Raw genomic sequence first — 57671 nt, forward strand, 5'->3', positions numbered from 1 at the left:
CACCGTTTCGCCGGCCCGGAAATCGGTGACCGTGTTACCGTCGATAAAGGCGTCGAGAGAATCGGCTACTTCCTGCGAACTCAGTCCGGCGCGGCGTGCCCGGGCCTGATCGACCGTAACTACCAGCTTGGTCACCGGGTTGTTCCAGTCCTGCTTGATATCAAGAGTGCCGGGAATCGCTCGCAAGCCGGCCATGACCCGTTCGGCCCTATCCAGCAGGATTTCGAGATCGGGACCGCTCACCCTGATTTCGAGCAGACCCACCTCACTGGCGCCGAGCCACATGCCCTTGACCCGGCCACGCACGTTTGGATGGTTAGCCAGCAGGTAGTCGCGGGTTCGCCGCACCATGCCCTTCACCTGTTCGTCGTTCTCGGTGTTGATGATGATGAAACCGTTGTGCGGGTCGGGGTCGTTAGGTGACAAAGAAAGGAAAAAGCGCGGTCCGCCACTGCCGACATAGGCCACGGTGCCGGTAATCTCGGGATTGACCGATTTGTCTTGTAGCCAGGCGCCGATTTCCTGTACCGAAGCGGCTGTCTCGTCAATGCGGGTCCCGGCTGGATAGTCGAGATAGGCCAGGTACTGGTTGCGGTCCCCCGGCGGGAAAAAGACCTCGGGAATAAAGGTAAAGGCATAGAAGCTCAACATCAGCGTACCCAGCACCACGGCCATAACCAGGGTCCGGCTACGCAGGGCCCACTCCAGCAGGTTACGGTAAACCCGATAGAATTTTCCCTGGTAGGGATCACCGATTTCCTCTTTGGCCTTCGGTGCAGCCTTTAAAAACCAGGTGCAGCAACTGGGAGTGAAATACATCGACAGGAACCAGGAACCGAGCAACAGAATCGTCACCACCTGGCCCAACGACAGGATGTAATCGCCGGAAGAGCCAATCATCAGCATCATCGGCGTAAAGGCCAGCACCGTAGTCAGGGTGCTGGTTAGCAGCGGCACGGACAGGGAATTGCCGGCCTGCAGGGCCGCCTCGCTGGCCGGCACACCGAGTCCCATGCGGGTGCGGATATCCTCGGCGATGACGATGCCGTTGTCGACCAGCATGCCCAAGGCGATAATCATGGAGGCGATGGACATGCGCTGCAGCTCGATACCCATGAAGCCCATGACTACCACACCGAACAGCATCACCAGGGGCACGAAGCTGCCGACAATCATTCCGGTGCGCACCCCCAGGAACAGCATGACCACCACCAACACGATGACCAGCGTTTCGACCACGTTAATCACCGCACCGTTGACCGCCTTGGCGATGAGGTAGGGCTGGTAGGTGGCATATTCGAAGACGTAGCCGAGCGGCAGGCTCTGTTCGATCTCCTTGAGCCGGAGGGTCAGCCGCTCCCCGAACTCCACCGCGTTAACCCCCTCCAGCAGAATGAAGCTCAATACGATGGATTGCTTGCCATTGAAATAGGCCGGGTTTTCCGGCGGGTCCACATAGCCTTTGCGCACCGTGGCCAGATCCTGCAACGGCACGGTCTGTTCGGTTCCGGGGATGGGAATCAACAGCGATTCGATCTCCGAAATCTGGTTGAAATTCCCCGTCGTCTCGATGATGAACTCGGTGCCCTGAAGGTCGAATCGTCCCCCCGGCAGGATGATGTTCTGGGCCCGCAGGGTTTCCGAGATGGTTCGGGCGCCGATGCCGAACTTTGCCAGCTTGGCGTTGGCAAAATCGAGATAGATCCGCTCCTCCTGAACGCCATAGAGTTCAATCTTCTTGATGCCGGGCATGGTGCCGAGTCGCTCCCGGGCATTCCGAGCTGCCTCGCGCATTTCAGCCATGGAAAAGCCGTCGCTCCACAGGGCCACGGTTGCCACCGCCGTATCGCCGAACTCGTCATTGACCACCGGTCCGACCGTGCCCTGCGGCAGGGTCGGGGCGATGTCAGCGATGCGGTTGCGCAGCAACTTCCAGGTAGCGGGCAGTTGGTCGGCCGGCACTTCGTCCCGTATGGAAACATGGACGATCGATTGTCCCCGTTTGGAAGTCGACCAGACATCTTTAAGCTCACCCATGGTGCGGCACTGTTCTTCGATGGGCCGGGTGATCAGGCGCTCGATCCGCTCCGGCGACATGCCCGGGAAACCGGCGGAAATTACCGCCTCGCGGATGGTGATGAAAGGGTCCTCCAGACGCGGCTGGTTTTTAAACAGGATCAGGCCGGCGCCGATCATCAGGATTAATGAGAGAATGACGGTGCGGGAGTTTTTCAGTGCAAAAGCGGTAATGTTCAACATGGCAATTCCCCCGCTTATTTAAGATCGAAAGCTTCGGGCTTGACCGGGGCCGGCTGTTCCATCAGCCGGACCTGCATGCCATCGCTCAAGAAACCGAGTCCGGCTACCACCACGATATCTCCGGCCGCCAACCCATCGACGACGACAGCCTGATTGTTCTTTGCTCCGCTCATACGAATCGGCGTCTTTTTCACCGTTGAGCTGGCCGCATCATAGATAAAGACATAGGCGCTCCCCGATTCCTTGCCCACCTGGAAAGCCTGGGGTGGCAACAGATAACCCGGCTGGCCGTTTTTCTTCTGCAGCGGAAAGGTCACCTCGGCGGTCATGCCCGATTGTATATCGGCAGGCGGTTCAGGTAGGGACACCTTAACCGGAAAGGCGTTGGCCGTCTCAGCCATGGTGCCGATAGAGCTGACCGTGCCGGCAATTTTCTGGTCAGGTTGTACGGTCAACACGATGGCGGTCTCCGAACCGATCGTGATCTGGTTGACCACCGTCTCCGGGATGTTTACCTCCACCTCCATGTCGCCCTCGGCATCGATCTCGAACAGCCGCTGACCGGCCGCCACCTCCATGTGTGGTTCGATCATCCGCTTGCCGATGCTGCCGTCGTAGGGGGAGAAGAGGGTGGTCTTGCGCAGATCACGGAGGGCCAGGTTCAGCTTGGAGGTTGCAACCCGAACCCCGGCCCCGGCTTCCCGGTAACCGAACTTTGCCTGGTCGAGGCGCTTCTGGCTGCCGGCCCCTTCTTTGAAGATGGCCTCTTCGCGCTCGTAATCGGCTTTTTTGTTGGTAAGGTTGGCCCTGGCCCGTACCAGCTCCGCTTCGGCGCTCTTCAGCAGCAACTCGTAGGGTTCTTTGTCAAGCACCGCCAGAATCTGTTCCTTTTGCACCCGATCACCGATATCGACCAGAACCTGCTCAACCTGCCCTCCGACTTCGAAGCTCAGGGCCGAAGACTCTGCGGCCTGAACAATGCCTGAGAATTTACGCACCTGTCCGGTAGACAACTCCTGTACGGTGAAGGTCTTGACAGAGCGTATCTCCTCTATGACTTGCTCTTCCTTGCTGCAGCCGGTCAGTGAATTTACGGCAAGGAGGATCATGACGATAAACAGGCATTGAAATTTCATGTTTGTTCACCTCGGTGCAAAGTATTCTTGATGGTCACCATTAAATTGAACTTGCAACCAATGGTGCGTGGGGATTATTAAGCAAACTCGTTGTGATTCTGCGTATTGTTTAATAAAACCACATTTTCGGAAAATCGCCACTTTGGGGAGGGAAAATGCAATATCCGCTGGCTTTGTTAAGCTGAAAATATTAAACGAAAATCTCAGGATGCTTTTGAGTAAATGATTATTGCGATTTAGAGAACATTCTGGCAGGTAATTTCTAGTGGGGGCGGGTATGGCCTTAGGAAATGTATCGTCGTTGTTGCGAACCTGGTTTAAGGGCAGGTTTCTCTTTCTGTTGGTTTCGATATGTCTTCTTCTGGCCCTTCAGCCTTTTCTGGTCGGTTTCACCGAGCTCAAAAAGTTACTGAATGTTTTTCTTTCAATGATTTTGCTCTCTGCTGTCTATGCAGTGCGACTGAAAAAACAGGCGGCCGTAATTGGTCTGTTGCTCGCTGCACCAATGTTTTTAGGGCTGTGGGCAAATCATTTTTTAAATCATGCTCTTATCAGTAACCTGAGCCTCGGTTTTGGCATACTGTTCATCAGTTATACTATTATCCAAATTTTAATCTATATCTTCAGAACGAATGAAATCAGCCGCGACGTTATCTACGGTTCTTTGGTGGTCTATCTGTTGTTGGGCATTGTCTGGGGGTTTGCCTTTACCTTGCTCGAAGGATTGCAGCCCGGATCTTTTAATATACCGGTCGGTCAGACTCAGGAGTTACGTGAACTTTTTTTCTATTACAGTTTCATTACCTTGACCACCCTTGGTTACGGTGATATCACTCCTTTGAGCGTTCCTGCCAACTCGCTGTCGTTGTTGGAGGCCATAATCGGTCAAATATATTTGACCGTTTTGGTTGCCAAACTTGTGGGTGTTCATATCGCTCAAACCATGGAAAAAAATAAATAGCGAAGTTTCAGAGGTTGTTTTTAGATAATACTTCGTTGTGTAGTGACAGGCCAAAAGGCCGGCAACATTTGCACACGAATGTTACCGGCCTTTTGGCTTTACAATTGTTAATTTTATGCAGCATGTAACCTGAATTCAGGGAGCTACCGAACTGAGCGGTTATTGCGTTGCTGAAATATCGTGTCGGTGTTACCTTGCCCGAAGCCATGGGAATGATAAATTTATGCGAAAAACCGAAACGACTATAGGTCTTATTTGAGAATAACCGGTACGGCTTTAAGGAGACCCCCGGGTTTGATCGACAATCCAGAGATAAAAAACATCCTGCGGCATTACCAGACTTTATTGACTTCGGTGGATCAATGGTTTTCCCGGTGTAAAGAGTCTTTTGAGGGGCAGATTCATTGTGCGGCAGGTTGTGCGGCCTGTTGCCGCGGCTTGTTTGATATCACGCTGCTCGATGCCTTTTTGTTGCAGTCTGGTTTCAATCGCCTGTCTCCTGAGCGTCAGAAGACCGTCCGGGCCAAGGCCGAAAAGCGCCTTCGGCAGTTACAGTCCGACTGGTCTGGATTTCAGCATCCTTACCTGTTGAATCATTTACCCGACGAGCTCTGGACCGAAATGCCGGAGGACGACCGGGTACCTTGTCCGCTACTGGGGGAAGACGGCGCTTGCCTGGTTTATGAACACCGGCCGATGATCTGCCGCACCCACGGCCTGCCCAACATCGACGACAGCGGTGAAAGTTTTTCCGATCTCTATTGTACTCTGAACTTTGACGGTATCGATCCCTTGAGTTTGGATAAATTGCGTTGGTCTTTTCGTCGCGTTTATGCCCAGGAATTCGACCTGCTTGCCCTGTTTAATCAGCAACTCCTCGGTTCACCTTTAAGAGAGGCCGATACCTTCATCCCCTTGGCTCTGCTCATTGATTTTCCCGCCCTTGCGGCCGATCCTTCCCTGGTTTTATCCCGCTGAGGTCACTGCCCCCCTCTGCTTTTCCCTGCTAACATAGAGAAAAGGGGTTGCCTCGCATCGGGACGACCTCCTGACAGAAGGGAAGGGAGTGCTGTGAGTTCGTCAGCTCGTTTATTCCGATATCTGGAGGCGAAATTTTGTGCTGGGTTGCTTGACGATCCGGTGCTGCTGGTGCGGGTCAGACCCTTGGGCCGCAATTTGTTGTTCGATTGCGGGCAGATTCATCATCTGGCGAAACGGGTGTTGAAGCAGACTCAGGCCATATTTATCAGCCATGCCCACATGGACCACTTCATGGGAATCGACACCTTTATACGCAATGTGCTGGTTTCGCCAGGGACCTTTGAAATATTCGGACCCCCGGGCTTGGCCGTTAAGCTGCAGCATAAACTGGCCGGCTATGACTGGAATCTGGCCGAACGGTTCTGGTGCTCTCTGCGGGTGCGGGAGGTTCATGCAGAATCGATCGTTAGTTGGTTGTTCCCGGGTCCAAAGGGTTTCCCCTGCCTGTATGAGGGAGAACAGCGGCGCGAAGGACGCATTGTTTATCGTAACGACTACCTGCAAGTGGAGGCTGTTCTCTGCGATCACAAAATCCCTGTTGTGGCCTACTGTTGCAGAGAACGACCGATTTTTTCTGTCGACCGACAGCGATTGCAGCATGCCGGCCTGGTGGCGGGACCCTGGTTGGAGGAGCTGAAAAGACGTTTTTACAACGGTTTCATCGATCGCACACCATTAAAAGTTTTGCGCCGCTTCAGCGATGACATCACCCCGGGGTCTGAGCCCGATGCCGAAAGTCTTTATCGATCCATTTGCCGTTCCGTTTCACCGGCGAGCATTGGCTATGTCAGTGATATCGGCTTTAGTCCGGAGAACCTGATACGACTCAATCCTCTTCTTAAGGATGTCTTTCTTCTGATTGCCGAATGTGCTTTTTTAAGTGAGGATATTGCCAAGGCTCGTCGCTCCTATCACCTCTGTACCCAAGACCTGAATCGGCTGCTCGATGACCTGCGGCCGGGGTACTTTCTGCCCATGCATCTGTCCAAAACCTATAACGGTCGCTGTCAGGTATTGTATCAAGAGTTGCAAATGCCACCGGAGGTATCGCTCATCCAAATTCCCGAGCACCTGCTACCGAGGCCGTTGTTGCCTTGCGATTTCCCACGACTGCCGCCTAAGCTGAAAAGCATCCCCGGAACCTTTCATTGAGGTGGGGCAGAAAAAAACCGCCCACCGGCGAGGCCGATGGGCGGTTGGTGCAAATGCTGGGTTGAGCGTTTCTTTTAGTCCATGATGACTTCGGGAGCCAGAGCGATACGCAGTGCGCCCCAATGCTTGCCATCAACCTTGATGGGCACGGCGAATTCGCTCAGCACCTCTCCGGTATCGCGCAGGTAGCTGTGCAACAGTACCGGTTTGGTGTTCTTGGCACTTTTTAGACCGGCTTTGTCGTCGAACATCCGCTTGTCACGGCTGTTGACACGATCGGTCTCGGGGTTGCCGGTCACCGCTTGAGCGTAGATACCGTTATGGGTTGGCGCATAACCGTTGCTGTCGACACAGAGGACAAAGCTGCAGCTCTTGAGGCTGTTCATCAAATTGTCGGTCAGGCCCTGGACGGCACCGGCAAAGGCATCGTCATAGCAGGTCTTATATTTGGTGGGGTTACTGCCCGGAATCGGCTGGTAATTCTGATCAAAGACGTTGACCCCCCGTTTGTGCATATCCTGCAGGATGTCCCGTATTTTCCGGCGCAATTTCATGGCTTCGCCGACCACTTGCTCGCCATAGCCGGTGCCGGTTTTGAAGCGGGCATTGTTTTCCAGCAGTTTTTCAGTTATTTCGTAGAGGTCCTCTGAGAGTTGTTGGCCTTCGGCCATGAGCTGGGAAACCTCCTGGCTCACATCGTTGATGGTGGTGACTTTGCCGTGGATCTCGTCATTGGCCGCGGAGAGTTCTTCTACCGAGGCGGTGATGCCCTGCAACTGGTCATCATTGCTCTCGAAATCGCGGATCATGTCCTTAAAGCTGTTGGACGATTTGGCCACGGCGGTCTTGGTGATCTGGGATAAATGACTCACCTCTTTCGATTCCTCGATGGAGGTCTCGATATGGGTCAGCATGATGTTGATTTTTGCCGCAATGTCTTCGCTGGCCACGTTGACTTCTTCGGCCAGCTTTTTCACTTCATCGGCAACGATGGCAAAGCCCTTGCCGGCTTGGCCGGCACGGGCCGCCTCGATGGCAGCATTAAGAGACAGGAGCGAGGTCTGGGTAGCGATCGATTTGATCAGGGTGACGATTTTCTTGATCTCCTGCGACTCGGAATCCATCTGGTTAATGGTTTCCGTGTAGCTATCGATCTTTTCGGTCATGGAGTTCATGTGATCGTTGACGTCCATCAGTTCCTGAAAGGACACCCTGGCTGTATCCAGGTTATTGCTGGTCGAGGCGCAGATGCGCTGAGTGTTGCTGGAAATTTCGCCATGCGCGGCAGTGGCTTCCTTGCTGCTGGCGAAGATATCGTGGGCGATCTCGCTCTGCTCCTGGGCATGGTGCGCCGAGGTATCGATCTGCTTGCTCATTTGCAGGGAGTTGGAAGCGATCTTGACCCCCATGGAGCGGACGCCGACGAAGATTTCTCGCAGGTTTCCAATCATGGTATTCATGGCGGCTGCCAGGCGGCCGACTTCGTCGGTGCGGTCCATCTCAAGTTTGACATCAAAGTTACCGTTGCCGAGTTTTTCCATTTCGGTAACGGCGAGGTTGATAGGCTTGGCGATCAGGCGGTCGATGTACAGGGTCAGCAGGACGCCGCCGATCAGAATAATGGCCAGAGAACCGAAGGTCAGGTAGAAGATTTTGCTCAGGGATGCATGGATGTCGTCCATGTAGGCGCCGGCACCGATGATCCAGTCCCACTGGGGAAGCTTCTTAACAAAAGAGATCTTGGCGACGGCCTGGTCGCTTCCCGGTTTATGCCAGGAATATTCGACAAAACCCTGGCCCTGCTTGCGGCACAACTGGGCCATTTCGGAAAACATGGCCTTGCCGTTAAGATCTTTTTTCCCCGCCAAGTTCTGGCCGACCAGTTCCGGATCAAGGGGATGCATGATCATGCGTGGCTGGAAGTCGTTGATCCACAAGTAGTTCTTGCCGTCGAAACGCAGTGCTTTAACGGCGGCCATGGCCTTTTCCTTGCCCTCTTCTTCGCTGATCAACCCTTGTGCCGATTGTTTGGCATAGTGGTCGAGTACCCCCCAGGCCGTTTCCACCACATGCTTGATTTCACTGCGGCGACCTTGGAGGACGTTGTCCTTGGCAGCCAGGTACATCCAACTGGCTATCAAGGTGAAAGCCAAGAGCAGACTTCCACTTAATAGAAAGATTTTTTGGGAAATTTTCAGATTTTTCACTTCGGACTCCTTTGTCAAGAGCTTGTGAGGCTGTTGCCAGCGATTAAATCTGCAAAACCATAAAGAAGAAAATAGATGCTATGGATTGTTGGTCGCTAAACAGCGTATCAATAGACTAAATTTTTGTGTTTTTTGCAAGCATTGAACGGCATAATTTTAAAACTTTGTTCGAATTCTTTGAGCAAGGATTATGCCGAACAATAAGAGAGGTGTTTTTCAATTAGAGGGATGACGAGGGATACGAGCTAATGTTTTAATATTCTGGTTAGTTTAGAGCTCTTTTGGTTATGAGCAAAAATCATTATTGCGGAGACTCTAAAGGACTGCAGGCCTTACTTTATGGGTTTAGATGACGAGGTTGTTGTTCTGTGGTGTGGCATGCCCCACCACAGTCGGCCACACAAGTGTGGCATGCCACACTTGTGTGCAGTTCTATTTCGAGATAACGGGGTGCGGTAAAGGTCTCGTTACCGAGAGGTCAGAAGTTGCGAAGAGAACAGCGTATTGACAAGGCTTGCAGCAACGGGTAAAAAAGCATAAATGTCATCTGTCATAGTTCGACTTGACCTTGAATTTTGTTCGATCAGGGGCGGAAATTTCCAGGAGGCCTAAATAGTTGTCGGCCATTCTCTCAGAAACCGAAATTTTTAAAGCATGTCGTACACTTTTCGGTGCGGAAGTCGACCTGTCTCTCGATTTTCTCTCCTACTTGCAGCCAAGCGGCGTCAAGGTTGCCTATCGGCAAAAGGTTAAGGAAACCCATCCCGATACTTTTGTGGGGGATGCCGCACAAAAACGTCGTCAAACCGGTCTCTTTCAAGAAGTGGCGGCAGCTTATGAACTGATCGGTCATTTCTTTAAACAGAGGGAGCGGGGGGTGGCGCTGGTTGGTCGTTCTTATTCTTCACCAAGGCCGACTCAACCTCAATCAACCAAGCCTCCCGGCGGCTTTCGCAGCAGCCGGCCAACCCAGGAACGGCCTCAGGCCCGACGCCCATCCGGCTGGGGGGCCAGCCCCCGGCAGTCTCATCTCTATTGTGGCAAGTTGCCTGGACGGACCTTGGAGTTCGGCCTTTTTCTCTATTATCAGCGTTTGATCGATTATCGGCAGTTGGTTGAGGCCTTGGTCTGGCAGCGCCGTCAGCGCCCCAATCTGGGCGATATTGCTCAACGCTGGGGCTGGCTGACAGAGCAAGAGATTCGTGCCATTCTCAACTCACGCGGGCATTTGCGTCGTTTTGGAGAAAAGGCGGTTCACCTTCAGTACCTTAGTGAACGTCAGTTGCAGACGCTGCTCTATTATCAGCGTTCGCAGCAACAACGCCTTGGCGAGTTTTTTATCGAAAAAAAGATCTTGACGGCCGCTGATATCGAGCGCCTGGTTCTCGAGCAACAGGCTCATAACCAAAAGATCGCTGCCGAGCTGTTACGCGCAAATCGTTGATATAATTTGTTGTCAGCAGATTTAACCAAGGGCCCTTTAAGGGCCCTTTTTCTGTTTATGGAATATCTGGAACGGAAACTGCAAAATGCTCGGTAAATGGTGTTTTTGGGCTCCTTTGTGGGGCAAAACGAACTTTCGGGGATTTTGGACACTATAGATGCAGGAGGAGGCATTTAGGTATGGCGACAGAAGAAACGAAACAATTGACTCTGGGAATTATCGGTGGCGGCCATGGCGGACTGGAGATGCTTAAGATCTTTGCCGATAGTGGTCTGGTAAAGGTAGTCTATATGGTGGACCGCGAGGTCAAGGCTCCGGGTATGGTCGAAGCCAAGGCTTTGGGTGTCCAGCAGGAGACCGATCTTATCGCGGCGGTTAAGAGCCACCGTACCGATTTCATTATCGAGGCAACTGGATCTCCTAAAGTTCAGGAACTCATCGAAGAGAACCGTAACCCGGCGACGGAGCTTATTAGCGCCAAAGGGTCCCTGATGTTTTATAACGTTTTAAACGAGAGCCGTAAAAAAACCAATAAGCACGTCTCCGATCAGATCGGCACTATCAGTGAAGAGATTACCGCAAGTACCAAAACAATCAAAGGTGCTTTAGGCGGAATTACTCAGGTTGCTCTAAACCTGGAAATGTTGGCGATCAATGCCGCCATCGAAGCGGCACGGGCCGGTGAAAAAGGGCGCAGCTTCGCAGTAGTTGCTGAAGCGGTCAAGACGACAGCTGATGAAGCCAAGACGCTGCTGGAAAGTATCGAGGCGGTAAACAACGATAACAGTCTTATGTCGGAACAGCTCGAAGAATTGCTGGAACAACTGCATTAGCAGGGCGATGCAAGAGCTTTTGACCCTTTCCAGGTTTTGTAACTGGAAAGAGCAATGTTCGTTTCTTCACCAAATCGAAGGCCTGGAAAGGTTCCCTGGGTAAGAATATTTATAAGAAACTCCCCAGATCGTATACCGCACTGCACCCCTGTAGTGAAGGCAAGGGCGGGTGAATCCGCCCGGGACCCGATCGGTCGCTGGCGTCGGCCTTGCTCTACACCACCGCCGACGATGGGCAGCAATAGATTGAGAAACTTGACCTCAACCGAGACCTGCCCATCGTCCTCAGTGGAGGGAGCAAGGACTCGGAGATTTGCGGTTATGAGAGCAGCAGTAACGTTGCCGGCGTGGTGGCACAAGAGCATTTCGCAGAGTCGGTCCTGCTTTTCAATAAGCCTGGTCCAAGGTAAGCCGCATTGCGGTGGTGTTTGATGATGCGACCGGCTCTGCCGGAGATTGCCGCCCCTGTCTTTTGCACGATTGTTTAAGAAAGTCTGCTTTCATAGAATACTTGTTGCAACCGATTCTTTCGGCGAAAACCTTCTGCTTGCTTTTTTGTTCAACTGTCTTCCGATGCTCCCTTTTTGTGCACAAAAAAGCATCTACAGGTAGCCCTTAAAACTTCAATAAAACATAAAAGTACTGTAAAAACAACATCTTAAAAAATAATCTAAATTCTGGCACGCCCCCTGCATTCAAAAGATGACAAATGCGGGACACGACGGAGTGACCAGGCATTTTCGGCAACGGAGCCCACCGGGGGAAATATCCCTCCGCTGGGCTTTTTGTATTTAGTTCAACAAAGATAGTTTCGATAAGCGCCATGGCGGCGTTTTCGGGGTAAAGGTGCCCCATCCGGATGGTCCGGATGGGGTTTTTCTGTTCAAAGCACAATTTATATTTATTCAGGCGACAGGCCGGAGCCGATTTTCAGGAACCGGTGGGCCTGCCAAAAATTCAACAACGCATCAAAAAGGAGTCACATCATGGCAAAGAAACTGAGACAACTCGCAATCTACGGCAAAGGCGGCATCGGTAAATCCACTACCACTCAGAATACCGTTGCTGGTCTGGCCTCCTTGGGTAAGAAAATCATGATCGTCGGATGTGACCCCAAGGCCGACTCTACCCGCCTGATCCTCCACGCTAAGGCTCAGGAAACAGTAATGGACAAGGTACGCGAACTCGGTACCGTCGAGGACCTGGAGCTGGAAGATGTGTTGAGAAACGGTTACGGCGACGTTAAATGTGTTGAGTCCGGTGGTCCCGAGCCGGGTGTCGGTTGTGCCGGCCGCGGTGTTATCACTGCCATCAACTTCCTTGAGGAAGAGGGCGCTTACACTCCGGACCTCGATTTTGTCTTCTACGATGTTCTCGGTGACGTGGTCTGCGGCGGTTTCGCCATGCCGATCCGCGAAAACAAGGCCCAGGAAATCTACATCGTTGTTTCCGGCGAGATGATGGCCATGTACGCCGCCAACAACATCTGCAAAGGTATCGTCAAGTATGCCTCTTCGGGCAGCGTTCGACTCGGCGGCCTGATCTGTAACTCCCGTAACACCGACAAAGAATCCGAACTGATCGAAGCTCTGGCCGCCAAGCTCGGCACTCAAATGATCCATTTCGTGCCTCGCGACAATCAGGTACAGCGTGCCGAACTGCGGCGCATGACCGTTATCGAGTACTCCCCCGAGCATAAGCAGGCTCAGGAATATCGGGACCTGGCCCGTAAAATCAGTGAAAACGAAATGTTTGTCGTCCCCACCCCCCTGAGCATGGACGAATTGGAAGACCTTCTCCTCGAATTCGGCATCATGGAGGAAGAGGACGAGACCATCGTCGGCAAGGCCGAAGGCGCATAATTTAACCGCTAGGCAGGGGGCAGGGTGATCCAGTGATATATCAGTTCGCTTTGCCCCCTAACTGTATGTACTTTAGCGAGGAGAAAAATAATGGAAAAAACTAATAAAAAGAACCCCTTAGAGGGGATCACTAAGGAAAAGACGCAGGAATTGGTGGAGAAAACCCTCGACCTTTACACAGAAAAAGCCCGCGCAAAGCGTGCGCCCCATATGTCCGCCAACGATCCGGAAGATTCCGGCTGCGCGATTCGCTCCAACCGTAAGACCGTGCCCGGGGTCATGAGTGCCCGCGGCTGCGCCTATGCCGGTGCCAAAGGGGTGGTTTGGGGTCCGATACGCGACATGGTTCACGTCTCCCACGGTCCTATCGGCTGCGGTTACTACAGCTGGGGTACCCGCCGTAACCTGGTTGACGGCACTATGGGCGTTGACGTCTTTAGCGCCATGCAGTTTACCTCCGATTTCCAGGAGCGGGATATCGTCTATGGCGGCGACGAGAAGCTTAGGAAGATCTGTGACGAAGCCAAGGAACTGTTCCCCTTGACCAAGGGCATCTCGATTCTTTCTGAGTGTCCGGTCGGCCTCATCGGTGACGACATCAACGCCGTGGCCAAGAATGCTGCCAAGGATCTGGAGATTCCGGTGGTGCCCTGTAACTGCGAAGGTTTCCGCGGCGTCAGCCAGTCTCTTGGCCATCACATCTCAAACGACACCATCCGCGACCACATCATCGGCACCCGCGAGTTTGCCGAACCGATCGGTGACTACGACATCGCCCTGATCGGTGACTACAATATCGGCGGTGACGCCTGGGCCTCGAAAAAAATCCTTGAGGAAATGGGGCTTAACGTCAAGGCCATTTGGACCGGCGACGGCCAGATCGAGCATATCGCCGCCACCCATCAGGTAAAACTCAACCTCATCCACTGCTATCGGTCCATGAACTACATGGCCAAGGTTATGGAAGAGAAATACGGTATCCCCTGGATGGAATTCAACTTCTTCGGCCCGACTCAGATCGCCAAGAGTTTGCGGGAAATCGCGGCTCAGTTCGATGACAAGATCAAGGAGAACGCCGAGAAGGTTATCGCCAAGTACACCGAGCCAATGCAGAAGGTCATTGATGAGTATCGTCCCCGCCTCGAAGGCAAGACCGTCATGGTCTTCGTCGGCGGCCTGCGACCCCGTCATACCATCGGCGCCTACGAGGATCTCGGCATGAAGGTCATCGCTTCCGGTTACGAATTCGCCCATACCGATGACTACGATCGGACTTATCCGGAAATGGACAAGGGCACCCTGGTGTTTGACGATGCTTCCGAGATCGAACTGGAGAAGTGGGTTGAGGCCATGCGCCCCGACCTGGTCGCCAGTGGTGTTAAGGAAAAGTATGTCTTCCAGAAGGCCGGCGTTCCTTTCCGCCAGATGCACAGCTGGGATTACTCCGGCCCTTACCATGCCTACGACGGTTTCCCCATCTTCGCTCGGGATATCGATATGGCCATCAACAGCCCGACCTGGGGTTTGGTCAAGGCACCCTTTTAAAACATAAACAGGAGAGGGAAGGGAGCGGCAATCGGCTCCCCACTAACCAGGCCTCACTTGATATAGGAGTTTCGTCATGAGTGAACAGTGCGCAGTAAAAAAAGTTACCGAGATCACCACTGAAGAGGTGGAACGGATCAAGGAATGGATCAACACCGAAGAATATAAAGAGAAGAACATGGCCCGCGAAGGGCTGGTTATCAACCCGGCCCATGCTTGTCAGCCTTTAGGTGCCCAGCTGGTCGCCCACGGTTTCGAAGGCACTCTGCCCTTCGTCCACGGTTCTCAGGGTTGCGCGTCCTACTACCGCAGTGCCTTCAACCGTCACTTCCGCGAGCCGGCTCCGGCCGTTTCCGATGCCATGACCGAAGACGGCGCGGTGTTCGGCGGCCAGAACAACCTTTTCGAAGGGCTGGAAAACGCCTACACCCTGTACCATCCGAAGATGATCGCGGTCTTCACCTCCTGCATGCCGGAGGTTATCGGCGACGACCTGACCGCCTTTATCCAGAATGCCCGTAATGAAGGACATATCCCCGCGGATTTCCCGGTGCCTTACGCCAACACCCCGAGCTTCAACGGCACCCATATTCACGGTTACGACCCGATGCTCAAGTCGATTCTCAATACCCTGGGTGGTGACAAGAAGGTCGAGGGCAAGGACAACGGCAGTCTTAACCTGATTCCCGGTTTCGACGCCTGCACCGGCAACTACCGAGAGTACAAGCGCTACATGAAGGCCTTTGATATCCCCTGCACCCTGATGGCGGACATCTCCGACTCCTTCGACTCGCCTCTGACCGGTACTTATAATCCTTATCCGGGCGGTACTCCGCTGGAAGATGCGGCCGACGCCCTGAATGCTCACGCCACCATCGCTTTGCAGCAGTACTCCACCAAGGAGACTATGAAGTGGTTCAGCGCCAATACCGATGCACCGGTGGAAACCCTGCCTATGCCTATCGGTGTTAAGAAGACCGATGAACTGCTGATGAAGATCTCCGAGCTGTTCGACAAGCCGGTACCCCAGGAACTCATAGACGAGCGCGGCCGGGCGGTTGATGCCATGACAGATGCTCATCAGTATCTGCACAACAAGAAGTTCGCCATCTACGGTGACCCCGACTGGCTGCTTGGCGTCGTCTCTTTCTTGCTGGAGATGGGCGCTCGTCCTTACCACATCCTCTGCAGCCGCTCGAACAAGAAGTTCAAAAAGACGATGCAGGAGCTGCTCGATACCTCTCCCTACGGTGCCGATTGCAACATCTGGATCAACAAGGACCTGTGGCATCTGCGCAGCCTGTGTGCCACCGACCCCGTCGATGCCCTGATCGGAGACGCCCACGGCAAGTTTATCACCCGCGATCTCGGTATTCCTCTGATCCGGGCCGGTTTCCCGATCATGGACCGGGTCAACCTGCATCGTTATCCGACCATCGGCTACCAGGGGGCTATTAACCTGCTGACCTGGATCGCCAACACCTTCCTCGACCAGGTCGATGTAACCTGCGAGGATCGTAATTTCGAAATGATGCGCTAATCACCATGTGTTTCATGCAGGCAGGGGAGAGGAAGCATCTCTCCCCTGCCGGTGATTTACTATTAGCTGAACATTCATGAAGGGCACAGGCAGGGTCGGGACCTTCGACTCGCGGGAGGAAAGACCGTGGCATTGACACGACGACTGACCGTGGTGAACGAACCGGTCAAGAGAGGATTTACCATGAAAGTAGCCTTCGCCAGCAGCGACAATAATCACATCGACCAGCATTTCGGCTGGGCGGAAAAATTTGCCATCTGGGATGTGCAGATGGACCAGGCACGTTTTGCCGGTATGGTGCAGGTACAACCAGACGGAGCCGATTCAGAAGACAAGATCGCGGCTCGGCTTGGCGCTTTGAGCGACTGTGCCATCGTTTATGTTACTCAGATAGGCGGGCCGGCGGCCGCCAAATTGGTGGCGAATAAGATCCATCCGATCAAGAGTAAGGGCGAGGGCGAAGAGACAATTCAGGAGGTGGTTGAGAAACTGCAGCAGGTATTGCAGGGCAATCCTCCCCCCTGGCTGCGCAAGGCCATGCTCAAAGATGAGCGGCCTACGTAATTTTTATTCGATAATTGATGATCCGTCGCAAGAATGTCAGGTTTGTTTATGGACTGCACTGACCCCCCAAAGTTCCCCAGCTTTCTGACGAATATTTTGCGACGGCCTGATAGAACCAGTAGGAAGAATTAATCCCGTAAGCTACCAATCGAAAGATCGCACAAGGAGAGATGATAATGGCTTATTACACCGCTAAAACCAAAGACGGCAGTGAATGGACCCCGACCTTCGCCGAGTCCATCGACGAAGAAAAATGTATCGGCTGCGGACGCTGTTACAAGGCCTGCTCACGCAAGGTCCTTGGCTTCAAGGAAATTGACGAAGAGGATTCAGCGCGCATGTTCATGTTTGTAGAGAATGACGGAAACTGTATCGGTTGCGCTGCCTGCGGCGTGACTTGTCCGAAAAAAGCTTTCTCTTTCAAACCCCTGGAAGCTTGATCCGCATTTGACCGGCACCTTCCTCGGGCGGTGCCGGCAGCAGAAAGGAGTCGCTGATGCTTATCGCCGTTGCCACCAGTTCAGGCCAGGAAGTCGATCTCCATTTTGGCAAGACCTCGATCTTCACCCTGTTCGATGTTACAGAACAGTCGGTCTGCCGTCTTAATGAGGTCGAGGTAGCGCAATATTGCACCAGCGACCCCAATCACACCGAACACGAGCAGCGTTTTTCCGCGATTGCAAAATGTCTCGATGGCTGTCGGGCTGTAGTCTGTGTGCAGATCGGTGATCTGCCGCGCATGTCCCTGGCCGAGGCAGGAATTCAGGCCTTTACCGCTCAGGGCCCGGTGGAAGATGCGTTGCACAACGCTTTTGTATTGCTTTCCGCGGGGGGATGTTGACGGGCTCCTGTGGGAGGAGCTCGGCCGGTGCGAAAAAAGTAACCTTTCGGATCTGCAATTGCTAACGGCATGGGCAGATAGACCTCCAAAAGAGGCTATCTGCCCTTTTTTATGCCGTTTTAGAGCTGGCACGGGCTATGCAATAAAGACTATCAACAACAGGCGTCAGTCAGATTTCGAAAAAGCTCGCTCCTTTCCATGGGGTTGGAGGCTGTCTGGTCTCCAACCCACTTTTTCGATTTTTTAAGACCGGCTGAACGCTAATCTGGAATTGACAGGCACAACGGAGTGCTGCGAATAATAATGGCAATGAAGCCCCTCAGGGATATCCCTGCGGGGCTTTTCTATTTTTTAGCCCTAAGAAAGGAGTACAACCATGTCAGCAAGCAGTTGCTCCCGTTCCAGCAATCAGGCAGGTCACCCCAACAATCAGTCGGGCCATCCCTGCTTTGGAGGTGATCATCAGAAGGCAGGCCGTATTCATCTGCCTGTAGCGCCCGGCTGCAATATCAAGTGCGGCTTCTGCGAGCGTAAGTTCGATTGCGCTAACGAAAATCGTCCAGGTGTTACCAGTCGTGTGCTGTCTCCGACCGAAGCCCTTGATCGACTGCGGCTGGTCATGAGCCACCCTGTCGGAGGCAAAAACATGCGAGTTGTGGGGATTGCCGGCCCCGGCGATCCACTGGCCAACGAGAATACTTTTGAGACTTTTCGTCTGGTGAAAAAGCACTTTCCGCATTTAATGCTGTGCCTGTCCACCAACGGCATGCTGCTGCCTGAGCGCATCGACGAACTCAAGGAACTAGGAGTGCATAGCGTTACAGTAACTATCAATGCCTTGACTCCGGAGGTAGGCGCCAAGGTTTACGAGTGGGTGCGGGCGGATGGTCAGCGCTATAACGGCGAAGCTGGCGCCAAGCTTCTCCTCGCGCGGCAGATGGCAGGGGTTGAAGCGGCGGTGGCCGCCGACATGCTGGTCAAGATAAATACCGTCTACATCCCCGGAATCAACGACCACGAAACCCTGCCGTTGGCGGTGGCGGTCCGCAAACTGGGCGCCAGCATGATGAATATTCTGCCGTTAATTCCCCAGGGGATATTCCATGACCGGGAGCGTCCTACGGATTTGGTCATGGATTTGGTGCGCAACCAGGCGGAATCAATTTTGACTCAGGCCCGCCACTGTGGCCAGTGCCGCGCCGATGCAGCTGGGCTGATTGGTGAGGATATTGATCTGTGTTCTTTGAAGAAGCCATCGGAAGTTTCCGGACGTCTGACCTGCACCGGTTAATCGGAATATTGACCGAATGATGAAGCGATTTTTGTCCGTAACCCTGTCGAGTTGATTATGCACCTGGATGTCGATCTACATATGCGGTTGGGCTCTTTTGAGTTCGCCGCCGCCTTCTCTGTCGAAGGGCGCCGCACCGGGATTTTCGGTCCTTCCGGTAGCGGCAAGTCGACTTTGGTCAACTTGCTGGCCGGATTGCTGCCGCCCGACGAGGGGTTGATTCGACTGGACGGGCGTGTTTTACACGACAGCCGCAGCCAAATCAGTCTGCCGCCAGAGCAGCGCCGGGTCGCAGTGGTGTTTCAACACGCTCATCTCTTTCCCCATCTCAATGTGCGGCGTAATTTGCTCTACGGTCATCGACGCTTGCCTCTGCAACGCCGCAAGTTGGCTCTTGCCGATGTCGCCAGTGCCCTGGATATCGAACATCTGCTTTCCCGTAGCGTTGCGGCCCTATCCGGTGGTGAGCGGCAGCGAATTGCCCTGGGCCGGGCCCTGCTGGCTGCTCCGGACTTATTGATTCTGGACGAACCTCTGAGTGCTCTAGATCACGGTCTTAAAGAACAGATCATCCCTTTTTTGCGCAAGACCCTGCGTCGCTTTGATATTCCTTATCTCTATATCTCCCATTCTCTGAGTGAGATGCGGTTGCTGACGGATCGAGTGCTGGTCTTTAAAAATGGCCGACTCAAGACCACCAGCGATGCGGAGAGTATGGCCAGAGAGCGCCTGGCCCATTGCGAATCGGGCTATCTCAATCATCTGCAATTAGGGGCTTCGCGAGAGGTTGGCGATCTACTGGCCTACCGTTGGGGAACTACCGAGCTGATCGTATCGAGCAAGGAATCGAGCGGCTCCGGACTGTTTGGGCTGGCAAGCAAGGATATTCTGTTATTCAAGCGTCATCCTCAGGCTTTATCGGCGCGCAACCTGTTGGAGGCGACCCTGGTCGAGCTGATTCCCTGTAACGGGAACGTCGGCGTGGTGCTCGACTGTGGCGGCCAGCGACTGGTAGCCCAGGTGGTACGGGAAGCCGCAGCGGAATTGGAACTAAAGGAAGGGGGCAAGGTTTTTGCCGCGATTAAAGCGGCAGCTTTTAGACGGCTGTTGTGAAAGTTGTGGAAATAGTGACGATGCGCTCTGTTTCTTTCGCTTTAACCAGAAGGAGCTTCCAGATGGATATCCGTAACATAACAACCCGTTTTCTTCTTCTACTGCTTTTGCTGTTTCCTTCGACTCTGTGGGCGGGCGAGTTGCGGCTTTCTGTTGCCGGCAGCATGATCGATGTGATCAAAGAAGTTGGAGCGGCATTTACCGAAAAGCACCCGGAAGCCCGACTGTTGTCCAATTTTGCTTCCTCTGGAGCGTTGGCCAAGCAGCTTACTGCAGGAGCACCCGCCGATGTCTATATTTCTGCGAATCCCAAGTGGATGGATTACGTGGTGGCTCAGGGCATCGTTCCGGCTGCCACGGTCGGTACCCTGGCTTACAATCGAATGGTGCTGGTGGGGCGTCCCAATCTCTCCATCGGTGCAATGAGTGATTTGAACGGGTTAGCGCGTATTGCGCTCGGCAGCCCGAAGAGTGTGCCGGCCGGCCGTTATGCCCAGCAGGCGCTTGCCAAGGCCGGACTCTATCAGTCGCTGCTGGCCGAGGGCAAGCTGATCATGGCCAAGGATGTACGCCAGGCGCTGCTTTATGCCGACCGCGGCGAGGTTGATGTCGCCTTTGTTTATGCTACCGACGCATTGTTGGCAGGGCAGGCGAAGATTCTGCTGGAGGTGCCGGCGGAGCTCTATCCGCGGGTGAGTTATCCGATGGGGTTGACGGTTGCCGGGGCGGACAAGGAAGAGGCGCTTGCTTTTATGGAGTTTTTAAAAGGCAAGGTAGCTAAAGAGATTTTTGTACGGCATGGGTTTGTTGTGGAGGAATAAGCTCCCTTGGTTCTCGCTGCAGCTTGCGTTCGTGACCCGCCGGTTCTGACTTTAAAAAGCATCCGTCTATAGCGGCATCACTAAAAGGATATAGAAAAGAATGCTCGATTTCTCCCCCAGCGATCTCCAAGCCCTATGGCTGTCTGCCCGGGTAGCCACCGTCGCCACTCTGGTCGCCCTGCCGGTCGGCTTCGGCCTCGCCTGGCTGCTGGTCTTCAGCCGCCTGCCGGGCAAGCCGCTGCTCGATGGCTTTATCAACCTGCCACTTGTGCTGCCGCCGGTGGTGGTCGGCTATCTGCTGCTTTTGCTTCTCGGCCGTCAGGCTTGGCTCGGTGCCCTACTCGACAACCTTGGGATCCAGATCGTCTTTACCTGGAAGGCGGCGGTAGTCGCCTCAGCGCTTATCGGCCTGCCGTTGATGGTGCGGGCCATTCGTCTTGGCATGGAGCAAATCGATCCCCATTTGCTACATGCCTCTCGCACTCTTGGAGCCGCCTGGCACGACACCCTGCTGACCGTCGTGCTGCCTCTGTCCTTGCCGTCGATGCTGGCTGGCGCGACCTTGGCCTTTGCCCGCAGTCTCGGTGAATTTGGCGCGACTATCATTCTGGCAGGCAATATTCCCGGCGTGACCCAGACCATTCCCCTGGCGATCTTCGACTATTCCAATTCACCGGGAGGCGAGACCCGTGCCCTGGCCCTGTGTCTGGTGGCTATCGTCCTGTCCTATGTGGTGTTGCTGTTCAGCGAGATGGCCTTACGTCATTTTCGTTACGGGCGGGTCCGCAGGGATTGCTGTTCCGGGCAGTGACTCATCCTCAGGAGAATCTTCATGATCCAATCGATACACCTTGATATGAAAATCGCTGATTTAGTCAACCGCTGGCCGGAGACCAGGCCGGTATTTGCTGCCCACGGGCTGGAAGCGTTGACTAGCGAGGAAGGCATGCGGGTGCTGGCCCCCTTTCTTACTCTTGGGACTGCTTTGCGCAGTCGGGGGGTCGCCGTCCAGTCTTTTATACGCCTGCTTAACGAAGCCATAGCCGAGGAAGAGGTGTGTGAGGCGCCCGGCCTGATCGATTACCAGAGCCAGGGGGATTTAACCCTTCTGGCGCTGATGCCCTGCGGCATCAAGGTACCTTTTGCCAAGGCGATCAGCACTTTTCTCACTGACTTGCGCAAGGCCGGCGGCCCCGCCATCACCTATGCCGTCGAGGGCAATCTCAACCAGGAGCTTTCCTATTATTCTTATGTCAGTACCATTGAGCGCATCGAAGAATTGCCCGACATCGTCGTTTCCGCCGATTTTAATTCCTTCTATCACCAGAGTTTTTACAAGCGCTTTGTCGAGGCTGGAAATTTCATCGATGTGGCCGAGACTCTGCCGACCACCTCTTATGAAAAAGCGGGTATCCTCGATCCCGAACACCAGTATTCGATCCTTGGTGTCAATCCGCTGGTGATGGTCGCCGATCTCGACAAGACTGGCGACCGACCGCTGCCCGCCTGCTGGGACGATCTGCTCGCAGAGCACTGGGAGGGGGAGGTGACCCTGCGTGGTAACAAGGATTTCTTCTGCCATGCGGTGCTGCTGCCCATCTACCGGGAACACGGTGCCGAGGGGCTTCTCAAGCTGGCGCGCAATGTGTGCGATGGATTGCATCCGGCGCAGATGGTCAAGGCCATCGACAGCGCTCAAGGCGGCGCCCTCTACGTGATGCCCGAATTTTTCGCCCACCGGGTAAAGCATCAGGAACGGATTCGTATCATCTGGCCCGCAGATGGCGCCCTGGCCAGCCCGGTGACCCTGATGGTGAAAAAAGATAGGGTTGCCGAACTGCAGCCTGTGCTCGACTACCTGACCGGCAAGGAGCTCGGCAAGGTACTGGTCGGAGCCCGTTTTCCCACCCCTCACGCCGACCTTCCCGGCGAGTTACAGGAAAAGCCCCTCAAGTGGATCGGCTGGGAATTCATCCGGGCCAACGATCTGGCCGTTGTCAATGCCGCCATCGACGATGTGTTCATGCCGGCGGTTAAGGGAGTTGTTTCATGAAACTGGTCACCGTGGCCGGGCCGCCATCGAGCGGTAAGACCTCGGTGGTGTTGCGGGTCGCCGAGAGTTTGGTCGCCGAGGGCTTGCGTATCGGTATTATCAAGTTCGACTGCCTGTCCAGCGAGGATGAGCATCGTTATGCCCGGGCCGGTCTGCCGGTCAAGACCGGCCTTGCCGGTGGTCTCTGCCCTGATCATTTTTTTATCGCCAATATCGAACAAGGCCTGCAGTGGGGAATCCGCAGCGGGTTCGATCTGCTGATCAGCGAAAGCGCCGGTCTGTGCAACCGCTGTTCACCCCATATCGACGAGGTGCTGGCCGTGTGCGTGGTGGACAACCTCAGCGGTATGCACACCCCGCGCAAGATCGGACCGATGCTCAAGACCGCCGATGTGGCGGTGATCACCAAGGGAGACATCGTTTCTCAGGCCGAGCGGGAGGTGTTCGCCTTTCGTGTGCGACAGGTCAACCCCAAGGCCGCGGTGCTGCCGGTCAACGGTCTCACCGGTCAGGGCAGCCTGCTGCTGCAGCGGCACATCAAGGGAGCGCGGCCTTTCGGTACCCTGGAAGGCAAGCGGCTGCGTTTCTCCATGCCGGCCGCCCTCTGTTCCTATTGCCTGGGCGAAACCCGCATCGGTCCCGATTGTCAGATCGGCAACATCAAGACGATGGATTTCTCATGATGCTCGACGAATTGCTGCAACAACCTTTGCCTCAATTGCTGAAGGAGCGCCCTTATGTGCGGGATTTCTTTGCCGCAATGGGCATTCCGCTGCCAAGCAAAGGGCAGCGACTGGGACAAGTTATCGATGCTGTGCCGGCGGAACAACTTACCGAGTTCGGCCTTGACCGTCAGGAGCTGATGACCCAGTTTGCCGAGTTTGTCAAACAGATGGAGCAGTTCAAGGCTGGTGCCGCCCAGCCGGTGCGCACCGTGACCATCCTCGGCGGCTGCGACAAGGCTGGCCAACCGGAGGAGATACAGCTGGAGCTGACCGTCGGCGACGTGGTCTGCGTGGTCGGTCCGACCGGTTCCGGCAAGAGTCGCTTGTTGGCTGATATCGAGTGCCTTGCCCAGGGTGATACTCCTTCCGGGCGGCGCATTCTCCTCGATGGCGAACCGGCTGACGAAAGCGCCCGCCTGGCCGGGGAGACGCGGTTGGTCGCCCAGCTCTCGCAGAACATGAACTTCGTCATGGACCTGTCGGTACAGGAGTTCATCGCCCTGCACGCCGAAAGTCGTCTGGTGGACGATATTGACGGCGCCATAGAGCAGGTCTTTGCTACGGCCGTTGACCTGGCCGGTGAACCCTTTACCCTCGCCACGCCGGTCACCGCCCTGTCCGGCGGCCAGTCCCGGGCGCTGATGATCGCTGACGTGGCCTGTTTGAGCGCCTCTCCCATCGTGTTGATCGACGAAATCGAAAACGCCGGAGTCGACCGCCGCAGGGCTCTGGAATTGCTGGTCAAGCAGGAGAAGATTGTGCTCATGGCTACTCACGATCCAATCCTCGCACTGTCCGGTCATCGCCGCCTAGTGATTAAAAATGGCGGCATCGCTGCGGTCATAGAGACCAGCGATGAAGAGCGCCGTGGCCTCGAACAACTTAATGTCCTCGATCGCAAACTTGCCGAGTTGCGCGACCAGGTACGGCAGGGTCGCCGTATCTCCTTCGATCTCGATTTATTTCTGTCCTAGCTTGGGGACCCTCCTCATTACAACTGCCTTTAGGGGTAGCACCTATCTTTTTTAACGCTGAAAATTGTGGCAACCAATCCCCCTTCAGTTTCGTAACTTTTGGCAAATACAGGTTTTATTTTCTGGTACGAGAATTGCTCAATAAGAAGATAGGTTTTACGGAAGTTTCAGTAACCGCAATGGCGCGGTGAATCGGGCAATGCAGCCCCGGAGTCGTTCAGACTGCCGGGGTTTTTACGTTTACGGTCGGTTTCTAAAAGACGCCAGATTTCTAAGTTGGAACTGGTGCGGCCGACCAGATGAGGTCAGATCATGAGCGAAGACAAACTGCCGAGTGTCATTATCGACGATACCACCCTGCGTGATGGTGAGCAGACGGCCGGGGTGGTATTTACTCTGGAAGAGAAAAAGACCATTGCCCGCACTCTCGATGAGATGGGGATTCACGAGCTCGAGTGCGGTATTCCGGCGATGGGAGGTGACGAACAGGTTGCGGTGCGGGCCCTGGTAGAGATGGATCTCAACGCCCGGCTCATTACCTGGAACCGGGCGTTGATCTCCGACCTTAAGGCGTCGCTGGCCTGCGGGGTGGGGGCGGTCGATATTTCCCTCTGTGTGTCGGATATCCATATCGAGTACAAGTTGCGCAAAGATCGCCACTGGGTCCGTGAGCAGCTGAAAACGGCCCTAGGTTTCGCCAAACAGCATGATCTCTACGTCTCCGTCGGCGGCGAAGATTCGAGCCGCGCTGATCTCGATTTCCTGCTTGAACTAATGACCATTGCCCGGGATATGGGTGCCGACCGCTTTCGTTTCTGCGACACTCTCGGCCTGCTTGATCCCTTCGCTACCTACGACAAGGTGAAGCACCTGACTAAGCATTGCGCTCTGCCCATCGAGGTGCACACCCATAACGATCTCGGCATGGCTACCGCCAACGCTATTGCCGGCATCAAGGCCGGCGCCCGCTTTGTCAACACCACCGTCAACGGTCTTGGCGAACGGGCCGGCAATGCCGCCTTGGAAGAGGTTGTCATGGCTCTCAAGCATGCCTGTGGCGTTGATTGTGACATAGACAGTAGTCGTTTCGTGGAGGTTTCCCGCTATGTTGGGCAGGCTAGTGCCCGACCGGTCCCTGAATGGAAGGCCATCGTCGGCGAAAAGGTTTTTTCCCACGAATCCGGACTGCATGTCGACGGAGTGCTGAAAAATCCTCGCAATTACGAAGCCTTCGATCCGCAGGAGGTGGGGCTGTCCCGCTACCTGGTGCTGGGTAAGCACTCCGGCAGCCAGGCGCTCATCGCTCGCATTCGCCAGCTCGGCCTGGCGCCGGAGGGTTTGTCCCTGGCGGATTTGCTGGAAGAGGTTCGGAGACGGTCTCAGAAATGCAAGAGTCCCATCAGCGACGAGGAACTATTAGAACTCTGCCGCGACTTGCCAAAGGTGGCCTGACTGGAATATGCCGGTCATGCTACAGTAGATCATATGGGGACCTGGTTCCTCAAGGGCCCCGAAACGAAAGGAGCCAACCATGAATCTTTTCGATTTTGCCCTGCAGATGGAACAGGATGCGACGGAATTTTATCTAACGCTGTCCAACTCCGCATCCGACCTCGGATACAAACGGTTCTTTGCCGATCTGGCCTCCGACCATATAGAACGGTACCGCTTCATTGAAAGCATGACTTCGTCTGAAGGAACCGGGGATGAAAAATCTTGTCCGGTAATGGACGAAAACTGCAGCCCGTGGCGGATGGTATCCATCAAGGATGCCGTGGCCGATGAAGCTGATGGTGGTTTGGAGAACGCCTACCGTTTTGCTCTGGAACTGGAAACGGCAGAAATTCATTGTTTTCGAAATATGCTGGAACAGACCCGTTCTGGAAAAATGAAAAAATACTTGAAGGTCATTGCCGAGGAAGAAGCCCGGCATGTTGAGGATTTTCAAAGCGTGTATGATTTTATCAATGCCCCCAATCAGTATCTCGCCACTGGTGAGTTCAGCAACCTGTCTGAGTTTCATCAGTTCGGACGAGATGTGGACTGAGGCGTGTCAATTGAGCTCCGGTGTTGACGGGTGAAAGCGGATGGATAACAGGAAAAAATTCGTTCAGCCCGGAGCTGATGACTGGCGGGAGTTTATGTATGCGGCCGCAGGAGAAGGCTGGCGTGTCCCCGCCACCGAAATAGAACTATTTTGCGGTCCCCTTGCAGGCAGTGCCATGGCGCTGCGTTGCGGGGGACTTTTTCTAGGTCTTATCACTCTGGTGAACCACGGTCACAGCGCGTGGATTGGTAACCTCATTGTGCCCGAGCCTTGCAGGGGGCAAGGCCATGGCCAGCACCTGCTCGACCAGGCAATTCTACTCCTGGAGCAACAAAAGACGCGCTCTATTTGGCTAACCGCGTCTGAATCGGGTTTCCCCCTCTATCTGCGCCGTGGCTTTGAGATTATTGGACAGGTGGAACGCTGGGTTAGGCCAAAAGGGGCCGGCGCAGGCAGTATTCCTTGCTTGGAGGACGTCGAAGAACCGAATCATAGAAATATTGCCCTGCAGGATGCTGATCAGGAGGTGTGGGGAGAACAGCGTGCCTTGTTGAACTATTTGCTGCCCAAAGGAAGGCTGCTGCTTTGCGGCGCGAGCGTTGCTCTGTTGCAGCGGGAACCGGGGCTGCAGATTCTCGGCCCCTGGTTTGGCGACAGTTCGGATGCCGCAGAATATCGCAGGTTGCTGGTTCTCGCTGTTGAGACGGCAAAAACCGAAGAGGAGTTGGTCATCGATCTGCGAACCGGCAGTTTACCGCCGCAGGACCTGCAAGACGCTGGATTCGTCCTGCAAGGGAGGAACCGCCTGATGGCTCGAGGAGATGTTACCGGAATTGATCTGAATCGACTGGTATCCTTTGCCAGTCTTGGCAGCATGGGGTGAAAGGCAATTACCGATCTATTTGCCTTTGGCCAGCTGGTCAGAAAGCAGGCCGACCGCCAAGGCAAAGGCATTGGACTTGTTCCAGACCCGCAATACCCTGAAATTGTCATACACCAGATAGGCCTGACTGCCCGGTCCGTCGGGGAGTAACAGCGAGGCATCAAGGTTACGCCGGGGCAGGGCACGGCCGTCGACGCGTCGCACGCCAAGGGCTTGCCATTTTGGCAGAGGCAACCGCTTTTCCAGCCCGACGAGGGAAGTGTCAAATCCTTTTGGCAACTTTACCGGCCGACCCCAGGTCTGATCATTCTTCCAGCCCGATGCGGCCAGGAAATTGGCGCCCGAAGCCAGGACATCGGGCACAGAATGCCAGATATCGATGCGCCCGTCACCCTCGGCGTCCACGGCATAGGCACAAAAAACCGAGGGCATGAACTGGCACTGTCCCATGGCCCCTGCCCAGGAACCTTTCATATGTTTCAAGGGAATGTGGCCGGCATCGACAATCCGTAAGGCTTCGAGCAACTCCCTACGAAAATAATCACTACGCCGCCCGTCATAAGACAAAGAGACCAAAGCCTCGATCACCGGAAAGTTACCGGTGTGCCTGCCGTAATTGGTCTCTATCCCCCACAGGGCAAGGATGAAGCGCCTCTGCACCCCGTGGCGATCTTCGACCCGTCCCAGCCAGATCGGATAGCGCCTTTTCATTTTGCGACCATCTTTGATTCTGTAGCCGCTGATCCGGGTCGAGACATAATCCTGTACGGTCTGGGTAAACTCCGGTTGCTTGCGATCGACATCAATCACCTTGGCCAGAGGCTTTTTTATGTCTGCCAGGGCTCGTTCCAGTGTTCGATGAGAAATGCCTGCGGCAGCAGCTTCGGTTTGAAGCCCCACCATCCATTGCGCAAACCCCTCCTTATTTGGATCGTTGTTGAGAAAGCTTACCGACCGCCGCTTGGTGCTCCAGATAAATACTGGTGTTACCTTATGGTTGAAGCGGAGTCCGGTGCGCGAGTCAGTGTGCGCCTTCATCAGAAAATACACGATTGAATCACTGTCGGAGACAGGGTGGGCTTTAAAAAGCCTTGGCGAAAAAATAAGCGCGTTAGAAAGGTTGTGGTTATTGGCAGGGCATAATTTAAGTAAAGAGGTGGCAACGGAGGCAGCAGGGCGCGGTGGGGATGTAGTTGCTTATGAGAAAAAGGAGGCCGGTACGGAAACTAGCCGAGGGTCATCGAGCCCTGTTCGCTAAAAGAAGAAAGGCCAATTGTTAGAGCTTCCCCGTCCGCAAGTAAGAACATGTTAATCCCTTTAAGGGAAAACGTCTAAACTAATTAATTATAGATAATCTACAGTGCGGCTTTGCTCGCCAGATTAAATCATGCCAATTGAATTAGCGGTGCTCTAGTGGTTAGTTTTGGAAAATTCAAAATCCTTAATCCGTATTTGGTGGATGTGTCGTCCCGGCTTTGATGTAAATCATGCCAATAGTTCATTGGGAAGGAGCCGAGTCGGCACCCTGTCTACAATGATACAATAGAGCGCCACTATTGGGGGCGGTACGCAGAAAAGGGGGGGGCATGGCAGGGAAAATTTTCTATCGAGAACGGAAAAAATGGTAGATGGCGCCAAAACCCCGCATTACAATGTTGGTGCCGCCGCGGACGTAAACCTCAAGGTTTACAGTAAGCACATGCGGATGAGCGAACTTAAAGCAGGTCGCAGAAGCTCTTGATGCTGAGCTTGTCGCATTGAAACGCGGACCGAAACACTAACCTTGGGATGTTGGATATAATGACGGTAAAAACCGCCGCAAACATGGTGGTTTTCTTTTATTTATCTAGGTTTTGGATTATTGCCTGGTTGTAAAGGTGTGGACAGCTTTTAAGATAGTAGAGGGCGCGTCAAGAATTGTAGCGGCAATTCAAGCCAAAGTCCCGGGGCCCAAACAACGTCATTATCGCCCTGCCCACAGATGAAACTTCTCCTGCCCAGACTATCGGAACAATCTCTTGACTGACGATTAATCTTAGTCTAGATTTCCCGGTTCGATATGAGCCTAATCAGACCCTCATGCAACGTTAGTTTTTCACAGGATTACAATTGATGCTAAATGCCATTATTGTCGTGGGTATGTGTTTCTTTGCTAGCGAAGTGGTTTACCTGGAGGCTACCACCGCCTTCCAATACACCAGCAGCGAGAATACCCTCATAGAAAACTGTCAAAACCTTCTTCTTCTCCTGATGATTTCCCTTTCTGCATGGTCTGTCCGCCATCAAAAATCATTTCGCGTTTTTTTCGCTGTGCTCAGTATATTGGCCCTGGTCATGCTGATCCGTGAACAAAATAACTGGTTCAGGGATGAGTGGTTCCGGGGCGCTTGGCAGCTGGTAGTGGCAATGGTATTAATCCCTTCCGGTCTCTGGTTGTTCCGACATCGTCGACCATTCTGGGCCCAGCTGCAGGAGATTCGCCTCTACTCGGCGTCGATTATTGCCTCAGTTGGTTTCGTGATCCTGATGACCTTTGCCCGAATATTGGGCAAAAAGGAAATCTGGATCGGCATCATGGGTGAGTATTATATGCGCAGTGTCAAAATGATCGTGGAAGAGAGCCTTGAACTGCTCGGCTACAGCTTGATGTTCGCTGGCCTGCTCAGCCTGATCCTTGCCATCAATCGGACGCAACAGGTAGAAGCGGCAAGGGACTGATTGCCCAGAAAACTTGAGCCTCCTGCAAGGTCGCTTGTTGCCCTCCTCCCGTATCGTAAATCACAATTTACACAACACAAAAAGAGCCCAGCTTGAATATCAAGCTGGGCTCTTTTTGTAAATTCTTTCAGAAGTAAATCCTTGTTTGTTTAAGGATTTATTTGACAGAGATGCCAGTTGATGGCTGCAACGAGTAATGCCGATAAACAGATCATGGCGGTTAACTGCAGGGTGTAAACTTCGTGGTATGCCTTCCCCCCAATGATTCTACAGGTTGACCTGCGATATAGGTTACTTGGCAGCACCAAACACTTTTTTCAGCAGATGCGTGGTGCGGGCTCCCGGATTCTCTCGGATTTTACGTTCTTCTTCGCCGAGGATCAGGAACAGCCCGTCCAGAGCGCCATCGGTAACGTAACGATCCAGATCAAAGCTCAAACTCTCACCCAAAGGTAAGCTCTTGAGGGTTGTGTCGAGATCTTGAAAGTTTTTAGTGGCACCTACCGAGGCCAGGGAGTTGTGGACGATGGGGGAAAAGATCTCCGCCAGCCGGGGGCGGGTGCGGTCGGCAAAATAGTCTGTAGCGGCCGTGTCGCCACCGTCGAGGATTTGACGGGCGTCGTCCAGGGTCATGTCGCCGATCGCCTGCCAGAAAATTTCCTTGGCTTGCGGGGCGGCTTGTTCAGCGGCCCGGTTCATGCTCGTTTCAAAGGCGTCGATCTGGTCGCCGTACCCGGCAAAACGCAACAACTTTTCTGCTTTGGCCACGGGCCCTGGCAGGCCGATGTGAATATCCGGGTTTTTGAGGTAACCGTCGATTTGCCCGACTTGCGTCACGCTGTTGTCGGCGCCAATGCGTAGGGCCTCTTTGAGCCCGGCCACAATGTCTTTGTTTTCCAGGCTACCGCCGCTGATCAGGCCTTTGACCCCTTCGAACAGGTTTCCCCAGCCAGCCTCGGCTGTAGGGATTGCGGTCCAGAACAAAAATGCACCCATGCTCACCAAAACCAGCGAACTAAGTTTTTTCATTTTAAGTTGCCCCTTTCTTTAGACCTGTTTCAATCAAATCGTCTTTACCTGGGAATTATAACTTAAACGCTCAACCTTGTCTTTTCCTAATAGAAGACAGCGTTGCAAAAAGTCAGGCTTAAGGTTACGGTTTTTTCAGGACTCTCCATGCTATGTATGGCTTCACCCTTGAAAAAATACCCGGCTTTGCAGGACGAAATTTTTGCGTAACCATCCTGCACGTTTTTTGAAAACCATCAATAGAAGGGCAGTCGGTTTTTGTGGGGAGAAATGCTTTGACAAGGTTGCCAGGAATTCTTAGGATGAGCGGTATTTTAGCGATTATCGATTGTTGGAATAGCCCCTTCATCGGCTTTTTCAGAATCGATTATGGGAAAAATCTTTCCGATAGATTAATAAAGAATCGCCAGTGTTTTTATCCTGGTTTTGATTGTTCGTCCCCATAGTGTTTTACAGGCTGTCTTTTTACGGCCCGACTGAGGAGAAACAAACAGTTTATGGAAAAGGCCCTGCGGTTGCTCCGCGATGACCTTGCGGCTGTCGAGGAACACTTCACCAAAAGCATGCACTCTGAAACCGCCCTTATCAACCAGGTCGGTCAATACCTGTTGGCCAGTGGCGGCAAGCGGGTTCGGCCCATGCTGCTGCTTCTCTGTGCGCGGCTTAGTGGCTACCAGGGTGAGGACCATATCCCTTTGGCCAGTGTGGTGGAGTTTATTCATACCGCTACTTTGCTCCATGATGACGTAGTGGACAAAGCGACCCTGCGGCGGGGGAATCCTTCGGCTAATGTGGTATGGGGTAATCAGGCCTCGGTGTTGGCTGGCGACTATCTGTTTGCCAAGTCTTTTTCGATGATTGTCGAAAGCGGGAATCTGCCGGTTTTTAAGACTCTGTCCGAGGCGGTCACCTCGCTCGCCGAAGGAGAGATGCAGCAACTGGTCAACAGCTCTGATCTTGATTTGAAAGAACAAAGCTATCTGGAAATTGTAGGTAAAAAAACCGCTGCCTTGTTTGCCGCTTCCTGCCGTTGCGGCGCTTTGCTGGTCGACGACGGCCCGCAGGCAGAGACTTTGCACCAGTTTGGCACCGAACTCGGTCTGGCCTTTCAGCTCATTGACGATGCTCTTGATTATGTGGCCGTGGAAGCGGAATTTGGCAAAACGCCGGGCCACGATCTGGCCGAAGGCAAGGTGACCCTGCCGTTGATTCATGCTCTGCGTAAAGCTACCGATGTCGATCGACAACGCATTATTGCCGTGATCGGGCATACTGAACTGCCGGCAGCCGACCTCGCAGAGGTGTTGCTAATTATTGAACAGACCGGCGGTATCGCTTACTGCTGGCAACAGGCCGAAGAATTGTGCCGTCGCGCAAAGGAACGTCTGAACGCTTTTGCCGACGGAGCGGAGAAGGATGCTTTACTCGAACTTGCCGACTATATGGTTGCCCGTCGCTATTAACACGGGACTGGTCCTCCGCAGGATAATTTTACATTCCCTGGTTTAGGACCAAGAGCTCCACATTTGTCATAAAGGGACTCTCTCCCATTCATCGACTTGCCTATCCCTGTTTCCCGTTTTTTAAGCCTCTCCCATTTGTTGCGCCGATTATTTCTGGCTCCGGTTCTGTAGCAAAATCAATACTTTAGTCCTTTCTTTTGATCCGCCTTTCTTGACAGCCTTCGGGCGATTGCTATGCTTTTCGGGTAGGACCGTTTTGCTCTGGGACGAGCTGTTGGCTCGTTGCGAGTCCACCACCTACTCGGCAAGTGCCATTTTCATTCATAGCCCCACCTGATGGAGCGAGCGGATGTTCAATAAAACCCTGTCGATCCCACCGGAATTGCCCATCTATCCTCTGCGCAACCAGATTGTCTTTCCCCATATGACTTTTCCGCTGTTAGTACAAAGTCAGGGTATGGTTCCCATAGAAGAGGCGTTGCGCCGCGATCATCTGCTCGGGCTTGTGCCGATACGGCCTGAAGATACTGCGGAAGGCCTGCACGAATTCAATCGCATCGGCACCGTCTGTCGAATCACCCAGGTGTTCCGGTTTCCCGAAGGCGGTGCCAAGGTGATGCTTGAGGGGCTGGTTCGCATTCGCTTGCTGAGTGCCAGCCAGCGAACCCCCTTCGTCCTTGCTTCGGTCAAAGTACTCAACGATCCGGAGGGCAGGGGGCCTATTGCCGAGGCTTTGACTCAAAGTGTCAAGGCTCTGCTCAAGGTGGCACTGGCCTACGGCCGGCCCTTGCCGGGTGAGGTTCTGAAGATGATGAACCAGATCAATGAGCCTGGAGAACTGGCCGATCTGGTGGCGGTCTATCTTACCCTCGATTTTGCCGATCAGCAGCGGCTTCTCGATACACTGGATCCTTTGGAACGACTTAAAGGGATCTATCTGTTGTTGACCGCCGAGGTGCAAAAGCTGCAAGTGCAGGGCGAGGTGCAATCGGAGGTGGCTAAACGTATCGGCAAGAACCAGAAGGAATATCTGCTGCGGGAGCAGCTCAAACAGATCCAGAACGAACTTGGAGATGACGATCCCCACCGGGCGGAACTCAGCAAGTTGCGTCGGGCCCTGGAGGATGCCGAGCTGCCGGAAGAGGTGGTTGAGGTGGCCGACCGGGAACTGGAACGACTGGAGCGTATCAACCCCTCCTCTCCGGAATATAGCGTAGCGAGAACTTATCTGGAATGCCTGAGTAACCTGCCCTGGAATAGCGGTACGGACGATGTTTTGGATATCGCTGCTGCACAAAAGACTCTGGACAACGATCACTACAACCTCAAGGAGGTCAAGGAACGCATTCTGGAGTTTTTGGCCGTACACAGCCTGAAGAAAACCCTCAAAGGGCCAATTCTCTGCCTGGTTGGCCCACCCGGGGTCGGCAAGACCTCCCTCGGTCGTTCCATCGCCCGGGCCATGGGGCGCAAGTTTATTCGAATCTCTCTCGGTGGCATGAAGGACGAGGCGGAAATTCGCGGACATCGTCGTACCTATATAGGCGCCATGCCGGGCCGCATCATTCAGGAGATCAGTCGGGCCAAAGCCAATAACCCGGTCTTTATGCTCGATGAGGTAGATAAGATCGGCCAGGATTTTCGCGGTGACCCTTCCTCGGCCCTTCTGGAAGTGCTCGATCCGGAACAGAACGATTCCTTTACCGATCATTATCTCGATGTACCTTTCGATCTGTCGCAGGTTATGTTTATTACTACCGCCAACGTTATGGATCCGGTTCCGGCGCCTCTGCGAGATCGTATGGAGACCATTCGCCTGCCCGGCTACAGCGATGAAGAGAAGTTGCAAATCGTTCGTAAATATCTGTTGCCGAAACAACTCAATGAAAACGGGCTGCAAGACTATCCTCTGGAATTTGAGCAGGATGCCATCTTCAAGATTATTCGGGAATACACTCGGGAGGCCGGAGTGCGCGCTGTAGAACGCCAAGTCGCTTCCATTTGCCGCAAGGTGGCCAAGGAAATCACTCAAGGGGATGTGCCCCGTACTTTGATTAGCGCCACGGATGTCGACCCGCTGCTTGGACCGCGCCGGTTCTATGCCGATGCGGCCAGCGAGGAGGACCGGGTCGGTGTGGCTACCGGTTTGGCCTGGACCGAAACAGGCGGGGATATTATCTTTATTGAAGCTTCCCGCATGGTCGGTAAAAAGGAGTTGATTTTGACGGGAAGTCTCGGCGATGTCATGCGCGAATCGGCTAAGACGGCGCTCTCTTTTGTGCGTGCCAACCATGCCGAATTCGGTATCGAAGGAGACTTCTTTGAACAGAGCGATTTACATATTCATGTGCCGGCCGGTGCCATTCCCAAAGACGGTCCCTCGGCCGGCGTGGCGATTGCCACGGCCCTTATCTCCCTGCTGACTAATTGTCCCGCCCGTCGTAATGTGGCGATGACCGGCGAGTTGACTTTAACCGGCAGAGTGCTGCCTATCGGCGGCGTCAAGGAGAAGGTTCTGGCCGCTCATCGAGCCGGGGTGACGACTGTGTTGCTGCCAGCCAGTAATAGCGACCATTTGCAGGAAATCGATGAAAATATCCGTAACGAAGTGCGATTGGTCCTGGTCGACAGTATGGAAGATGTGGTGGCTGAAGCTTTGATCGCGAATCCTTTGGTCAAGGTACAAAGTCTGCTGTCCGACAGTCCCGTGTTCCCCCCCAACCCTCTGCACTGATAAGTTACGGCGATTAGCCCTTGCGGTAGGTTGACCCTTTCGGTATATACTGAAAGATATTGGTGGCTTCCTATCGGTTGCCGAATCGTGTCAGGGGAGTAATTACATGCTGATCAGATCGATAGGGCGGCTTTTGGCCGCCTTGCTGTTATTGAGCGCCGGGGTGCCGTCATTGCAGGCCGCTACCCTGGCGCAAAAGGTTCAGGAACACACTTTTGCCAACGGCCTCAAACTTTTGGTGGTTGAACGACCGGGAGCGCCGGTTTTCTCCGCCTATCTCACCGTCGGGGTCGGCGCAGTGCATGAAACAAGCAATGACCGCGGTGTTGCCCATCTGCTGGAGCACCTGCGTTTCAAGGGTACCGAAACCATCGGTATCCGGGACTACCGGCAAGAACAGCCCCTGTTGAAGGACATCGAGCTGACGGGCAGCGAGCTTGACCGCTTACGGAACGAGTCCAAACCGGACCCGCGGACCATCGCCGCACTGGAGCAGAAACTCGCCGGATTGCAGGAACGCCACACGCAACTGGTGATTAAGGATGAGTTTGCCCAGATCTATGCCCGTAACGGTGCCGTAGGTTACAATGCCTTTACCAGCAAGGATTTGACCTCCTATATCGTCTCCCTGCCGGCCAATAAGCTGGAACTGTGGGCCTCACTGGAGGCCGACCGAATGCGTAACAGCGTGCTTCGTGAATTTTATACCGAACGAGATGTGGTTATGGAAGAGCGGCGTCGATCCTACGACAGCGATGCCGATGGCCTGCTCTATGAATCATTGCTGGCTACAGCATTCACCGTTCATCCCTATCGAAATCCCATCATCGGTTGGCCCACCGATATCGCCAACCTTTCTCCAGCTGTGACCCGCTCCTTTATGGAACGTTACTATAGTCCGGTCAATACGGTTATCGCCTTGGTTGGAGCGGTCGATTTCGCTCAGGCCGTAGCCGTGGTCGAAAACTATTTTGGCTCCATCCCGCCCGGCACGCCGATTCCCAATATCACGACAGTAGAGCCGCCTCAGCGGGGGGAAAAACGGGTGACCGTCGAATTCGATGCTGAGCCCCGTTTGACCGTTGCCTTTCACAAGCCGACCTTGCCGGCACGGGATGATTACGTATTCGACGTTATTGATCATATTCTTTCCCAGGGACGCACCAGCCGTCTTTATCGCTCTTTGGTTGTAGAACAACAATTGGCCACTTCGGTGCGCAGTTTCGGCGCACCCGGCTATCGCTATCCAAACCTGTTTGTGATTAAGGCCATCCCCCGTCACCCGCATACCGTGACGGAGATCGAAACGGCTCTTTACGCCGAATTACAGCGCTTGGCCACTGAACCGGTGAGCGAGGAGCTTCTGGTACGGGTTCGTAATCGTCTGCGAGTCGATCATCTGCGCATTTTGCAGAGTAACGGCGGATTGGCTCGCATGCTGACCTTCCATCAGAGCATTAGCGGCGATTGGCGTTACTTGATCGACTACGAGGAACAGATCGCCTCTATCACCGCGGAGGATATTCAGCGTGTTGCCGCTACCTACCTGGTACCAGCCAACCGCACCGTGGCGGTCTTGCAGAAAAAAGGAATCTGAGCCATGTCGTTGCGAGTGTTTGGTCTTTTATTGATAGCGTTACTGTTGCCGGCCTGTGTAGGGCAACGGCCGCAGGTCCGTCCCGACCAGATTGTTAGTCCGCCATTGACCTTTGCCGTTCCGGAAGTTGAACAGAGGGTAATGGATAACGGCATGCGCCTCTATCTCAATCCCGACCATGAGCTGCCCCTGGTAGAGATTTCCCTGCTGATCGGCGCGGGCAGCATCGGTGAACCACAAGACAAAAGCGGCCTGGTTCAACTGTATGCGGCGGCTTTACGAAGCGGTGGCGCGGGTCGGTTGTCTCCCCAGGCCTTTGACGACAAGCTCGAGGAGTTGGCTGCCGATCTCTCTGTGAGCAACAGCAGTTACTCGGTTTCCAGTCACTTTTCCTTGCATCGTGATGAGTTGGAACACGGATTGGCTTTGCTGGCCGAATTATTGCGCCGCCCCCGTTTTGATAAGCAGCGAATGGAGCTGGCCCGGCGGCAGATGCTCGAAGCCATACGACGACAGAACGACGAACCCGGTGCCATAGCTCAGCGGCATCTGCGTCGAGCTCTCTACGGTGACCACCCTCTCGGCCGTACTCCGACTCTGGATACGGTTCAGGCCATTTCCGGCAAGGACCTACTTGATTTTCATCACCGTTATGTGTTGCCCAACAACCTTTGGTTGGCGGTATCCGGTGATTTCAATCCGGAGGAAATGGAGCAGTTGCTCGACAGGCTTTTCGGTGACTGGCCGTTGCAACCCTTCGAACCGCAGTACATACCCCCGTTGGTGGCTCCCATCGAACCGGCGGTACTGGTTTTATCCAAGAATGTTCCCCAAACCACAGTTTTGCTTGGCCAACGAGGTATTACCAAGGACCACCCCGATCTCTACGCTCTGCGGGTCATGAATTTTATTCTTGGCGGGGGAGGTTTTAATTCCCGGTTGATGCGCGAGGTACGTTCCAATCGGGGGCTGGCCTATTCGGTCTATTCCTTCTTTCAGGCCGGACGTCGCTTGCCCGGGTTGTTCGTTGCCGGTTGTGAGACCCGCACGGCAACCGTTGATGAGGTGGTCGGTTTGATGCGGGAGGAGATGCGCCGAATCAGCCAGGACCCTGTTACTGAAGAGGAGCTCGAGATAGCCCGGGAAAGTCTGATCAACTCCTTTGTTTTCGCTTTTGAAGAACCTCACGAGGTGGTCAGTCAGGCGATGCGTCTCGATTTTTACAACTATGACAGAGATTTTTTGCAACGTTACCGCGATCGTCTGGCGGCAGTGACAACCGAGGATGTATTGGCAGCAGCCCGTCAGCACCTTCAATGGGACGGACAGGCGATCGTTCTGGTTGGCGAGCAGTCTGAGTCGGCACAGGCTGGCGAACGCTTTGGGTTGCCGGTAGCCGGATTGCCGAATGAAGAGTGAAAATCGTTTGTTTTTAAGGGCTCACAGTTTATCTTTTTTGAAAAGTGGATGTTAAATATCGGTGTTGCCCGGCCTGTTGTGGTGCGGCGATTTGATTGAGGGGTGGGAATGAGCAGCATGAAGAGCATCCTTGAAAAAGTCAGAAAGTTTCTGATTTACGATCTTTGGCGTATCGATCCCCACGAGTTGACTCGTTGGCGGGTTTTCTGGTTGCGCCAGGCACAGATTTTCTGGTTGGTTGTGCGGGATTTTACGGCTGATAACTGCATGTTGCGGGCCTCGGCTCTGACCTATGCAACCCTGCTATCTATCGTGCCCCTGTTGGCATTGATGTTTTCTTTGCTGAAGGGCCTCGGCGTACAAAATGTTCTGGAACCCTTCCTGATCAATAATCTGGCCATCGGTTCCCAAGAAGTGGTCGGTGAAATTTTTCGCTATATCGAAAATACCCAGTTCGGGCGTCTCGGGGCTATCGGCCTGATTGTCCTGGTGCTTACCGTATTGGCCCTTTTGTCCAATATTGAAAAGAGTTTCAATCATATCTGGCGGGTCCATGAGACCCGCACCCTGATGCGGCGTTTTGCCGATTATTTTTCGGTTGTGCTGCTCAGCCCCCTATTGATACTGGCGGCGGTTTCCATCAGCACCAGCCTGCAAAGCCAGACCCTGGTGCTGAAACTATTGGAGACAGCCTACGTTGGCGAGGCCCTTCTGCTGTTGTTTAAACTGATCCCTTTTGTGGTCATGTGGGCGGCGTTTATCTTTCTTTACCTGTTTATGCCCAACACCCGGGTGCGGATTCAGGCCGCACTGGTCGGTGGTATCGTCGGTGGCACCCTGTGGCAGTTGCTGCAGTGGGGGTATGTCCATTTCCAGGTCGGGGTAGGTAAGTACAACGCCATTTACGGTACGATGGCCGCCCTGCCGATCTTCATAGTCTGGCTCTATCTTTCCTGGATGATCGTGTTGTTCGGCGTTGAGTTGACCTACGCGATCCAGAATATCGGCACGGTGCGTCAGAATCTCGGTGCGGAAAAGATCAATTTTCTTTGCCGGCAACAGTTAGCCCTGACCATATTGATACTTACCGGCGAAATCTTTTATCGTGGTGAACCGGCCTGGGGCCGTGAGCAAATCGGCGAAGATCTCAAGCTGCCTCCCCGTGTGCTGAGCGAGCTGCTCGACGATATGGTACGCCTCAATCTAATGGCCGTGTTGTGTGACGAGAGTGGGGAACACCTGCGTTATCAGCCGGGACGAGCTCTGGATGCTCTGACTGTGCAAGGGTTATTTAGGGAGTTACGTGAAGACGGCGCCACTTATCCTCAGAATTTCCGTCTGCCGACCCGGGAACTTGTCAATGATCTGGAAGTTAAAATGCAGCAGGCCGAAGAAGGGGTTTTAGGTGAGTTGACGGTGCAAGACCTGGTATTACAGCGGGTTGCCGAAAAAGAGAAACAGCAAGGCGAGGGATAATCTGACTCTGCCGGTTTAAGCGCGCTTCAGGGCAAAGGCACCGTTTTCGAAGACGGCGTAGGAGTCTTGTTCAATCCAATCGCCCAGACAGACCAGCAGTTTTTCGTCGAGTTTGCGATAGAGGGGAATATGAAAATGACCAATGAGCACGGCGTCGTAACCTTCGGCGAAGCGTTCTTGGGCAAAGTTCAGCAGTAGCTCTTCGGGCAGGTAACAGACTCTGCTTTTTTTACGGCGGCTACTCAGTCGACTCGCCCAGCGGGATACTCGCCAGGCCCAATCCGGTGGCGTCAGCGCTAAGAGCAGGCGGCTCAGGCGGCAACGCAAGACGTTGCGCAGCAGCCGGTAGCCCCGGTCAGCCGGATTGACCTGGTCACCGTGTGCGATAAAGATTCGCTTCCCATCCAACTCCAATGTTCCGCCGTCAGGCAGGATGCGACATTCAAGGATCTCACTGAAATAGGGGCCGAGATGAAAATCGTGATTGCCCTCAACGAAAATCAATTCGGTGCCACTTTCTCGTTGCAGACGCAGTTCTTCGAGCAGGGGGACGAAGGGAGCAAAGACGGTATGCCGGTAACCGACCCAGAACTCAAAAATGTCACCGAGCATGACAAGGTTTCTTATGGTACCCCGTTGCTGCCTTAAAAAGGTCAATAACCGCTGATAGTTGTCGTCTGCGGGGTCAAGTAAGTGGGCGTCTGCGAGAAAAATGTCCTTCATGGGGGCAAATATAGAAGTGGGCTGAAACAAAGTCAAGCAAGAGTCTGGTCGAGCCGTTATTATGTTGTAGCTGCCTCCTGGCAGCTTAATCAAGGAAGGATCTGCAATGTTGGCAACTTTGGCAGGGCTTCATCCGATCATGCAGGCATTCTTGGCAACTTGTTTTACCTGGGGGGTCACCTCCCTGGGCGCGAGCGCCGTATTTCTAGCTAAGGACCCGAGCCGCAAGCTTCTTGACGGTATGCTCGGTTTTGCGGCCGGTGTTATGATTGCGGCAAGCTATTGGTCACTTTTGGCTCCGGCCATTGCCATGTCCGAGGAAATGGGGTCTGTGGCGTGGTTGCCGCCGGCCATAGGGTTTTTGGCCGGAGGCGTCTTTCTTCGAGGCCTGGACAAGATTCTCCCTCATCTGCATCGTGGGCTTCCCCGCAGTGCGGCCGAAGGCCCTCCCACCGAATTGCCGCGTAGCACCCTGTTTGTTCTCGCCGTAGCCTTACATAACATACCCGAGGGGTTGGCTGTAGGTGTCGCTTTTGGTGCGGTGGCAGCGGGATTGCCATCCGCGACCATGGCGGCCGCCGTGGCTCTAGCGCTCGGAATCGGTTTGCAGAATTTCCCGGAAGGGGTGGCGGTTTCCATGCCTTTGCGCCGTGACGGGCTATCCGTGGGGAAAAGTTTCTGGTATGGACAGCTTTCCGGCTTTGTTGAGGTAATTTCCGGAGTCCTCGGTGCAGCCCTGGTTCTGGTGGCCCGGCCGATTCTTCCCTATGCCTTGGCTTTTGCCGCTGGGGCGATGATCTTTGTTGTTATCGAAGAGGCCATTCCTGAAACCCAACAGGGCGAGAACGGTGATTTTGCGACTCTCTGTGCCATGATCGGCTTTGTGGTCATGATGAGTCTCGACGTCGGGTTGGGTTAGTTAGAAATTATTATTTCTGTTCAGCCAGATGTCTTTGTTTGTGTTTTGTGATTTTTTGATTTAAATGAAGACGGCAACCGGTTCCGGCCTGACAGGTGACTACCTGTCGGGCATTTTTGTGTTCAGGCTATTTGTCCAAGCTGAATTGGTTGCTGGCTTGGCGCTCTGGCAGGAAATCAGCTGGTTTCTTTTCTCCCCGGTTAGTCATTAGAAGATGAAAATCTGGTTTTCTTTGTTATCTTTTTATGGAGTTTAAAACGAAAACATCTTTGTCCGGATGAAGGTTATCTGCTACAGCAGAGCTGCCGATTTATACTCTGCATGAACCATAAGGTTAATTCTCAGGGATGCTTAAAATTCAATTGCATAGCTGCTAGCGAAAATAAGTAAGAGAGGCGCTAATTGCTACAAAAGAAATCATATTTATTCGTTGCAAGTCTGGCGCTGATCTTTCTGGGTATATTGCCCCTCACTACGTGGGCAGTAGAAAAACCTGTTCAGCGAGTTCTGTTTATCAGTTCCTACCATCCCCAATTCCCTACCTTTTTTCAGCAGATAGAAGGTATCAAGTCAGTCTTAGAGCCACTGGATATTCTCCTCGATATTGAGTTTATGGATGCGAAACGTTTTGCCCATGAGCAAAACCTGGATAATTTTTACCATTCGTTAATCTATAAACTTGCCCATACCAAGCCTTATGATGCCGTTATTACTGGTGATGATGCTGCCTTGCAGTTTGCCATTAAGCATCAGCAAACCCTTTTTGCTTTGCAGCCCATTGTTTTTACTGGGGTCAACAACCAGGATCTGGCGCGGCAACAGAACGGCAATCCGTTCATAACCGGGGTAGTGGAAGCTGTATCTATTCAGGAAACCCTGGATTTGATGTGGCATTTACACCCTGAGATCAGCGAGATAATCGCTCTGGTCGATGGCACATCAAGCGGACAGGGGGACTTGCAGACCTATTCCCGTCTCGGGCCGCAAGCTGGTCCAGTGAAGCTTTCTCATCTGTCTTTGGAGGATCATTCTTTTCCCGAGCTTGCCAAAAAGCTTGAGAGCCTCGAAAAAGACAGTGCCGTTTTGCTTTTGTCGGCATATCGCGATAAAGACGAACGTACTCTTTTGTTTCAAGAGAGTCTGAGTCTGATAGGAAAACATCTGGATCGCCCCCTATACCATCTTTGGTATCACGGTATTGGCGATGGTATTTTCGGTGGCAAAGTAATATGTCATAAAGCTCAAGGCCGGACGGCAGCAAGTATGGTCGTGCAAATTCTCAATGGCCGCCCCGTTACTGAAGTGCCGGTACGGGAAACCAGCCCCAACCAGTATGTATTCGATTACAGGGAACTCTTACGCTATGGCATAGCGGTTGAAAAGCTCCCCAAAAACAGTATCTTACTACATCAACCTCAGAAATTTTATCAGCTTGATAAGAAGTATCTGTGGCTTTGGTTGGCTTTTGTTTGTGGCCTTGGTTTCGCTGTTACTTTTCTGCTGTTACATATCCACAGCCGAAAACGTTATCAAATAGCTGCTCAGGAAAGTGAAGCGCGTTACCGTGCCATCGTTGACGACCAGACGGATCTGATCTGTCGTAACGGACTTGAGGGCACCCTGACGTTTGTCAACGAAGCTTATAGTCGGTACTTCGGTCGAGACCGACAGGATCTTGTCGGCAGTAATCTATTGCAGATGGTGGCCACGGAGGATCGGAATGTCGTCGCGAAGCACTTTACCGATCTTGGACCAGGCAACCCTGTTGCTACTTATCAACATCAGGTTGTTGCAGCTGATGGCGAGATTCGCTGGATGCAATGGACCAATCGGGCGATCATGGATCGAAAGGGTCAGGTTGTGGAAATTCAGGGGGTCGGTCGGGATGTTACCGAACAGAAGCTGGCCGAGGTGACCTTGCGCGACAGAGAGCAGTTCCTAAGCAGTATTCTGGCTGCTACGCCTATCGGCATGGGAGTCACCAACAATCGGGTTTTTACCTGGACCAGTGACAATCTGGTGAAGATGCTTGGTTACAAATCATCCGAACTGGTCGGCAAGTCGTCCCGTTTGCTGTATGAAAGCGATTTGGAATATGAACGGGTTGGATACATCAAGTACCGGGCTATGGAAATACATGGTGCGAAGTCCCTTGAGACTCGCTGGGTCAAAAAGAACGGCCAGGTTGTGGATATCCTGTTGAGTTCTTCCTTTATCGACCCGCTTGATCCCGCCGTTGGCTCCACCTTTACCGCGATGGACATAACTGCTCGCAAGCATGCGGAAGCCAGGTTGCAAGAGGCGCTGACAGAAGCTCGCGAGGCCAGGGACCGGATCGAGGTGATTCTTCGTTCAGTGGCCGATGGCCTTGTTTTTACCAATCGGGAAAACCGGATTGTGTTGATGAGCGATTCTGCTGAAGCTATATTTGGAAAACCCCTTAGCGAAGTCTTATTCGAGCCGGTTACGACAACATTTGACAGCACTCTATTGACGGATCAAATATATCGGATCGGCAAGGGAGATTGTACTGAAGCGGTGGTGGAGATCGAACTACCAGGACAGGATGATGGACCAGTGCGGGCCATTCAGGCCAAATCGTCCGTGGTAATTGGCGCCGAGGGAAGGCAAGTTGGGGTTATCACCCTGTTACGGGACGTGAGCCAAGAGCGTGCACTAGATCGTATGAAAAGCGAATTTATCTCTACCGCTGCTCACGAACTGCGAACCCCTCTGACCGCCGTTATGGGTTTTTCTGAGGTTTTATTGAACCATGGACAATATAGCAAAGAAGAACAGATCGAGTTTTTGTCCATTATTCACCGCAAATCCGAAGTTTTGGGTAAGATCATTGATGACATGCTCGATCTTGCTCGACTCGATTCAGGGCAAGTGATCCGCATTGAAAAGACATTGACCGACACGGGGAAACTCATCCAGCGCTGTCTTGCAGACTATCGTTCAACTTTCCCCGAGTATCGTTTTGAAGGTGTGGAGATCGATGAACCTTTGCCCCTGCTGGCGGATGGCAGAAAAATCTGTCATGTTTTGGAAAACCTGCTCAATAACGCGGTCAACTTTTCAGCCAATGGGAGCCTGGTGCAGGTGACCTACGAAGTACTGCAAAACGAGGTTTGTGTTGCGGTTAGGGATGAGGGGATCGGGATGACCCAGGAACAGATCGAACGGGTGTTTGACAAATTCTATCGGGTTGATGCTTCCAATACGGCCAGGGAAGGGCTCGGACTTGGTTTGGCGATAGTCAAGGGTATTATCGAAGCACACGATGGACGGATCTGGATTGAAAGTGAAGTGGGGCGAGGAACGAGTGTAGCATTTACCCTACCGTTGCTTGGCTCAACTGATCAGGCATAAATCTTTGTCCCTAACCTGCCCTCACAGAGGCGTCAGCAGATGAATTCAGCTGGTATAACATATAAACCGATAAGGAGTTTTGTTAAGTATTTGGTTGATATCCATCTTTTTATCACCCTGTTCGCAATGTTTCTAAGCGGGTTATTGCTGCACTTTGTCATTCCTGTGGGAAGAGTTTCGTCGGGTGATAAATACTTTTTGGGCCTGCATCGTCATTCGTGGATCGACATGCATCTTTTCTTGGCACTGATATTTATGACGCTGGTAATTATCCATGTCGGGATAAACTCGAAGTTGGTCGTTCAATTGACAAAGCAGCATTTTCACAAAGCAGGAATAAGGATGTTTGGGGCCATAGCTATAAGTGTTCTGCTGTTGATGCTTGGCTGCTGGCTGGTTGTAGCCCCTTGAATGGCAACCTTCACCATTTAATTGTTTTTCTCTATGAACCTGATTATGGCTTCGTATCTATGAGGACAGGGAAATGCTATGGATGATCGCAAGTTTCAAGCGTTGGTTGTTGAGGAAGCTGCAGGCGGTGTATTCATCAGAACCGTAAAAGAGCGGTATGTTTCGGATCTGCCAGTCGGTGAGGTGTTGATTCGCGTCGAATATTCTTCTTTGAACTACAAGGATGCTCTTTCTGCCAGCGGCAACCGGGGTGTTACGAAAAATTATCCCCATACGCCGGGCATTGATGCTGCCGGAGTTGTTGTAGAAAGTGCTGTTGAAGAGGTGAGGCCCGGGGATTCCGTTATCGTAACAAGTTATGATTTGGGCATGAACACCCCCGGTGGATTCGGCCGGTACATTCGCGTCCCGGCAAGTTGGGTGGTGCCGTTGCCCAGTGGGTTGACCCTTAAGGAGAGTATGGTCCTTGGGACTGCAGGGTTTACGGCCGGTCTGTCTGTTTCAAAAGTGGATGAGGTGATTTCACCGGATGAAGGACCTGTTCTGGTGACCGGCGCAACCGGGGGAGTCGGCAGCGTAGCGGTTGCTATTCTGGCCAAGCTCGGCTATGAGGTTATCGCCGTTTCAGGTAAAGCCGATGCCGAGGCTTATCTTAAAGGCCTGGGTGCCAAAGAGGTGGTCGATCGCGAGCGGTTAACCGATCAAAAGGCTCGGCCTTTGTTGAAAGATTGCTGGGCCGGGGTCGTTGATACGGTGGGGGGCGATATGCTGACTGCGGCCATTAAATCGACGCACCCTCACGGAATAGTGACCTGTTGCGGAAATGTTGCTTCTGCCGAGCTTAGTTTGACGGTGTACCCCTTTATTTTACGGGGAATCACCCTGGCGGGCATCGATTCTCAAGGCTGTCCCATGGATTTGAGGCGAAGAGTGTGGACTAAGCTGGCTCATGCCTGGAAGTTGGAAAAACTGGAGAGCCTTGCCCAGGTGAGTGCCCTGGAAGATCTTTCCGGCCACATAGAAGCCATGTTGCAGGGGCGGATTAAGGGACGAATCCTGGTCGATTTGACTGCTCTCTAATAGTGGTTTATTGCACCGAAACAGGGGGCGAAGAGGATGCGTCTTATTAATCTGTCCAAGTTGATTCAGTTCCATCCGATGGGCGGGTTTTTCCCGGCAGGGTAGGTCGTGAGGGCGGTATATGGTCTGACGGGGGTCTGTTTGCTATGACAATTGGTTCGAAGGGCAGCGATGGCCTGATTGGGGACTCAATGGATAACGGTTACGTATTGGCTATCGATCAGGGAACTACCGGGTCGACGGTGTTGGTTTTTAATCAGGCCGGGGCGGTATGTGGCCGTGCCAGTGCCGAAATTACCCAGTATTACCCACAGCCCGGTTGGGTGGAACACGACCCTCAAGAGCTCTGGTCGGTTACCCTTGATGTGGTGGGGGAGGCTCTTGAGCAGGCAAATGCCAGACCCGGGGAGGTACGGGCGATCGGTATTACCAATCAACGGGAAACTTCACTGTTATGGGATCGCCGTAGCAGTTTGCCGGTAGCCAGGGCGGTGGTATGGCAGGACCGCCGTACCGCCCGTCTTTGCGACGAGCTTAAGCAGGAAGGCCTGGAGCCCCTTTGGCAGGAAAAAACCGGCTTGCTCATCGACCCCTATTTTTCTGCCACCAAGGTCTATTGGCTGCTTGATCAGGTCTCCGATCTGCGTTCGCGCGCCGCCGCTGGCGAGATTGCCTTCGGGACCATCGACAGTTGGCTGGTCTGGAAACTGACCGGCGGCCAATGTCACGTCACCGATTATTCCAATGCTTCCCGCACTCTATTGTTCAATATCCATGAGCTCGATTGGGATGAAGATATTTTGGCACGGTTGGATATTCCCCGGGCCGTGCTGCCGGCTGTCAAACCGTCGTCCCATGTCTATGGTGAAACGGACCCGCAAGCCTTTTTTGGCCATCGAGTACCCATTGCCGGCATCGCCGGCGATCAGCAAGCGGCTCTGTTCGGGCAGACCTGTTATCGTCCGGGGATGGCCAAGACCACCTATGGTACCGGGTCCTTTTTGTTGATGAACACTGGCCGCAGCCCGGTGGCCAGTCGTCAACGATTATTGACCACCATTGCCTGGGGCATTGACGACGAACCGGTTGAGTATGCTCTGGAGGGTTCGATATTCATTACGGGAGCGGCCCTGCAGTGGTTGCGGGACGGTTTAGGCCTCATAGCCAACGCCGCTGAAAGCGAGGAACTGGCGCTTTCTCTGCAGAGCAATGATGATGTTTATTTCGTCCCGGCCCTGACCGGTTTGGGATCGCCCCACTGGGATGCCTATGCCAGGGGCATGATTATCGGTCTCACCCGCGGATGCACAAAGGCTCATCTGGCTCGGGCAGCCTTGGAGAGCATTGCCTATCAGACCCGTGACGTGGTCGATGCGATGAGTCGAGAATCGGGTATCGACCTGCGTGAACTCCGTGCCGATGGCGGCGCGGTGGCTAATCATTTTCTCATGCAGTTTCAGGCTGATATCCTCGGCGTTCCGGTGGAAGTTCCTTCCATTACCGAAACGACTGCACAGGGGGCTGCTTACCTGGCCGGCCTGGCGGTCGGATTCTGGTCGAGTCGCGAAGAGTTGGCGGCACGTTGGCAGTTGGCCCAGCGCTATGAGCCGCAAATGGAAAAAAAACAGAGAGACTTTTTACATGGTCGCTGGGAGCGGGCTGTGAATCGTTGTCGGGGGTGGGCAGAGGAGCTCAAGAATTAAAATGATGGGCAGCCGCGATTTTTAAGCCTGCCTTTTTGGTGGGTATGCAGTGCCGGTTTTTCTGTCAGCTCTGAAGGTAATCTGTGAACGCAGGGATGACGCCTTCGCTACTGGTGGCTTGAATTTGATCAAACTCGGCATCTACGGAGCAAAAGGCTTGAACCACCTGCGGGTCGAAGTTGCTGCCGCTGCCATCCAGAATGATCTGTTTTGCCTTCTGATGGGAGAAGGGTTCCTTATAGGGCCGTTTGGATCTGAGTGCTTCGTAGACATCGACCAGAGCCATAATTCTGGCACTGAGAGGGATTTCTTCTCCTGTGAGACCGCAGGGGTAGCCTTTGCCGTCCCATCGTTCATGATGATACTTGGCAATGTCAATGCCCATTCGTACAAAATCGTTGTGCGGATATTTTGCGTAAACGAATTCCAGAGTAGCCGCGCCAAGACTGGTGTGAGTTCTCATGACGTCAAATTCTTCTACAGTTAACTTCCCCGGTTTCAGCATGATTTCGTCGTTGATGCCGACCTTGCCTACGTCATGTAGCGGGCTGGCCTGGTAGATGGTCTCGATAAAGTCATCTGTGATCAGGTGCGCGTACTTTGAATCAGAAGCAAGTTTCTGTGCCAGGACCCTGCACAGGTCTTGTACCCTTTCAAGGTGCAGGCCGGTGTCGTCGTCACGCATGTGGGACAGCTTGGCCAAGGCAAAGATCATCGCTCGCTGTGAACGGTTGATTTCTTCCAGCTGTTCGGCAACCTGTTGTTCCAGACAGAAATTGGCTGACTCCAGTTGTTTCTGCGAGCGCCGCAGCTCCAAGTGGGTGGTGACGCGGGCATGGACTTCTTCGACCTGAAAGGGTTTGGTGATATAGTCGACCCCGCCCGCCTGAAAAGCCCTGGTTTTGTCGAGAGTATCACCCAGCGCACTGATGAAAATAATCGGAATGTCCCGCAAGGCCTGGTCGGCTTTCAACTGAGCACAAACTTCGTAACCGTCCATCCCGGGCATGGTGATGTCGAGCAGGATCAGGTCGGGTTGTCTCTGACGGGCTGCTCTCAGGGCCAGGGTCCCGTGTGGAAAGGCACTTACTCGATAGTTCGCCTTGTTCAGCAGGTTGCTTAGCAGGTGCAGGTTCTCCGGTGTATCGTCAACGATCATAATATGGGGAGAGTTCATACGCTTCCTCGATAAACCATTCTCTGAAAATTGTTTTGTGTCTGCCAAAGTGACAGTTGGGCTTACCTTAAGCCGATTGCAAAATCGCCTGATCGGACTTTAAGTTCGACAGCCTTCTAGAAAATCAAGCAGCTTTTCGTATTCATATCGATCAGCGAGAGTCGACAAATAGTCTCGCAGGGCATCGTTACTGGTTTCCAGTTCCTCCAACAATTCTGAAAAGCGGATCATGTCTCCATGTTCCACTGCTTGTTTTAATGCGGCAATAAGGTGTTCTGGTAAATCCCGTACAGCCTCTGACGTTGGAGGGTGATCGCCCGATGGAAGTCTGTTTTTCATTTTGGGCCTGTAGAGATACTCAATATTGCAAAGAGTCTTTATCTTTGTATAGAGCTCGGTGGTTTTAAAGGGTTTAGTGATAAAGTCATTCGCACCGGCCGCAATCGTTTGCCTGGGGAGATCATCATTGATAAGGCCGCCTGCGGTGACAATCATGACTTTCGTCTCGGAATGGTTCGGTAGGGATCGCAAACGGCGGGTGGTTTGATAGCCGTCCATGCCTGTCATTTGCACATCCATTAATACCAGGTCAATTTGCGAGGTTAAGACATGCTCAATGGCCTCTTCGCCGCAGGCGACAGCTTCTACCGAAAAGCCGATTTCACTCAGAGTTTGACAGAGCATGTTGCGGCTGTTGGTGTCGTCGTCGACAACCAGGGCCCGTATCGGCAGATATTGGGGCGCAATCGTTGAGATGTGGCAGAGATTGTTGCTGGGAGCCAACTGCAATTCATCGCCGGCACACTCTTGGGCGGTGAATGTAAACCTGAATCTGCTGCCGGAACCTGCGGAGCTTTCTTCCAGGCGGAGTTCGCCGCCAAGCTGCTCGGCGTAAGCACGGCTGATGGACAATCCGAGACCGGACCCCATACCGGAGGTTTTGCCGCTGCTGGTCTGTTCAAAGGCCTCGAATAATTTGTCCTGTTCGCTTGGATCGATGCCGCGGCCGCTATCACTGATGTCAATGGTTATAACCCAATTAGTTTGATCTGTTGTCGAGCCCTTGGCCTGCAAGGAAATGTGGCCCTGTTCGGTAAATTTGACCGCATTGGAGAGAAGGTTAATCAAAACCTGGCGAATTTTGGCTCGATCAGCCTTTAGATACTGGGGCAACTCCTGTTCAAGGGTCATTTCGAACTGCAAAGATTTTTGCTGACAGGAAAGTTTGAACATGGAGGCCAGGTCAGCCATCATTTGGCGAAAGTCCAAAGGGGCAGGATGAATGGCGACATGACCGGCTTCAATGCGGGAAATCTCCAGAATGTCGTTGATTAACTCAAGCAGATGGTCGCCGCTGCGGTTGATGGTTTGAATCTGTTCTCTCTGCGCTGGCTGGAGATCGGGGTCTTTTTGCAAAAGCTGGGAATAACCTAGTATGGCATTGAGCGGAGTACGGATCTCGTGGCTCATACTGGCGAGGAAAGTGCTTTTGGCCATGTTTGCAGCATCTGCCGCTTCGGCAAGGTGTTCGGCTTTGGCGGTGGCCTCTTTCCACTGGCGATTCGCGATGCGCAAGGACTCTTCCGCTTCCAGACGATCACGAATATCCACGAGGCATTCGATAAGTTTTTCTTTCCCTTTAATCGTAACTTTTCTCACGGTCTTCAGGATCGGGATTTGAACACCGTCGTGCTGGATGAGCAGTTTCTCCGAGCTATCAACGGTCTGATTTTGATCGAGGATCGGGCAGCTGTCTTCCTGCGCCGGGCAAAGGAAATTATGGCACCGGTTACCGATAATTTGCTCTTCGGCAGAACCGATCAACTGGGCTGCGGCGGGATTGACGCTTTCGATGATGCGACTGGCGGCGTCGATAATGACCAGCGGTATGGGCAAGCGCTCCATTAAGGTGCGTTGGATTTTTTCATTTTCGCGCAGGGTTTCTTCCATGCGCTTACGGTCGCTGATGTCTACTTTTGTAGCGATGTAATGGGTGATGCAGTTAAAGCTGTCGCGAATGGGAGATATGGCGTCGAGTTCCCAGTAGAGTTCGCCGTTCTTTCTGCGGTTCAGCATCTCGCCTTTCCAGGTCTGACCAGCACTTATTATTCGCCATAAATCTTTATAAAAGCCGTGTGGCATATAGCCGGATTTAAGCAGTCTCGAACTCTGGCCGATGACTTCGTTCTCTCTGTAGCCGGTCATCTGCAGAAATTGTGGATTTGCGTATTCGATGATCCCTTCGAGGTCGGTGATGATAATTGCCGTTGGACTCTGTTCCACCGCCGTTGACAGTTTACGGGCGGTTTCTTCGCTCTGTTTGAGACGTTCTTCGGTGACTTTCCGTGCTGTGATGTCATGAAAGGCTGTCACCGTACCATGAAATTGGTCCTCGACCCAAATAGGCCGACTGGCCAATTCCACAGTTAAGATGGAACCGGATCGATGGCGAAAACTTTCTTCGCTTTGATAATGTTGACCTTGGCTGACAGTTAAGAAAAATGGACAATCATCCTTGGAGATAAAAGCATTGTCGCTGTGACAATGAAACAGATCGTGAGCTATTTTGCCAATCAGTTCCTGTTCGCTAAAACCGAGAATTTTACAGGCCGCCGGATTAATACGTTCGATTACACCTTCCTCATCGGTAACGTAAACCCCTTCGGCCAAGGCATTGTTCATCGCCTGCAGGTTGTGTTTCTCGGTACTGAGTGCGTCGGTCCAGCGCCGTATTCGCAGTATCAAAAAGGTAATTACCGCCAACACAAGCAACATTGTCGTCAGGTAAACGACGAATTCGTAGAAAAAGGCCGCGGAGGCGGGGTCCTGTGCATAAGAGACAAGATAGCCGGCTACCTGGCCTCTTATGTCCTGGATGGGGAGCATGGAGACGATATGTTTGGAGCCGTCAACGGTGGCATGGGTGGTCAGAGGCTGTCCTTGACTAAGTGCAGTCTGCACCCGTTTATTCTTGCGTAACCGATGGTTGATGGCCGATGCTCCGGCAGAGAGCTGCGGCGGACTTTCCGGAAGAATGGCGTTGGCATCCTCCAGAAGATAATCGGGATGGATAACCGCCGGGCTGTAGAGCCATTGTTGTTCTGGGAAAATATGGGGTTTGGTCAGGGTACGGCTGAGCAGGAAGGCATATTCGCGGTTGGGATCAAGCTGAGCAAGTGCATCCCGGATACCTTTGGCCGTGACACTGACGGCGATACTGCCAAGGTGTCGGTTCTGGTAAATCAAGGGATAGACATAGCGAAAGCCGGAACGTACTTTGCCTGTTTCAAATCCATGAACAGGACGTTTTTCAGAATTAGCCAGCCGGATGGATTCCTGAAATTCAAGGAGGGGATCACCATAACGGTCTGGTTTATGAAAACGTAAAAAACTAGTACCGTCAGGCAAATAAAATTGTAATTGCAGCGGGATATCAGCTTTGATGGCTTGATATGCAGGAAAAATCCGGCGGTACAGACGACCCCGCGCCAGGTCCTGTTTTGATCCCTGGCTGGTTGAGCCTGTCTCAAGGAGTTGAAGGATGTCGTTATTGTTAATGGCGTTGGCGTAGAAATTCTCGATTGCCAGTTGGTACATCTGAAGGCTAGCCCGGTAGGCGGTATCGAGGGTGGTTTGGTGTTCGGAGAAATGGCCAAGCTTCTTCTGCTCCATGGTTCTAAATAGAAACAGGCCGAGGCCGAGAGACAATGACAGCATGGCAGCAATCAAGCCGTAGCCTGTTGCCAGTCGTTTGAGCCGGCTCCCCATTTAGAAATTGCCTTTTTCAGGAATGGTTACCTTGCCGAGCAGTTCACGAATAACCTCGTAATTAGCGTTGTCGGCAGGGACTGCTCCGTGGCGGATATTGTCACCCCATTTGGCGAGTATTTCGCGGTGCCTACCCTGCGGGTCCATGGCAATGAGTACATGACGAATCTGGTTAAGCAGTTCTGGCTTGAGGGTCGCTTCGTTACCCACCAGGGCAAAGGAGGGAAGAGGCGCCGTTTCATCAATAATGGTCAGCCCGAGATGAGTATACTTTTTGCCGATGGCCGTTTTCAGGCCTCCGATATCGTACATACCTTGCACAACAGCAAGGGCAACCGCATCATGCTTGCCAAGGTATCGGTACAGGTTGGTTTCCAGGCTGCTGCCGTATTTGCGCAAAAGGCCGTTGGCCGACAGGTACCCGCAGGTGGACAAGGGCTGGGTCAAGGCCACCTTTTTGTCTGACAGGCTTTCAAGGGGGAATACTGAATCGCTAAATGCGATCAGGGAACAGGTATAGGTAGTCTGCCCGGAGGCTTCTCGGAAGTGAACCAGGGGGTCGGCTTGAGCATGACTGGCACGCAGTTCGACGTAGGGCAGGGGACCCAGATAGGCCAAGTCGATATCACCGTTGCGAAACTTGTCAAGAATGTCGGCGTAACTATCGGCATAAACATAGTCGATGGAAATGCCGAGACGTTGCTGCAGATAGTCAGTCATGGGCCGGAACTGCTTTACTACGGTTTCCCGGTCTTCCATGGGCAGGGGGGCAAAACGCACTAACTCAAGGGCGAAGCCCGTTTGTGTAATGCACCCAATGATCAATATCACTAGCCAGATTGCACGATGCATTGATATTGCCTCCTGACCATCTAATAAGTGACAAAAAAGCCCGTTTTCGCAAACTGACGAAAAGGGGCTTTCTGAGAAAGTAAACCCAAAGGGTTATCTCTTTCGTAGCCCGGCTATCCACTTAGGACCCGCAGCTTTGCGTCACTGGATTGCTCCAGTTTTGCCATCCAATAGACACAAACTATAGTGTTATGTTGCTAAAATTTTTAAAGAAAGTCAATCTTAATCCTTTTAGCCATTGATTTAAAATGCGGGCTAAATAGGAAAAGTTGATGCAAGGGGGGGCAACTAGTCCTTCGGCGTGCTATTGAGATTTCTGAAACAGGTCTATCAATCATTCTCGGCAAAACACAAGGCATAATCGCTGCACTCTCCGCAATTGGGTGTTTTGCACAGGGTTCCCCCGTTCAAATCGCAAATCTGTTTAAAGAAAAAACGTTTCCAGCGCATGTTCTTGTTGTTGGCCGCAAATACGGACGGCAGGTGGCAGCGAATGGCGGCGCTGAGCTGAGGACGTTCAAAGAGCCCCATGGCGATCCACAGATGGCCGGGCAGAGCGGCGCGGGCAGCGAGAATTTTTGCCAGCCAGTAGGAGACGGGCGACGAGGCGTCGTCAGGCAGGGCATATGAAAGCAATAGAGCTCGGACGTCGGTGTTGATTTCGGGGAAAGGTTCCGTCGTCGGAGTGATCCAGGATAACCCGCTGGCAGGATCCCATGCGGGAAAAAAGTGCTGCTGCAGGGCGGCCAACTCGTTCTTTTCCAGTCCCAATGCTGTAGCTGTGTCGTGCGGTTCCCGGCCGGCGACGGTCAGCAGGCAGGCGAAGAGGTGACGGTCTTCGATGCTGGTGCCTTCCGGGACTGGGCTGTCGAGCAGTGATCGGTACAGAGGGTCGGCCTTGTTGACCCGTGGGCCGTGGTCTTCAGCTACTGGGGTATAGACTTCCTGCACGGTTTGGTTTTTATGGTGAATGCTGTCTATGGCAGCCTGAAGGGCTCTGGCGGCCAGGTCGGCACAGTAGCCCCGATCCTCCGGCAGGCCGCCCAATTGGCGGTCGACCGCTTGAGCGTCGACCTTGCGGGCACGATTCAGGGTGAGGTCACTGGCCAGTTCCGCGGCGGCAGCGCAGGCGGCCATGGAATAGCCGCAACCGAACACCTGGTAGCGCAGGATGGCGATCTGACCGTCACGCACCCGCAGGGCGAAGCGTACCGCAATCTGGCGTCCCGCCTCATCGGCACCGAGGCCGATTTCGCCGGTGCCGTCGGCGTCGCTAAGCTCGCCGCAATAACGGTCGTCCTTTGCGTAACGGCGGATGGTGTCGGTAAATCCTTTCATGGGTCGGTTGTTCCCTTTGAAAAAACGTTTGTTTCACGCTTCGCGTAAGACTTCCTGGCCTAAAACGTCAGAATTTATGCTTCGCCGCTCGCATATGCTCGGCCGCATTGGCCACTTCACAGAGGAAGTAAGCCCCGCCTTCGTAAAGCAGATCGTTCTGGAGTTGGTTACCCACAACCTCCCAACTGGGATAGCCGCGCAGCACCAGACCCTTATGAAAGCGGTGGGCCAGGGCTTCGGTGTGGCAGTTTCCGACGATGAGGTCGTAATCCTCCTGCAGCGCTTCGGCGTCCTCGAGATCGCCGACCCGTACTCGGTCGGCGGGGATGTTATTGAGCTGGGGGGAGTCGACGGTGGATAGGGCCAGGGTGATCCGGGCACCGGCTTCGCTCAACACCTTGCCGGCGCCGGCCAGAAAATCGGGCTCGCCGACCAGCAGGATGCGGGTCTGGCCGAGGGAGAAATGGCTGTCGAGCATGGCGTCCTGAAGGCGTTTGCGCCAGCGCACCACGCTGGGTGGTGGCTGTTCCAAACCACTGGCTTCAAGCAGTGCGCTCGCCAACTCGTCGGTGGCCGACAGACCCTGCACATGGTTCAAATGCAGGTGGCTCATCGACGGATTCTTCTTCAGCAGCGCCGCGGCGCTCGGTTGCATCGAATCGCCGACGGATAGCACCAGACCCGCGTCGGCCAGTTCGCTAATCACCTCGACGGTGGTGCCGCCGCTGCTCAGGGCGCTCTGCTTTTCGCCGAGGTGGCCGTCCAGACTGGTGGAGAGATCGGGTAGGGCATGGACCTCGAAGCCGAACAGGACGACGAATTCCTTGAGTTTTTCCACCTCGATGGGGGTCAGGCTGACGTGGGGCAGCAGTACCGCCTTGTCAGTGCGGGTTGCTGTGGTCGGTTCAACCAACTGCTCGATGAGGGCCTTGGTGGTCTTTCCCCATCCACTCTCGAGTCCGCCTTCGTAATCGGTACTATGCACATAGACCAGAGGATAATCGACCTGGCTGGCGACTCCCCGCAAGTCATCCCCTTTGGTTTCTGTGAGCCCCGTGCTGTGAAGACCGATCAGGCTGGGAGCGACCTTTTTGGTGATGTTTTGCACCGCTTCGACAATGCTGCCGTCGCCGCCGTCAAGCACCGCGGTCACATCGGTAACGGCGGTGGTCTGAATGGCGATCGGCTCGCAGAAATGACGGGTAAGAAAGACCTTGGTGAAAGAGGTACAGCCCATGCCACCATGCATCAGCGGCATGCAGCGGTCGATGCCGAGAAAGGCCAGAGCCGCGCCCATCGGTTGGCTGAGGCGAAAGGGGTTGACCTGCAGCGGTTTGTCGGGTTTGCGCATTACTTCTCCCATGGTGCCCTCCTTGCAACGTTTTTGAACACCGGGTTCTGCAGGGCGTTCTTCAGATCTTCGGCCAGATTCAATAGGCCGGCGTAACCGCCGTAGCTTTTCTTTTTTTCCTGATTGACGTCGGCGAAGGCGATCTTCTTCTTGATGGCGGTAAAGAGGCTGCGGCCGCCGGCCAGCAGCAGGTCGGCGCCTGTCTGGTCAATAACTTTGGCCTGTTCCTGGCCCGGGTTGGTCATCAGGATGCCCGCTTCGCCCAGATATTCCCTGGCTTTTTCTTTGTCAGCTTCGGTCGCTTTTTTAACCGAGGTGGCGACCACCTCGAAACCCAGGTCTTGCAACGCCGAGGCGATGGACCAGGACTTGTTGCCGCCGGTGTTGAGGACCGCCTTTTTGCCTTCAAAGATCTCCCGGTAGGGGGCAAGCTGCTGCGCAAGGCGGGTTTCTTCTCGAGTAATGAGCTGTTTAGTTCGAGCAACCAGCTCGGCATCCCCCAGGGCTTCGGCAATGGCCAGGATTGAGGCGCTGGTGTCCCGTTTGCCGTAGAAAGAGACGGAGATGAAAGGGGTTCCGTAACGTTCCTGCATTTTGCGGGTCAGGGATACCAGCGACTTGGCGCAGACGATGACGTTAAGTTTGGCACGGTGGGCGCTGCGGATATGGGCCACCCGGCCGTCGCCGCTCAAGGTCGAAAGGACGCGGATGCCGAGTTCTTCGAGCAGAGGCGTGTACTGCCACATGTCGCCGGTAACGTTGTATTCGCCGATCAGGTTGATGTCGAAAGGGCTGCTTGTTTCCGGCTCCTGAGTGCCGACCAGATGGGTCAGGACCGCCTCTCCGGCGATACGGCTGCCGAGGTTTTTGCTGCCGACGAAACCGGGAGCGTGCACCGGCACCATGGGGATGCCATGGGCTTCAGCAGCTTGTTTACAGACCATGTCGATATCATCGCCGATCATGGCGGTGACACAGGTGCTGTAGACGAACACCGCCTCCGGGGCGTAGCGCTCAACAATGTAATCGATGGACGACCGCAGCTTTTCTTCGCCGCCGAAGACCACGTCGTTGGTGGTGATACCGGTGGTAAAGCCCATCTGGGTCAGGTCGCGGCCAGCCCAGCTGGTATGAGTGAGGCGCGTTTCCCAGGAGGCACCGACACAGGTCATGGGACCGTGTACCAAGTGGGCGGCATCGGCGTAGGGAAACAGAGAGATTTGCGAGCCTTCAAAGGCGCAGCCGC

44 protein-coding genes and 1 riboswitch (2 of these 45 running past the window's edge) are annotated in these 57671 nt (G+C 53.6%); of the genes, 32 read left to right on the forward strand and 12 right to left on the reverse strand.

Features of this window, described 5'->3' with window-relative positions; translation table 11 throughout:
- Positions 1-2259, reverse strand: the 5' portion of a protein-coding gene (locus A7E78_RS00800) for an efflux RND transporter permease subunit (protein WP_083552490.1). 822 nt of this gene lie to the left of the window's left edge; only the first 2259 of its 3081 coding nucleotides appear in the window; the start codon lies at positions 2257-2259; its stop codon lies beyond the left edge, outside the window.
- 14 nt (positions 2260-2273) lie between these two features.
- A complete protein-coding gene (locus A7E78_RS00805) occupies positions 2274-3395 on the reverse strand; it encodes an efflux RND transporter periplasmic adaptor subunit (RefSeq protein WP_072282486.1) in 1122 nt (373 codons plus the stop codon).
- Positions 3396-3849: 454 nt separating this feature from the next.
- On the opposite strand from A7E78_RS00805, the gene A7E78_RS00810 reads away from it, so the two are divergent.
- From A7E78_RS00810 to A7E78_RS00820, 3 genes are all read left to right on the forward strand, one after another.
- The gene (locus tag A7E78_RS00810; RefSeq protein ID WP_158516049.1) at positions 3850-4356 is read left to right on the forward strand and encodes a potassium channel family protein; all 507 of its coding nucleotides are present in this window, start codon (positions 3850-3852) and stop codon (positions 4354-4356) included.
- A gap of 294 nt (positions 4357-4650) precedes the next feature.
- Positions 4651-5334 carry a YkgJ family cysteine cluster protein gene (locus tag A7E78_RS00815; RefSeq protein WP_235606770.1) on the forward strand — a complete coding sequence of 228 codons (684 nt, stop codon included), beginning with the start codon at positions 4651-4653 and terminating at the stop codon, positions 5332-5334.
- Positions 5335-5427: 93 nt separating this feature from the next.
- A complete protein-coding gene (locus tag A7E78_RS00820) occupies positions 5428-6549 on the forward strand; it encodes a ribonuclease Z (protein ID WP_072282488.1) in 1122 nt (373 codons plus the stop codon).
- Positions 6550-6623: 74 nt separating this feature from the next.
- Here A7E78_RS00820 and A7E78_RS00825 read toward each other — a convergent pair whose 3' ends face one another.
- Complete coding sequence (locus A7E78_RS00825) at positions 6624-8756, reverse strand: methyl-accepting chemotaxis protein (RefSeq protein WP_072282489.1); 2133 nt, start codon at positions 8754-8756, stop codon at positions 6624-6626.
- Between the two features lie 616 nt (positions 8757-9372).
- On the opposite strand from A7E78_RS00825, the gene A7E78_RS00830 reads away from it, so the two are divergent.
- The 18 genes from A7E78_RS00830 to A7E78_RS00925 all read left to right on the forward strand — a co-directional run bounded on the left by A7E78_RS00830 (position 9373) and on the right by A7E78_RS00925 (position 27292).
- Positions 9373-10200, forward strand: coding sequence for a J domain-containing protein (locus tag A7E78_RS00830; protein WP_072282490.1), 828 nt, complete (start codon positions 9373-9375; stop codon positions 10198-10200).
- Positions 10201-10379: 179 nt separating this feature from the next.
- The gene (locus A7E78_RS15580) at positions 10380-11033 is read left to right on the forward strand and encodes a methyl-accepting chemotaxis protein (protein WP_072282491.1); all 654 of its coding nucleotides are present in this window, start codon (positions 10380-10382) and stop codon (positions 11031-11033) included.
- 998 nt (positions 11034-12031) lie between these two features.
- The gene (nifH, locus tag A7E78_RS00850) at positions 12032-12895 is read left to right on the forward strand and encodes a nitrogenase iron protein (RefSeq protein ID WP_072284978.1); all 864 of its coding nucleotides are present in this window, start codon (positions 12032-12034) and stop codon (positions 12893-12895) included.
- A 90-nt stretch (positions 12896-12985) separates the two neighbouring features.
- Positions 12986-14440 (forward strand): nitrogenase molybdenum-iron protein alpha chain, encoded by a 1455-nt coding sequence (nifD, locus tag A7E78_RS00855; protein WP_072282494.1) that lies wholly within the window; start codon positions 12986-12988, stop codon positions 14438-14440.
- Between the two features lie 76 nt (positions 14441-14516).
- On the forward strand, positions 14517-15980 hold the full coding sequence (gene nifK, locus A7E78_RS00860) for a nitrogenase molybdenum-iron protein subunit beta (RefSeq protein ID WP_072282495.1): 1464 nt from the start codon (positions 14517-14519) through the stop codon (positions 15978-15980).
- A gap of 183 nt (positions 15981-16163) precedes the next feature.
- Positions 16164-16544, forward strand: coding sequence for a nitrogen fixation protein NifX (gene nifX, locus A7E78_RS00865; protein WP_072282496.1), 381 nt, complete (start codon positions 16164-16166; stop codon positions 16542-16544).
- Positions 16545-16720: 176 nt separating this feature from the next.
- The gene (fdxB, locus tag A7E78_RS00870) at positions 16721-16984 is read left to right on the forward strand and encodes a ferredoxin III, nif-specific (RefSeq protein ID WP_072282497.1); all 264 of its coding nucleotides are present in this window, start codon (positions 16721-16723) and stop codon (positions 16982-16984) included.
- Between the two features lie 56 nt (positions 16985-17040).
- Positions 17041-17385, forward strand: coding sequence for a NifB/NifX family molybdenum-iron cluster-binding protein (locus A7E78_RS00875; RefSeq protein WP_072282498.1), 345 nt, complete (start codon positions 17041-17043; stop codon positions 17383-17385).
- A gap of 376 nt (positions 17386-17761) precedes the next feature.
- Positions 17762-18676 (forward strand): radical SAM protein, encoded by a 915-nt coding sequence (locus A7E78_RS00880; RefSeq protein ID WP_072282499.1) that lies wholly within the window; start codon positions 17762-17764, stop codon positions 18674-18676.
- 57 nt (positions 18677-18733) lie between these two features.
- A complete protein-coding gene (modC, locus tag A7E78_RS00885) occupies positions 18734-19789 on the forward strand; it encodes a molybdenum ABC transporter ATP-binding protein (RefSeq protein WP_072282500.1) in 1056 nt (351 codons plus the stop codon).
- Between the two features lie 62 nt (positions 19790-19851).
- Complete coding sequence (gene modA / locus A7E78_RS00890; RefSeq protein ID WP_072282501.1) at positions 19852-20610, forward strand: molybdate ABC transporter substrate-binding protein; 759 nt, start codon at positions 19852-19854, stop codon at positions 20608-20610.
- A gap of 100 nt (positions 20611-20710) precedes the next feature.
- Positions 20711-21421 carry a molybdate ABC transporter permease subunit gene (modB, locus tag A7E78_RS00895; RefSeq protein WP_072282502.1) on the forward strand — a complete coding sequence of 237 codons (711 nt, stop codon included), beginning with the start codon at positions 20711-20713 and terminating at the stop codon, positions 21419-21421.
- A 21-nt stretch (positions 21422-21442) separates the two neighbouring features.
- The gene (locus A7E78_RS00900) at positions 21443-22663 is read left to right on the forward strand and encodes an ABC transporter substrate-binding protein (RefSeq protein ID WP_072282503.1); all 1221 of its coding nucleotides are present in this window, start codon (positions 21443-21445) and stop codon (positions 22661-22663) included.
- Positions 22660-23346, forward strand: coding sequence for a GTP-binding protein (locus A7E78_RS00905; protein ID WP_072282504.1), 687 nt, complete (start codon positions 22660-22662; stop codon positions 23344-23346). Before A7E78_RS00900 ends, A7E78_RS00905 begins: the two co-directional genes overlap by 4 nt.
- On the forward strand, positions 23343-24362 hold the full coding sequence (locus tag A7E78_RS00910) for an ATP-binding cassette domain-containing protein (protein WP_072282505.1): 1020 nt from the start codon (positions 23343-23345) through the stop codon (positions 24360-24362). The genes A7E78_RS00905 and A7E78_RS00910 overlap by 4 nt, the downstream gene beginning before the upstream one ends.
- Positions 24363-24674: 312 nt before the next feature.
- Positions 24675-25814, forward strand: a complete 1140-nt coding sequence (nifV, locus tag A7E78_RS00915) for a homocitrate synthase (protein ID WP_072282506.1) — start codon at positions 24675-24677, stop codon at positions 25812-25814.
- 79 nt (positions 25815-25893) lie between these two features.
- Positions 25894-26409, forward strand: a complete 516-nt coding sequence (locus tag A7E78_RS00920) for a ferritin family protein (RefSeq protein WP_072282507.1) — start codon at positions 25894-25896, stop codon at positions 26407-26409.
- 40 nt (positions 26410-26449) lie between these two features.
- Positions 26450-27292: a GNAT family N-acetyltransferase gene (locus tag A7E78_RS00925; RefSeq protein ID WP_072282508.1), complete on the forward strand. Its 843-nt coding sequence runs from the start codon at positions 26450-26452 to the stop codon at positions 27290-27292.
- A gap of 15 nt (positions 27293-27307) precedes the next feature.
- On the opposite strand, the gene A7E78_RS00930 is transcribed toward A7E78_RS00925, so the two are convergent.
- Complete coding sequence (locus A7E78_RS00930) at positions 27308-28195, reverse strand: lytic murein transglycosylase (RefSeq protein WP_235606771.1); 888 nt, start codon at positions 28193-28195, stop codon at positions 27308-27310.
- Positions 28196-29404: 1209 nt separating this feature from the next.
- On the opposite strand from A7E78_RS00930, the gene A7E78_RS00935 reads away from it, so the two are divergent.
- Positions 29405-30010 carry a hypothetical protein gene (locus A7E78_RS00935; RefSeq protein ID WP_072282509.1) on the forward strand — a complete coding sequence of 202 codons (606 nt, stop codon included), beginning with the start codon at positions 29405-29407 and terminating at the stop codon, positions 30008-30010.
- Positions 30011-30301: 291 nt separating this feature from the next.
- Here the strand turns inward: A7E78_RS00935 and A7E78_RS00940 are convergent, their stop codons facing one another.
- The gene (locus A7E78_RS00940; RefSeq protein WP_072282510.1) at positions 30302-31039 is read right to left on the reverse strand and encodes a DUF4197 domain-containing protein; all 738 of its coding nucleotides are present in this window, start codon (positions 31037-31039) and stop codon (positions 30302-30304) included.
- Between the two features lie 497 nt (positions 31040-31536).
- On the opposite strand from A7E78_RS00940, the gene A7E78_RS00945 reads away from it, so the two are divergent.
- The 5 genes from A7E78_RS00945 to A7E78_RS00965 all read left to right on the forward strand — a co-directional run bounded on the left by A7E78_RS00945 (position 31537) and on the right by A7E78_RS00965 (position 39728).
- Entirely contained in the window at positions 31537-32502 is a 966-nt protein-coding gene (locus tag A7E78_RS00945; protein ID WP_072282511.1) for a polyprenyl synthetase family protein, read from the forward strand.
- A gap of 349 nt (positions 32503-32851) precedes the next feature.
- Complete coding sequence (lon, locus tag A7E78_RS00950) at positions 32852-35236, forward strand: endopeptidase La (RefSeq protein WP_072282512.1); 2385 nt, start codon at positions 32852-32854, stop codon at positions 35234-35236.
- 106 nt (positions 35237-35342) lie between these two features.
- A complete protein-coding gene (locus tag A7E78_RS00955) occupies positions 35343-36833 on the forward strand; it encodes a M16 family metallopeptidase (protein ID WP_201258016.1) in 1491 nt (496 codons plus the stop codon).
- A gap of 3 nt (positions 36834-36836) precedes the next feature.
- Positions 36837-38252: a M16 family metallopeptidase gene (locus A7E78_RS00960; protein WP_072282513.1), complete on the forward strand. Its 1416-nt coding sequence runs from the start codon at positions 36837-36839 to the stop codon at positions 38250-38252.
- A 108-nt stretch (positions 38253-38360) separates the two neighbouring features.
- Entirely contained in the window at positions 38361-39728 is a 1368-nt protein-coding gene (locus A7E78_RS00965; RefSeq protein ID WP_072282514.1) for a YihY/virulence factor BrkB family protein, read from the forward strand.
- 15 nt (positions 39729-39743) lie between these two features.
- Here A7E78_RS00965 and A7E78_RS00970 read toward each other — a convergent pair whose 3' ends face one another.
- Positions 39744-40451, reverse strand: a complete 708-nt coding sequence (locus A7E78_RS00970) for a UDP-2,3-diacylglucosamine diphosphatase (protein WP_072284981.1) — start codon at positions 40449-40451, stop codon at positions 39744-39746.
- A 106-nt stretch (positions 40452-40557) separates the two neighbouring features.
- Here A7E78_RS00970 and A7E78_RS00975 point away from each other — a divergent pair, with 106 nt between their 5' ends.
- From A7E78_RS00975 to glpK, 5 genes are all read left to right on the forward strand, one after another.
- Positions 40558-41370, forward strand: a complete 813-nt coding sequence (locus A7E78_RS00975; RefSeq protein ID WP_072282515.1) for a ZIP family metal transporter — start codon at positions 40558-40560, stop codon at positions 41368-41370.
- Between the two features lie 612 nt (positions 41371-41982).
- Entirely contained in the window at positions 41983-44745 is a 2763-nt protein-coding gene (locus tag A7E78_RS00980; protein WP_145924814.1) for an ABC transporter substrate binding protein, read from the forward strand.
- A gap of 39 nt (positions 44746-44784) precedes the next feature.
- Positions 44785-45156, forward strand: a complete 372-nt coding sequence (locus A7E78_RS00985; protein WP_083552501.1) for a DUF4405 domain-containing protein — start codon at positions 44785-44787, stop codon at positions 45154-45156.
- A 78-nt stretch (positions 45157-45234) separates the two neighbouring features.
- The gene (locus A7E78_RS00990) at positions 45235-46236 is read left to right on the forward strand and encodes a YhdH/YhfP family quinone oxidoreductase (protein ID WP_072282518.1); all 1002 of its coding nucleotides are present in this window, start codon (positions 45235-45237) and stop codon (positions 46234-46236) included.
- A gap of 191 nt (positions 46237-46427) precedes the next feature.
- Complete coding sequence (gene glpK, locus A7E78_RS00995; RefSeq protein WP_072284982.1) at positions 46428-47939, forward strand: glycerol kinase GlpK; 1512 nt, start codon at positions 46428-46430, stop codon at positions 47937-47939.
- Between the two features lie 64 nt (positions 47940-48003).
- Here glpK and A7E78_RS01000 read toward each other — a convergent pair whose 3' ends face one another.
- From A7E78_RS01000 to nifE, 6 genes are all read right to left on the reverse strand, one after another.
- Complete coding sequence (locus A7E78_RS01000; protein ID WP_072282519.1) at positions 48004-49116, reverse strand: response regulator; 1113 nt, start codon at positions 49114-49116, stop codon at positions 48004-48006.
- A gap of 99 nt (positions 49117-49215) precedes the next feature.
- A complete protein-coding gene (locus A7E78_RS01005; RefSeq protein WP_072282520.1) occupies positions 49216-52884 on the reverse strand; it encodes a PAS domain S-box protein in 3669 nt (1222 codons plus the stop codon).
- Positions 52885-53736: a PhnD/SsuA/transferrin family substrate-binding protein gene (locus A7E78_RS01010; protein ID WP_072282521.1), complete on the reverse strand. Its 852-nt coding sequence runs from the start codon at positions 53734-53736 to the stop codon at positions 52885-52887.
- 100 nt (positions 53737-53836) lie between these two features.
- A riboswitch (cyclic di-GMP riboswitch) is annotated at positions 53837-53911 on the reverse strand.
- Between the two features lie 155 nt (positions 53912-54066).
- Positions 54067-55074, reverse strand: a complete 1008-nt coding sequence (locus A7E78_RS01015; protein ID WP_072282522.1) for a nitrogen fixation protein NifQ — start codon at positions 55072-55074, stop codon at positions 54067-54069.
- Positions 55075-55141: 67 nt separating this feature from the next.
- On the reverse strand, positions 55142-56437 hold the full coding sequence (gene nifN, locus A7E78_RS01020) for a nitrogenase iron-molybdenum cofactor biosynthesis protein NifN (RefSeq protein WP_072282523.1): 1296 nt from the start codon (positions 56435-56437) through the stop codon (positions 55142-55144).
- On the reverse strand, positions 56425-57671 hold the 3' portion of the coding sequence (gene nifE, locus A7E78_RS01025; RefSeq protein ID WP_072282524.1) for a nitrogenase iron-molybdenum cofactor biosynthesis protein NifE. Its footprint extends 106 nt past the window's final position; 1247 of the gene's 1353 nt are visible here — the last part of the coding sequence; its start codon lies beyond the right edge, outside the window — the gene reads right to left on this strand; its stop codon occupies positions 56425-56427. Before nifE ends, nifN begins: the two co-directional genes overlap by 13 nt.

Origin of the sequence: Syntrophotalea acetylenivorans (genome assembly GCF_001887775.1) — a bacterium.
Taxonomy (GTDB): domain Bacteria; phylum Desulfobacterota; class Desulfuromonadia; order Desulfuromonadales; family Syntrophotaleaceae; genus Syntrophotalea_A; species Syntrophotalea_A acetylenivorans.

Coding starts and splice junctions, on each gene's coding strand:
- A7E78_RS00805 (WP_072282486.1), bottom strand. CDS start 3,395: ATGAAATTTCAATGCCTGTTTATCGTCATGATCCTCCTTGCCGTAAAT.
- A7E78_RS15580 (WP_072282491.1), top strand. CDS start 10,380: ATGGCGACAGAAGAAACGAAACAATTGACTCTGGGAATTATCGGTGGC.
- nifD (WP_072282494.1), top strand. CDS start 12,986: ATGGAAAAAACTAATAAAAAGAACCCCTTAGAGGGGATCACTAAGGAA.
- nifK (WP_072282495.1), top strand. CDS start 14,517: ATGAGTGAACAGTGCGCAGTAAAAAAAGTTACCGAGATCACCACTGAA.
- nifX (WP_072282496.1), top strand. CDS start 16,164: ATGAAAGTAGCCTTCGCCAGCAGCGACAATAATCACATCGACCAGCAT.
- fdxB (WP_072282497.1), top strand. CDS start 16,721: ATGGCTTATTACACCGCTAAAACCAAAGACGGCAGTGAATGGACCCCG.
- A7E78_RS00875 (WP_072282498.1), top strand. CDS start 17,041: ATGCTTATCGCCGTTGCCACCAGTTCAGGCCAGGAAGTCGATCTCCAT.
- A7E78_RS00880 (WP_072282499.1), top strand. CDS start 17,762: ATGTCAGCAAGCAGTTGCTCCCGTTCCAGCAATCAGGCAGGTCACCCC.
- modC (WP_072282500.1), top strand. CDS start 18,734: ATGCACCTGGATGTCGATCTACATATGCGGTTGGGCTCTTTTGAGTTC.
- modA (WP_072282501.1), top strand. CDS start 19,852: ATGGATATCCGTAACATAACAACCCGTTTTCTTCTTCTACTGCTTTTG.
- modB (WP_072282502.1), top strand. CDS start 20,711: ATGCTCGATTTCTCCCCCAGCGATCTCCAAGCCCTATGGCTGTCTGCC.
- A7E78_RS00900 (WP_072282503.1), top strand. CDS start 21,443: ATGATCCAATCGATACACCTTGATATGAAAATCGCTGATTTAGTCAAC.
- A7E78_RS00905 (WP_072282504.1), top strand. CDS start 22,660: ATGAAACTGGTCACCGTGGCCGGGCCGCCATCGAGCGGTAAGACCTCG.
- A7E78_RS00910 (WP_072282505.1), top strand. CDS start 23,343: ATGATGCTCGACGAATTGCTGCAACAACCTTTGCCTCAATTGCTGAAG.
- nifV (WP_072282506.1), top strand. CDS start 24,675: ATGAGCGAAGACAAACTGCCGAGTGTCATTATCGACGATACCACCCTG.
- A7E78_RS00920 (WP_072282507.1), top strand. CDS start 25,894: ATGAATCTTTTCGATTTTGCCCTGCAGATGGAACAGGATGCGACGGAA.
- A7E78_RS00925 (WP_072282508.1), top strand. CDS start 26,450: ATGGATAACAGGAAAAAATTCGTTCAGCCCGGAGCTGATGACTGGCGG.
- A7E78_RS00930 (WP_235606771.1), bottom strand. CDS start 28,195: ATGGTGGGGCTTCAAACCGAAGCTGCTGCCGCAGGCATTTCTCATCGA.
- A7E78_RS00935 (WP_072282509.1), top strand. CDS start 29,405: ATGCTAAATGCCATTATTGTCGTGGGTATGTGTTTCTTTGCTAGCGAA.
- A7E78_RS00940 (WP_072282510.1), bottom strand. CDS start 31,039: ATGAAAAAACTTAGTTCGCTGGTTTTGGTGAGCATGGGTGCATTTTTG.
- A7E78_RS00945 (WP_072282511.1), top strand. CDS start 31,537: ATGGAAAAGGCCCTGCGGTTGCTCCGCGATGACCTTGCGGCTGTCGAG.
- lon (WP_072282512.1), top strand. CDS start 32,852: ATGTTCAATAAAACCCTGTCGATCCCACCGGAATTGCCCATCTATCCT.
- A7E78_RS00955 (WP_201258016.1), top strand. CDS start 35,343: ATGCTGATCAGATCGATAGGGCGGCTTTTGGCCGCCTTGCTGTTATTG.
- A7E78_RS00960 (WP_072282513.1), top strand. CDS start 36,837: ATGTCGTTGCGAGTGTTTGGTCTTTTATTGATAGCGTTACTGTTGCCG.
- A7E78_RS00965 (WP_072282514.1), top strand. CDS start 38,361: ATGAGCAGCATGAAGAGCATCCTTGAAAAAGTCAGAAAGTTTCTGATT.
- A7E78_RS00970 (WP_072284981.1), bottom strand. CDS start 40,451: ATGAAGGACATTTTTCTCGCAGACGCCCACTTACTTGACCCCGCAGAC.
- A7E78_RS00975 (WP_072282515.1), top strand. CDS start 40,558: ATGTTGGCAACTTTGGCAGGGCTTCATCCGATCATGCAGGCATTCTTG.
- A7E78_RS00980 (WP_145924814.1), top strand. CDS start 41,983: ATGGATGCGAAACGTTTTGCCCATGAGCAAAACCTGGATAATTTTTAC.
- A7E78_RS00985 (WP_083552501.1), top strand. CDS start 44,785: ATGAATTCAGCTGGTATAACATATAAACCGATAAGGAGTTTTGTTAAG.
- A7E78_RS00990 (WP_072282518.1), top strand. CDS start 45,235: ATGGATGATCGCAAGTTTCAAGCGTTGGTTGTTGAGGAAGCTGCAGGC.
- glpK (WP_072284982.1), top strand. CDS start 46,428: ATGGATAACGGTTACGTATTGGCTATCGATCAGGGAACTACCGGGTCG.
- A7E78_RS01000 (WP_072282519.1), bottom strand. CDS start 49,116: ATGAACTCTCCCCATATTATGATCGTTGACGATACACCGGAGAACCTG.
- A7E78_RS01005 (WP_072282520.1), bottom strand. CDS start 52,884: ATGGGGAGCCGGCTCAAACGACTGGCAACAGGCTACGGCTTGATTGCT.
- A7E78_RS01010 (WP_072282521.1), bottom strand. CDS start 53,736: ATGCATCGTGCAATCTGGCTAGTGATATTGATCATTGGGTGCATTACA.
- A7E78_RS01015 (WP_072282522.1), bottom strand. CDS start 55,074: ATGAAAGGATTTACCGACACCATCCGCCGTTACGCAAAGGACGACCGT.
- nifN (WP_072282523.1), bottom strand. CDS start 56,437: ATGGGAGAAGTAATGCGCAAACCCGACAAACCGCTGCAGGTCAACCCC.